General features: G+C 44.9%; 61 protein-coding genes and 1 pseudogene. 6 read left to right on the forward strand and 56 right to left on the reverse strand.

All coding sequences use genetic code 11. The features are described 5' to 3' along the window. The first annotated feature begins 27 nt into the window (after window positions 1-27). Window positions 28-159: a transposase domain-containing protein gene (locus G7Y39_RS13890; protein ID WP_370520362.1), complete on the forward strand. Its 132-nt coding sequence runs from the start codon at window positions 28-30 to the stop codon at window positions 157-159. 156 nt (window positions 160-315) lie between these two features. Here G7Y39_RS13890 and rplQ read toward each other — a convergent pair whose 3' ends face one another. From rplQ to tig, 46 genes and pseudogenes are all read right to left on the reverse strand, one after another. Further along, a complete protein-coding gene (gene rplQ, locus G7Y39_RS07565) occupies window positions 316-801 on the reverse strand; it encodes a 50S ribosomal protein L17 (RefSeq protein ID WP_165156619.1) in 486 nt (161 codons plus the stop codon). 7 nt (window positions 802-808) lie between these two features. After that, window positions 809-1,801: a DNA-directed RNA polymerase subunit alpha gene (locus G7Y39_RS07570; RefSeq protein ID WP_165156621.1), complete on the reverse strand. Its 993-nt coding sequence runs from the start codon at window positions 1,799-1,801 to the stop codon at window positions 809-811. A gap of 12 nt (window positions 1,802-1,813) precedes the next feature. Continuing rightward, window positions 1,814-2,419, reverse strand: a complete 606-nt coding sequence (rpsD, locus tag G7Y39_RS07575) for a 30S ribosomal protein S4 (RefSeq protein WP_165156623.1) — start codon at window positions 2,417-2,419, stop codon at window positions 1,814-1,816. A gap of 122 nt (window positions 2,420-2,541) precedes the next feature. After that, on the reverse strand, window positions 2,542-2,931 hold the full coding sequence (gene rpsK, locus G7Y39_RS07580; RefSeq protein WP_005634781.1) for a 30S ribosomal protein S11: 390 nt from the start codon (window positions 2,929-2,931) through the stop codon (window positions 2,542-2,544). Between the two features lie 11 nt (window positions 2,932-2,942). After that, window positions 2,943-3,323 carry a 30S ribosomal protein S13 gene (gene rpsM, locus G7Y39_RS07585; RefSeq protein WP_165156625.1) on the reverse strand — a complete coding sequence of 127 codons (381 nt, stop codon included), beginning with the start codon at window positions 3,321-3,323 and terminating at the stop codon, window positions 2,943-2,945. A gap of 31 nt (window positions 3,324-3,354) precedes the next feature. Further along, window positions 3,355-3,471: a type B 50S ribosomal protein L36 gene (gene ykgO / locus G7Y39_RS07590; protein ID WP_005645768.1), complete on the reverse strand. Its 117-nt coding sequence runs from the start codon at window positions 3,469-3,471 to the stop codon at window positions 3,355-3,357. A gap of 13 nt (window positions 3,472-3,484) precedes the next feature. After that, a complete protein-coding gene (infA, locus tag G7Y39_RS07595) occupies window positions 3,485-3,703 on the reverse strand; it encodes a translation initiation factor IF-1 (protein ID WP_005854007.1) in 219 nt (72 codons plus the stop codon). A 10-nt stretch (window positions 3,704-3,713) separates the two neighbouring features. Further along, window positions 3,714-4,499 carry a type I methionyl aminopeptidase gene (gene map, locus G7Y39_RS07600; RefSeq protein ID WP_165156627.1) on the reverse strand — a complete coding sequence of 262 codons (786 nt, stop codon included), beginning with the start codon at window positions 4,497-4,499 and terminating at the stop codon, window positions 3,714-3,716. 4 nt (window positions 4,500-4,503) lie between these two features. Then, a complete protein-coding gene (gene secY, locus G7Y39_RS07605; RefSeq protein WP_165156629.1) occupies window positions 4,504-5,844 on the reverse strand; it encodes a preprotein translocase subunit SecY in 1,341 nt (446 codons plus the stop codon). Window positions 5,845-5,847: 3 nt separating this feature from the next. Continuing rightward, window positions 5,848-6,294 (reverse strand): 50S ribosomal protein L15, encoded by a 447-nt coding sequence (gene rplO, locus G7Y39_RS07610; RefSeq protein WP_165156631.1) that lies wholly within the window; start codon window positions 6,292-6,294, stop codon window positions 5,848-5,850. Between the two features lie 29 nt (window positions 6,295-6,323). Continuing rightward, window positions 6,324-6,500: a 50S ribosomal protein L30 gene (gene rpmD, locus G7Y39_RS07615; RefSeq protein WP_165156633.1), complete on the reverse strand. Its 177-nt coding sequence runs from the start codon at window positions 6,498-6,500 to the stop codon at window positions 6,324-6,326. A 17-nt stretch (window positions 6,501-6,517) separates the two neighbouring features. After that, window positions 6,518-7,036, reverse strand: coding sequence for a 30S ribosomal protein S5 (gene rpsE, locus G7Y39_RS07620; RefSeq protein ID WP_165156635.1), 519 nt, complete (start codon window positions 7,034-7,036; stop codon window positions 6,518-6,520). Beyond that, the gene (gene rplR / locus G7Y39_RS07625; RefSeq protein WP_165156637.1) at window positions 7,036-7,380 is read right to left on the reverse strand and encodes a 50S ribosomal protein L18; all 345 of its coding nucleotides are present in this window, start codon (window positions 7,378-7,380) and stop codon (window positions 7,036-7,038) included. Before rplR ends, rpsE begins: the two co-directional genes overlap by 1 nt. A 21-nt stretch (window positions 7,381-7,401) precedes the next feature. Then, entirely contained in the window at window positions 7,402-7,953 is a 552-nt protein-coding gene (rplF, locus tag G7Y39_RS07630; protein ID WP_165156639.1) for a 50S ribosomal protein L6, read from the reverse strand. Between the two features lie 16 nt (window positions 7,954-7,969). Continuing rightward, window positions 7,970-8,365 (reverse strand): 30S ribosomal protein S8, encoded by a 396-nt coding sequence (rpsH, locus tag G7Y39_RS07635; RefSeq protein ID WP_005634758.1) that lies wholly within the window; start codon window positions 8,363-8,365, stop codon window positions 7,970-7,972. Window positions 8,366-8,422: 57 nt separating this feature from the next. Beyond that, window positions 8,423-8,692 carry a 30S ribosomal protein S14 gene (rpsN, locus tag G7Y39_RS07640; protein WP_165156641.1) on the reverse strand — a complete coding sequence of 90 codons (270 nt, stop codon included), beginning with the start codon at window positions 8,690-8,692 and terminating at the stop codon, window positions 8,423-8,425. 2 nt (window positions 8,693-8,694) lie between these two features. After that, complete coding sequence (rplE, locus tag G7Y39_RS07645) at window positions 8,695-9,255, reverse strand: 50S ribosomal protein L5 (protein WP_165156643.1); 561 nt, start codon at window positions 9,253-9,255, stop codon at window positions 8,695-8,697. Next, window positions 9,255-9,575, reverse strand: a complete 321-nt coding sequence (rplX, locus tag G7Y39_RS07650) for a 50S ribosomal protein L24 (protein WP_165156645.1) — start codon at window positions 9,573-9,575, stop codon at window positions 9,255-9,257. Before rplX ends, rplE begins: the two co-directional genes overlap by 1 nt. A 19-nt stretch (window positions 9,576-9,594) precedes the next feature. Further along, the gene (gene rplN / locus G7Y39_RS07655; RefSeq protein WP_005853982.1) at window positions 9,595-9,960 is read right to left on the reverse strand and encodes a 50S ribosomal protein L14; all 366 of its coding nucleotides are present in this window, start codon (window positions 9,958-9,960) and stop codon (window positions 9,595-9,597) included. A gap of 1 nt (window position 9,961) precedes the next feature. Continuing rightward, the gene (gene rpsQ, locus G7Y39_RS07660; protein WP_008773759.1) at window positions 9,962-10,219 is read right to left on the reverse strand and encodes a 30S ribosomal protein S17; all 258 of its coding nucleotides are present in this window, start codon (window positions 10,217-10,219) and stop codon (window positions 9,962-9,964) included. A 9-nt stretch (window positions 10,220-10,228) separates the two neighbouring features. Next, window positions 10,229-10,426 (reverse strand): 50S ribosomal protein L29, encoded by a 198-nt coding sequence (gene rpmC, locus G7Y39_RS07665; RefSeq protein WP_005853979.1) that lies wholly within the window; start codon window positions 10,424-10,426, stop codon window positions 10,229-10,231. Window positions 10,427-10,431: 5 nt separating this feature from the next. Next, window positions 10,432-10,866, reverse strand: a complete 435-nt coding sequence (rplP, locus tag G7Y39_RS07670; RefSeq protein ID WP_005853976.1) for a 50S ribosomal protein L16 — start codon at window positions 10,864-10,866, stop codon at window positions 10,432-10,434. Window positions 10,867-10,886: 20 nt separating this feature from the next. Continuing rightward, the gene (gene rpsC, locus G7Y39_RS07675) at window positions 10,887-11,621 is read right to left on the reverse strand and encodes a 30S ribosomal protein S3 (protein WP_165156647.1); all 735 of its coding nucleotides are present in this window, start codon (window positions 11,619-11,621) and stop codon (window positions 10,887-10,889) included. 7 nt (window positions 11,622-11,628) lie between these two features. Then, entirely contained in the window at window positions 11,629-12,039 is a 411-nt protein-coding gene (gene rplV / locus G7Y39_RS07680; protein ID WP_165156649.1) for a 50S ribosomal protein L22, read from the reverse strand. A gap of 52 nt (window positions 12,040-12,091) precedes the next feature. Beyond that, the gene (rpsS, locus tag G7Y39_RS07685; protein ID WP_005634738.1) at window positions 12,092-12,361 is read right to left on the reverse strand and encodes a 30S ribosomal protein S19; all 270 of its coding nucleotides are present in this window, start codon (window positions 12,359-12,361) and stop codon (window positions 12,092-12,094) included. Between the two features lie 20 nt (window positions 12,362-12,381). Continuing rightward, the gene (gene rplB, locus G7Y39_RS07690) at window positions 12,382-13,206 is read right to left on the reverse strand and encodes a 50S ribosomal protein L2 (RefSeq protein ID WP_165156651.1); all 825 of its coding nucleotides are present in this window, start codon (window positions 13,204-13,206) and stop codon (window positions 12,382-12,384) included. A gap of 8 nt (window positions 13,207-13,214) precedes the next feature. Then, window positions 13,215-13,508 (reverse strand): 50S ribosomal protein L23, encoded by a 294-nt coding sequence (gene rplW, locus G7Y39_RS07695; protein WP_165156653.1) that lies wholly within the window; start codon window positions 13,506-13,508, stop codon window positions 13,215-13,217. A gap of 11 nt (window positions 13,509-13,519) precedes the next feature. Next, a complete protein-coding gene (rplD, locus tag G7Y39_RS07700) occupies window positions 13,520-14,149 on the reverse strand; it encodes a 50S ribosomal protein L4 (protein ID WP_165156655.1) in 630 nt (209 codons plus the stop codon). Then, window positions 14,149-14,766 carry a 50S ribosomal protein L3 gene (rplC, locus tag G7Y39_RS07705; RefSeq protein ID WP_165156657.1) on the reverse strand — a complete coding sequence of 206 codons (618 nt, stop codon included), beginning with the start codon at window positions 14,764-14,766 and terminating at the stop codon, window positions 14,149-14,151. Before rplC ends, rplD begins: the two co-directional genes overlap by 1 nt. 19 nt (window positions 14,767-14,785) lie before the next feature. After that, on the reverse strand, window positions 14,786-15,091 hold the full coding sequence (gene rpsJ / locus G7Y39_RS07710) for a 30S ribosomal protein S10 (protein ID WP_005853961.1): 306 nt from the start codon (window positions 15,089-15,091) through the stop codon (window positions 14,786-14,788). 22 nt (window positions 15,092-15,113) lie between these two features. Then, window positions 15,114-17,240: an elongation factor G gene (gene fusA / locus G7Y39_RS07715; protein ID WP_165156659.1), complete on the reverse strand. Its 2,127-nt coding sequence runs from the start codon at window positions 17,238-17,240 to the stop codon at window positions 15,114-15,116. Between the two features lie 23 nt (window positions 17,241-17,263). Then, on the reverse strand, window positions 17,264-17,740 hold the full coding sequence (rpsG, locus tag G7Y39_RS07720) for a 30S ribosomal protein S7 (protein WP_165156711.1): 477 nt from the start codon (window positions 17,738-17,740) through the stop codon (window positions 17,264-17,266). Between the two features lie 154 nt (window positions 17,741-17,894). Next, entirely contained in the window at window positions 17,895-18,305 is a 411-nt protein-coding gene (rpsL, locus tag G7Y39_RS07725) for a 30S ribosomal protein S12 (RefSeq protein ID WP_005853956.1), read from the reverse strand. Window positions 18,306-18,541: 236 nt separating this feature from the next. Then, window positions 18,542-18,802: a hypothetical protein gene (locus G7Y39_RS07730; RefSeq protein WP_165156661.1), complete on the reverse strand. Its 261-nt coding sequence runs from the start codon at window positions 18,800-18,802 to the stop codon at window positions 18,542-18,544. 191 nt (window positions 18,803-18,993) lie between these two features. Beyond that, window positions 18,994-19,251 carry a transposase gene (locus G7Y39_RS07735; RefSeq protein ID WP_370520364.1) on the reverse strand — a complete coding sequence of 86 codons (258 nt, stop codon included), beginning with the start codon at window positions 19,249-19,251 and terminating at the stop codon, window positions 18,994-18,996. Window positions 19,252-19,322: 71 nt separating this feature from the next. After that, window positions 19,323-21,167 (reverse strand): DNA mismatch repair endonuclease MutL, encoded by a 1,845-nt coding sequence (gene mutL / locus G7Y39_RS07740; protein WP_165156663.1) that lies wholly within the window; start codon window positions 21,165-21,167, stop codon window positions 19,323-19,325. Beyond that, on the reverse strand, window positions 21,167-21,469 hold the full coding sequence (locus G7Y39_RS07745) for a hypothetical protein (RefSeq protein ID WP_165156665.1): 303 nt from the start codon (window positions 21,467-21,469) through the stop codon (window positions 21,167-21,169). The genes mutL and G7Y39_RS07745 overlap by 1 nt, the downstream gene beginning before the upstream one ends. Window positions 21,470-21,498: 29 nt before the next feature. After that, entirely contained in the window at window positions 21,499-23,100 is a 1,602-nt protein-coding gene (locus G7Y39_RS07750; protein ID WP_165156667.1) for an OstA-like protein, read from the reverse strand. Next, window positions 23,097-24,461, reverse strand: coding sequence for a peptidylprolyl isomerase (locus tag G7Y39_RS07755; RefSeq protein ID WP_165156669.1), 1,365 nt, complete (start codon window positions 24,459-24,461; stop codon window positions 23,097-23,099). Before G7Y39_RS07755 ends, G7Y39_RS07750 begins: the two co-directional genes overlap by 4 nt. A gap of 25 nt (window positions 24,462-24,486) precedes the next feature. Continuing rightward, window positions 24,487-25,341, reverse strand: coding sequence for a peptidyl-prolyl cis-trans isomerase (locus G7Y39_RS07760; RefSeq protein WP_165156671.1), 855 nt, complete (start codon window positions 25,339-25,341; stop codon window positions 24,487-24,489). A gap of 14 nt (window positions 25,342-25,355) precedes the next feature. Continuing rightward, entirely contained in the window at window positions 25,356-26,942 is a 1,587-nt protein-coding gene (locus G7Y39_RS07765) for a peptidylprolyl isomerase (protein ID WP_165156673.1), read from the reverse strand. A gap of 108 nt (window positions 26,943-27,050) precedes the next feature. Further along, a pseudogene (locus G7Y39_RS13660) lies at window positions 27,051-27,217 on the reverse strand (IMP dehydrogenase); the annotation flags it as partial. A gap of 127 nt (window positions 27,218-27,344) precedes the next feature. Then, the gene (gene recQ / locus G7Y39_RS07775) at window positions 27,345-29,525 is read right to left on the reverse strand and encodes a DNA helicase RecQ (RefSeq protein ID WP_165156675.1); all 2,181 of its coding nucleotides are present in this window, start codon (window positions 29,523-29,525) and stop codon (window positions 27,345-27,347) included. Between the two features lie 32 nt (window positions 29,526-29,557). After that, window positions 29,558-30,790 carry an ATP-dependent Clp protease ATP-binding subunit ClpX gene (gene clpX / locus G7Y39_RS07780; RefSeq protein ID WP_165156677.1) on the reverse strand — a complete coding sequence of 411 codons (1,233 nt, stop codon included), beginning with the start codon at window positions 30,788-30,790 and terminating at the stop codon, window positions 29,558-29,560. 21 nt (window positions 30,791-30,811) lie between these two features. Beyond that, on the reverse strand, window positions 30,812-31,474 hold the full coding sequence (clpP, locus tag G7Y39_RS07785) for an ATP-dependent Clp endopeptidase proteolytic subunit ClpP (RefSeq protein WP_165156679.1): 663 nt from the start codon (window positions 31,472-31,474) through the stop codon (window positions 30,812-30,814). Between the two features lie 189 nt (window positions 31,475-31,663). Further along, a complete protein-coding gene (gene tig, locus G7Y39_RS07790; RefSeq protein ID WP_165156681.1) occupies window positions 31,664-33,016 on the reverse strand; it encodes a trigger factor in 1,353 nt (450 codons plus the stop codon). Window positions 33,017-33,159: 143 nt separating this feature from the next. Between tig and G7Y39_RS07795 the strand changes: the two genes are divergently transcribed. Further along, window positions 33,160-34,047 (forward strand): CPBP family intramembrane glutamic endopeptidase, encoded by an 888-nt coding sequence (locus G7Y39_RS07795; protein WP_165156683.1) that lies wholly within the window; start codon window positions 33,160-33,162, stop codon window positions 34,045-34,047. On the opposite strand, the gene lptB is transcribed toward G7Y39_RS07795, so the two are convergent. Further along, window positions 34,042-34,794 carry an LPS export ABC transporter ATP-binding protein gene (gene lptB, locus G7Y39_RS07800; protein WP_165156685.1) on the reverse strand — a complete coding sequence of 251 codons (753 nt, stop codon included), beginning with the start codon at window positions 34,792-34,794 and terminating at the stop codon, window positions 34,042-34,044. The genes G7Y39_RS07795 and lptB overlap by 6 nt on opposite strands. A gap of 268 nt (window positions 34,795-35,062) precedes the next feature. On the opposite strand from lptB, the gene G7Y39_RS07805 reads away from it, so the two are divergent. Further along, entirely contained in the window at window positions 35,063-35,809 is a 747-nt protein-coding gene (locus G7Y39_RS07805; RefSeq protein ID WP_008773770.1) for an ABC transporter permease, read from the forward strand. Between the two features lie 2 nt (window positions 35,810-35,811). Beyond that, the gene (locus G7Y39_RS07810; protein WP_165156687.1) at window positions 35,812-36,582 is read left to right on the forward strand and encodes an ABC transporter ATP-binding protein; all 771 of its coding nucleotides are present in this window, start codon (window positions 35,812-35,814) and stop codon (window positions 36,580-36,582) included. Between the two features lie 139 nt (window positions 36,583-36,721). Here the strand turns inward: G7Y39_RS07810 and metK are convergent, their stop codons facing one another. The 9 genes from metK to miaB form a co-directional block, all read right to left on the reverse strand. Then, a complete protein-coding gene (gene metK, locus G7Y39_RS07815; protein WP_165156689.1) occupies window positions 36,722-38,008 on the reverse strand; it encodes a methionine adenosyltransferase in 1,287 nt (428 codons plus the stop codon). A gap of 250 nt (window positions 38,009-38,258) precedes the next feature. Continuing rightward, window positions 38,259-38,453 (reverse strand): hypothetical protein, encoded by a 195-nt coding sequence (locus G7Y39_RS07820; protein WP_165156691.1) that lies wholly within the window; start codon window positions 38,451-38,453, stop codon window positions 38,259-38,261. 30 nt (window positions 38,454-38,483) lie between these two features. Next, window positions 38,484-38,942: a 2-amino-4-hydroxy-6-hydroxymethyldihydropteridine diphosphokinase gene (gene folK / locus G7Y39_RS07825; protein WP_165156693.1), complete on the reverse strand. Its 459-nt coding sequence runs from the start codon at window positions 38,940-38,942 to the stop codon at window positions 38,484-38,486. Between the two features lie 10 nt (window positions 38,943-38,952). Continuing rightward, window positions 38,953-40,002 (reverse strand): tRNA preQ1(34) S-adenosylmethionine ribosyltransferase-isomerase QueA, encoded by a 1,050-nt coding sequence (gene queA, locus G7Y39_RS07830; RefSeq protein ID WP_165156695.1) that lies wholly within the window; start codon window positions 40,000-40,002, stop codon window positions 38,953-38,955. Window positions 40,003-40,014: 12 nt separating this feature from the next. Continuing rightward, window positions 40,015-40,722: a tRNA pseudouridine(55) synthase TruB gene (gene truB, locus G7Y39_RS07835; protein WP_165156697.1), complete on the reverse strand. Its 708-nt coding sequence runs from the start codon at window positions 40,720-40,722 to the stop codon at window positions 40,015-40,017. A gap of 3 nt (window positions 40,723-40,725) precedes the next feature. Beyond that, window positions 40,726-41,526, reverse strand: coding sequence for an undecaprenyl-diphosphate phosphatase (locus tag G7Y39_RS07840; protein WP_165156699.1), 801 nt, complete (start codon window positions 41,524-41,526; stop codon window positions 40,726-40,728). Beyond that, window positions 41,523-41,762, reverse strand: a complete 240-nt coding sequence (locus G7Y39_RS07845; protein ID WP_165156701.1) for a DUF3098 domain-containing protein — start codon at window positions 41,760-41,762, stop codon at window positions 41,523-41,525. The genes G7Y39_RS07840 and G7Y39_RS07845 overlap by 4 nt, the downstream gene beginning before the upstream one ends. Window positions 41,763-41,789: 27 nt before the next feature. Then, window positions 41,790-42,668, reverse strand: coding sequence for an ABC transporter permease (locus tag G7Y39_RS07850; RefSeq protein ID WP_165156703.1), 879 nt, complete (start codon window positions 42,666-42,668; stop codon window positions 41,790-41,792). Window positions 42,669-42,877: 209 nt separating this feature from the next. After that, the gene (miaB, locus tag G7Y39_RS07855) at window positions 42,878-44,251 is read right to left on the reverse strand and encodes a tRNA (N6-isopentenyl adenosine(37)-C2)-methylthiotransferase MiaB (protein WP_165156705.1); all 1,374 of its coding nucleotides are present in this window, start codon (window positions 44,249-44,251) and stop codon (window positions 42,878-42,880) included. Window positions 44,252-44,534: 283 nt separating this feature from the next. Here miaB and G7Y39_RS07860 point away from each other — a divergent pair, with 283 nt between their 5' ends. Together G7Y39_RS07860 and G7Y39_RS07865 are read left to right on the forward strand one after the other, a co-directional pair. Beyond that, complete coding sequence (locus G7Y39_RS07860) at window positions 44,535-44,852, forward strand: hypothetical protein (protein ID WP_165156707.1); 318 nt, start codon at window positions 44,535-44,537, stop codon at window positions 44,850-44,852. Between the two features lie 101 nt (window positions 44,853-44,953). Continuing rightward, the gene (locus G7Y39_RS07865; protein ID WP_165156709.1) at window positions 44,954-46,450 is read left to right on the forward strand and encodes an acetyl-CoA hydrolase/transferase family protein; all 1,497 of its coding nucleotides are present in this window, start codon (window positions 44,954-44,956) and stop codon (window positions 46,448-46,450) included. Window positions 46,451-46,615: the final 165 nt, after the last annotated feature.

Below are 46,615 nucleotides of genomic sequence, written 5' to 3' on the forward strand. Positions count from 1 at the left end.
GAAGACAACGCCATCTTCTATACCTTTATGGTGTCCTGTGAAATCCTTGGCGTAAACCCTTTTCGCTGGCTGAAACACACGCTGGAGAATATAAGGCCGGACATGGAAGAACTTCAACTAACCGGTCTCCTCCCTTGCAACTTCGAAGACAAAATCTAAGCCTGACTTGAACTTAAAAAAACAAGTCGGACGGTTTCGGACGGATACTCTAAAGTGACTGCTTACATACGATACTGACATGCCCGTCATACTACAAAAAAAAAAGCGATCCGTTTCACACGGATCGCTTTTCTTATATGATTGTAAAAAACTTGCTTATTCAGCTGCTTTTTCCTCGCCAGCGACTTCAGCCTCGGGAGCTTCAGCGACCGCCGCTGTTGATTTTTTACGAGAACGTCTGGTTTTAGAAGTTTTCTTGGCGGCTGTATCCTTCAACATGTTTTCGTTGTAGTCTACTAACTCAATAAAGCACATGGCCGCGTTGTCACCTAAACGGTTACCCGTCTTGATGATTCGGGTATAACCACCCGGACGATCACCAATCTTCTGAGCGATTTCCTTGAACAACTCCGTTACCACGAATTTATCTTGCAAATAGCTAAATACCACACGTCTGGAGTGAGTCGTATCCTCCTTAGACTTCGTGATAAGTGGTTCTACATACACACGTAACGCTTTTGCCTTTGCCGTCGTAGTAAAGATTCGCTTATGCTTGATCAAAGAACAAGCCATATTCGAAAGCATCGCATTACGGTGAGTATTCGTACGACCTAAATGATTGAATTTCTTATTATGTCTCATCGTTTACTTACTCTTTATCTAATTTATATTTTGTGATATCCATACCGAATGAAAGGTTCAAGCCCTCAAGCAGTTCATCAAGCTCAGTGAGCGACTTCTTGCCGAAGTTACGGAATTTCAACAAATCATTCTTATTGAACTTAACCAACTCACCCAGTGTCTCAACATCCGCGGCCTTCAAGCAATTCAACGCACGAACGGAAAGATCCATATCAGACAGCTTGCTCTTCAGCAACTGACGCATATGAAGTACTTCCTCATCGAACTCTTCATTGCCTTCAGTATCCGCCGTCTCGATCGCGATCTTTTCATCTGAGAACAACATGAAATGATGTATCAGAATCTTCGCCGCTTCCTTCAACGCTTCCTTCGGATGAATAGAACCATCTGTGGCTATTTCAAGAACCAACTTCTCGTAGTCCGTCTTCTGTTCAACACGGAAGTTCTCGATTGAATACTTCACGTTACGTATCGGAGTGAAGATAGAGTCGATAGCGATCACATGTATATCCGCGTTCGGGTCTCTGTTCTCATCCGCCGGCACATAACCGCGACCTTTATTAATAGTCAATTCAATCTGGAAACTCGCGGTCGGATCCAAGCGGCAAATGACCAAGTCAGGATTCAAGATCTCGAATCCACTCAGCCGCTTACCAATATCACCGGCTCTGAACACTTCCGAACCCGAAACGGTAATACCCACTTTTTCATTCTCGATGTCGTCTACGATATGCTTGAAACGAACTTGCTTCAGATTCAAGATAATGTTTGTCACATCCTCGATAACACCCGGGATCGTACCAAATTCATGGTCAACCCCGTCGATCTTAATGGATGTAATAGCAAAACCTTCAAGTGACGACAGGAGAATACGACGCAAAGCATTACCTATCGTAATACCATAGCCGGGTTCCAACGGACGAAATTCAAACTTTCCGAAGAAATTGTCCGCTTCCAACATCAATACTTTATCGGGTTTTTGAAATGCTAATATCGCCATGGAAATCAATTATTATTTAGAATACAATTCTACGATCAACTGCTCTTTAATGTTTTCAGGGATGTCAGCCCTTTCCGGCAGATGCAGTAATTTCCCGCTCATTAAAGACTGATCCCACTCAATCCAAGGATACTTGCTGTGGTTGAAACCAGACAACGCGTCGGCAACAACCTCCAAGGATTTAGATTTTTCTCTAACACCAACAACCTGACCGGGTTTCACAGAGTAAGAAGGAATGTTTACAACACTACCGTCTACCGTAATGTGACGATGAGAAACCAACTGACGAGCAGCGGCTCTTGTCGGAGCTATACCCAAGCGATAAACCATGTTGTCAAGGCGGCCTTCCAACAATTGGAGAAGAACCTCACCGGTAATACCCTTAGAGCGTGAAGCTTTTTCGAATAAGTTTCTAAACTGCCTCTCCAATACGCCATAAGTGTATTTTACTTTTTGCTTCTCACGAAGCTGAATACCGTATTCAGAAGTTTTTCTCTTTCTGGAGTTACCATGTTGTCCAGGAGGATAGTTTTTCTTTGAAAGAACTTTATCCGCTCCGAATATTGCCTCACCAAACTTGCGGGCAATTCTTGTTCTTGGTCCAGTATATCTTGCCATTTTTTTATTTTTTTAGATGTTCTGTTTGAATCGGGAACCGTGCAGCCGCGATTACAGAGAGGATAAGGTCAATATGCAATCTATTCACTATTCCGGATTCAATGTTTAAGAAACTATAATTATTATACTCTTCTCTTTTTCGGAGGACGACATCCGTTATGAGGAAGCGGAGTAACATCAACGATCTCTGTTACCTCGATACCTGCGCCATGGATCGTTCTGATAGCGGACTCACGACCGTTACCCGGACCCTTAACGAATACTTTCACCTTTCTTAAACCAAGATCATAAGCTACCTTAGCGCAATCCTGCGCCGCCATCTGAGCTGCATAAGGAGTATTCTTCTTAGAGCTTCTGAATCCCATCTTACCAGCGGAAGACCAGCTGATTACCTGCCCTTCGCTATTCGCTAAAGACACAATAATGTTGTTAAAAGAAGAATGAATATGAGCTTGACCGTAAGCGTCAACTTTTACGTTTCTCTTCTTTGCTGCGACTGTTTTCTTTGCCATATTAACTCTTATTATTTAGTAGCTTTTTTCTTATTTGCGACAGTTTTCTTCTTACCCTTACGAGTACGAGCGTTGTTCTTTGTGCTTTGACCCCTCAAAGGCAAACCAAGACGATGACGAACGCCTCTGTAGCAACCAATATCCATCAGACGCTTAATGTTCAACTGAACTTCTGAACGAAGGTCACCTTCAACCTTGTACTCAGCGCCAATGACTTCACGAACTTTCGCGGCTTGATCGTCTGTCCAATCCTTAACCTTGACATCACGATCAACCCCAGCCTTATCTAATACGGATTTTGCAGCGCTACGACCAATACCATAGATATAAGTCAAAGCGATCTCTCCTCTTTTATTTTGTGGCAAGTCTACACCAACTATTCTTATAGCCATATTACTTAGATTATTTCGCAAAAATAATAAATTATCCTTGACGTTGTTTATACTTAGGATTTTTCTTGTTAATTACGTATAAGCGACCCTTCCTTCTTACTATCTTGCACTCGGGTGTACGCTTCTTTAAAGATGCTCTTACTTTCATATCGTGTTTAATTTTATTTGTATCTAAAAGCAATTCTACCTTTCGATAGATCATACGGAGACATTTCCACCCTCACCTTATCCCCCGGAAGAATCTTAATGTAATGCATACGCATCTTTCCCGAGATATGAGCGGTAATTTCATGTCCGTTCTCCAATTCTACTCGAAACATCGCGTTTGACAATGCTTCTACAATTACTCCATCTTTTTCTATCGCTGATTGTTTAGCCATATAAATCCAATTAAATTGCGTTTTCTCCTAGAACTTCCTCTAAAAACTTGAATGAAGATAAGATCAGGGGGCCATCCGGACGTATGGCGATACAATGCTCAAAATGAGCGGAAGGCTTCCTGTCCTTTGTACGAACCGTCCATCCGTCTTTCTCAAACGCGACGTTCTTACTTCCCATGTTGATCATCGGCTCAATGCAGATACACATTCCGCTACGCAATAACGGCCCGCACCCACGTCTGCCATAGTTAGGCACTTCCGGCTCCTCATGCATCTTCCGACCTATACCATGCCCCACCAGCTCTCTTACAACAGAGTAACCCTGAGACTCGCAATAAGTCTGAACCGCATTACTGATATCACCCAAACGGTGACCTTCAACAGCACATTGAATACCTAAATAAAGCGAATCCTTTGTCGCTTTCAACAATTTCTTCACTTCCGGCGCGACCTCACCGACACAGAACGTATAAGCGGAGTCACCGACAAAACCATTCAATATTGTCCCGCAATCCACAGAGACTACGTCTCCTTCTTTCAAGATCATCTTAGAAGAAGGAATACCATGTACCACCTGCTCATTCACGGAGGCACATATTGAATTTGGGAAACCACCATATCCCAAAAAAGCCGGAACAGCGCCATTATCTCTAATGAACTCTTCCGCAATCTTATCAAGTTGAAGTGTGGAGACTCCGGGAACGACATGCTTAGCGATCTCGCCAAGTGTCTTACCCACCAGTTGATTAGCCTCACGCATCAACTCAATCTCTTCATCTGTCTTTAAATAGATCATTCTATTAGTAAGCGGCAACAGAGCCTGTACGACCTTTAATTCTTCCTGACTTCAACAAACCGTCATAATGACGCATTAACAAATGACTTTCGATTTGTTGCAATGTATCCAACACCACACCAACCAAAATCAACAAAGATGTACCACCAAAGAATTGAGAGAACTCCATACTTACACCGGCAATTCTAGCGAAAGCAGGCATAATAGCAACCACCGCAAGGAAAAAAGCACCCGGCAAAGTAATACGGTCCATAATGGTATCCAGATAGTCTTTGGTATTCTTACCCGGCTTTACACCCGGAATAAAACCATTGTTTCTCTTCAAATCATCTGACATCTGAGTCGGATTGATCGTGATAGCCGTATAGAAATACGTAAACAGAATAATCAACACCGCAAACACGAAGTTGTACCAGAATCCCGTATTATCCATGAAAGCAGCCCAAAAACCACTCTGCTCTCCCGTACTAGAGAAACCTACAATTGAGATCGGGATAAACATGATCGCCTGAGCGAAGATGATAGGCATTACGTTAGCAGCGTTAACCTTTAACGGAATGTACTGACGTGCACCACCATATTGCTTATTCCCGATGATTCTTTTCGCATATTGCACGGGCACCTTACGAGTACCTTGTACCAATAAGATCGCACCCGCGATAACAAGCAAAAGGAACAACATCTCAAACAGGAACATAACCAGACCACCGGTTTTCTCACTTGTTCTAGAAATGAACTCTTGGAACAAAGAATGCGGCAGACGGGCTATAATACCCACTAAAATGATAAATGAAATACCATTTCCAACACCTTTATCTGTAATTCTTTCACCTAGCCATAAGATAAACATACTTCCCGCGGCCAAGATGATCGTAGATGAGATCGTGAACCAAATACCACCCGGTAAAGCGGCGCCAGCAGCTTTAAGCTGGACACTCAGATTCACCAAATAAGTGGGGCCTTGGAATAACAAAATCGCTATCGTCAAGTAACGAGTCCACTGATTGATTTTTCTACGGCCACTCTCACCCTCTCTCTGCAACTTTTGAAAAGAAGGAACCGCAATGGCTAACAACTGCATAACAATTGAAGCGGAGATATATGGCATGATTCCCAACGCAAAAATAGATGCGTTAGAAAAGGCTCCACCTGAGAACATATCCAACAGTGCAAGCAATCCGCCTCTTGTCTGCTCCTGTAAAGCGGTCAACGCTTTGGGATCGATACCCGGAAGTACGACATACGTACCAAAACGGTATATAGCCACCAATAAAAGAGTGGTGAGGATCCGATTTCTCAGATCCTCAATCTTCCAGATATTCTTGATTGTTTCAACAGCTCTCATGACTTAGAGTTTAACAACTGTTCCACCTACGGCTTGGATAGCTGCCTCTGCGCTCTTAGAGAAAGCGTGAGCCTCAACCTCTAACTTAGCGGTCAAACTACCGTTACCTAGAATTTTAACCAATTGAGAAGAAGAGACGAAGCCAGCCTTCACTAATTCATCAATACCAATCTTAGTCAATTGCTTAGCCTCAGCCATTTGTTGCAAAGTATCGATATTAATAGCTTTATATTCCACACGGTTAATATTCTTGAAACCGAATTTAGGCAACCGTCTTTGAATAGGCATCTGACCTCCTTCGAAACCTATCTTGTTCTTGTAGCCAGATCTTGATTTGGCTCCTTTATGACCTCTTGTTGAAGTTCCGCCTAATCCTGACCCCGGACCACGTCCGATTCTTTTCCGGGTCTTGGTAGATCCTTCAGCCGGTTTTAAATTTGATAAATCCATATCGTATAATTTATTTTTTCAACCAATTATTACTTTACTACAGAAACCAAATGTTTCACTTTCTCAACCATACCTAAGATCGCCGGATTAGCTTCATGTTCCACAATCTGGTTCATCTTTCTCAGCCCTAGTGCGTCAAGCGTTCTCTTTTGGTCTTTCGGGCATTTAATTCTACTTCTAACTTGCTTTACTTTAATAGTCGCCATAAACTTATCCTCCCTAATTAACCTCTAAATACTTTTTCAACTGTAACACCTCTGTTCTGAGCAACATCGAACGGGCTTCGCAACTCACCCAGCGCAGCAATAGTAGCTTTCACCAAGTTATGGGGATTAGAAGAACCTTTAGATTTTGCCAAAACGTCTGTAATACCCACGCTCTCCAATACGGCACGCATAGCACCACCCGCCTTCACACCGGTACCGTGAGATGCCGGTTTGATCAGCACCTGAGCACCACCAAATTTAGCCAATTGTTCGTGAGGGATCGTACCTTTGTGTACCGGGACCTTGATCAAGTTCTTCTTAGCAGCTTCTACACCTTTAGCGATAGCTGTCGTTACCTCACCGGCTTTACCTAATCCCCAGCCAACGATACCATCCTCGTTTCCTACTACAACGATAGCAGCGAAGCTGAATGTACGTCCACCTTTCGTAACCTTAGTTACACGGTTGATTGCAACCAGTCTGTCCTTCAACTCTAAGTCGTTGGTCGATTTAACTCTATTATTTGCCATCTTCATTAAAATTTAAGGCCGCCGTTACGTGCAGCATCTGCTAATTCTTTAACTCTCCCGTGATACAGGTAACCATTACGGTCGAAAACCACTGCCTGAACACCAGCCTCCTGAGCGTTCTTAGCGATTAACTCACCAACCTTAGCAGCGATCTCCTTTTTGGGAGCCTTAACATCTAATTTCAAAGATGAAGCAGCGGCTAAAGTCTTACCTGTAGTATCATCTATCACCTGTGCGTAGATTTGCTTATTGCTTCTAAACACGGTCAGGCGCGGACGCTCAGCAGTTCCTGAGATTTTGCCGCGTACGCCTGCTTTTATTTTTAATCTTCTTTCTAGCTTCGTTGTCATGATAATTTCAGTTTACGTAGATTACTTACCTGCTGACTTACCAGACTTTCTGCGAATCTCTTCACCCACAAACTTAATACCCTTACCTTTATACGGTTCCGGCATTCTGAATGAACGGATCTTCGCACAAATCTGACCTAATAATTGTTTGTCAGCCGATTCAAGGATAATAAGAGGGTTCTTATTTCTCTCAGACTTCGTCTCAACTTTCACCTCCTTCGGCAACTGCAAATAAATATTGTGAGTATACCCCAAAGAAAGATCCAACAGCTGACCTGTATTTGTCACACGGTAACCGACACCGACAAGTTCCAGCTCTTTTTTGTATCCTTCCGAGCAACCGATCACCATATTGTTGATCAGCGCACGGTACAAACCGTGCAACGCACGATGGTTCTTTTCGTCTGTCGGACGTGTCAGATGGATGATTCCATCTTCAAAAGACACTTTAATATCAGGATTCACAGCCTGAGTCAGCTCGCCTTTGGGACCTTTTACAGTCACTACATTATCCTTAATGGTAATCGTAACACCAGCCGGCACATGAATTGGTAATTTTCCTATTCTTGACATTCTTCTTTCCTCCTAATTAATAAACATAACATAATACCTCGCCACCGATCTTCAGATCGCGGGCCTCTTTGTCAGTCATCACTCCTTTAGAAGTAGAAAGAACAGCAATACCTAAGCCATTCAATACTCTCGGCATTTCTTTGTAACCAGTGTACTTACGCAAACCGGGCGTAGAAACTCTCTCAAGTTTCTTAATCGCATTAACCTTGTTTACCAGGTCATACTTCAAGGCAATCTTGATCGTACCTTGAGGACCATCCTCTACAAACTTAAAATTAAGAATGTAGCCCTTGTCGAAAAGGATCTTAGTGATCTCTTTCTTTAAATTTGACGCCGGCACCTCAACAACTCTGTGCTTCGCTTTGATTGCGTTACGCAATCTTGTCAAATAATCTGCAATAGGATCTGTCATATATAAATGAATTAAATTGATCCGGCCACCCGGACAATATTTAAACTAAAAAAACTCTTACCAGCTTGCTTTTTTTACACCCGGGATTAAACCGCTAGATGCCATTTCACGCAATTGGATACGAGAAATACCGAACTGGCGTACATACCCCTTCGGACGTCCTGTAATCTTGCAGCGGTTGTGCAAACGTACAGGAGAAGCATTTTTAGGTAAAGCCTGCAAAGCCTCATAGTCACCCTCTGCCTTGAGCTGAGCTCTTTTAGCGGCATACTTAGCAACAAGCTTCGCTCTTTTAACCTCACGGGCCTTCATTGATTCCTTAGCCATAACTACTTAGTCTTTTTTCCGTTTTTAAAAGGCAATCCAAATTCTCTCAAAAGAGCATAACCTTCCTCATCTGTTTTCGCAGAAGTCACAAAGGTAATATTCATTCCCAATATTTTGGTAATATTATCGATATTTATTTCAGGGAAAATGATTTGTTCCTGGATACCGAGTGTATAATTGCCCCTTCCGTCTAACTTACTCTCAATTCCCTTGAAGTCACGAATACGAGGAAGGGCGACACGAACAAGTCTCTCTAAGAACTCGTACATCTGCTCACGACGCAATGTCACCATTACACCGATTGGCATCTTCTTACGCAACTTGAAGTTTGAAATATCCTTTTTAGATACGGTAGCGACAGCTTTTTGACCCGTGATCGCAGACAACTCGCTGATAGCGACATCGATAATCTTCTTATCAGCCGTAGCCATACCTAATCCTTGATTAATCACGATTTTCTTCAAAACAGGTACCTGCATCACGGATTTGTAACCAAACTCCTTCGTTAAGGCAGGAACAATTCTGTCTTGGTATTCTTTCTTAAGACTGGCAGTATTGCTCATCACTTAATCTCCTCCCCTGATTTTTTAGAATAACGCACTAAAGCACCCTTCTCATTCAACCTACGGCCGATACGTGTAGCTTTACCAGATTTCGGGTCCACCACGTTCAGGTTAGAAAGATGAATAGGAGCTTCCTTCTTTTCGATTCCTCCTTGAGGATTCTTCGCATTAGGCTTGGTATGCTTGGATACCATATTAATGCCTTCGACAATGGCGCGGTTCTTCTTCACGAGAACTTCCAATACACGCCCTGTCTTACCTTTGTCTTCGCCGGCATTAACAAAAACTATATCGCCTTTTTTGATATGTAATTTACTCATTACTTTAAATATTACGAGATTAAAGCACTTCAGGTGCAAGTGATACAATTTTCATGTTTGTTGCACGAAGCTCTCTGGCAACCGGACCGAAAATACGGCTACCACGGATATCGCCACCGGCATTTAATAACACGCAAGCGTTATCATCGAAACGGATATAAGAACCATCCGGACGGCGGATCTCCTTCTTAGTACGAACGATGATAGCCTTAGAAACAGCACCCTTCTTAACGTCGCTAGCCGGGATTACGCTCTTGATTGCTACCACGATCACATCACCTACAGTGGCATAACGCTTTCTCGTGCCGCCCAAAACACGGATACACAAAGCTTCCTTAGCTCCACTGTTATCTGCTACTACTAGTCTTGATTCTTGTTGTATCATCTTACTTAGCCCTTTCGATTATTTGAACTAATCTCCATCTTTTAGTCTTGCTCAAAGGACGAGTCTCCATAATCTTTACGGTATCGCCAATGTTGCATTCGTTATTTTCGTCGTGAGCATGATATTTCTTCGTCTTGCTAACGAACTTTCCATAAATGGGATGTTTTTCCTTCCATTTAATAGCAACCGTGATGCTCTTATCCATCTTGTTGCTCGTTACCACGCCCGTTCTTTCTTTTCTTAAATTTCTAGTTTCCATCAGGCTCAATTATTTGTTGTTAAGTTCTCTCTGGCGCAATTCTGTTTTCATGCGCGCGATCAATCTGCGTTGCTGTTTAATCTGAGAAGGATTATCCATAGGCGAGATGCTATGGTTAATCTTCTTCTGATCATAGGCCGCAACCTCTGCATCTACTCTCTCTAGCAACTCTTTCGTGCTTAGCTCTCTAATTTCTGCAATCTTCATAACAATTACGCATTTTGATTTTGCATGTCATAATCACGTCTCACAACAAACTTAGTTGTAACCGGAAGTTTTTGTGCGGCAAGGCGCAACGCTTCCTTAGCAATATCAAAGGGAACACCTTCGATCTCAAAAATCAGACGCCCCGGAGTAACAGGCGCAACAAACCCCTCGGGATTACCTTTACCTTTACCCATACGAACCTCTGCGGGCTTCTTCGTGATTGGCTTATCCGGGAAGATACGAACCCAAACCTGACCCTGACGTTGCATATAACGCGTAACGGCGATACGGGCTGCCTCGATCTGACGACCGGTAATCCATTTATTCTCTAATGACTTTATTCCAAAAGAGCCGAAGGCCAGCTGGTTGCCGCGCTGAGCTTCGCCCTTCATGCGACCTTTCTGCTGTCTTCTGAACTTGGTTTTCTTTGGCTGTAACATCTCTACTTAAATTCTAATGTTTAACGATTAGCTCTTTTTCTCTTGAAGTTCTTGTCTCTGTTGCCACCGGCATTGTCGTTTCTACGGCCTGTCTCCTTGGTAGCAGTGAAAGAAGGAGCAAGATCGCGCTTGCCATAAACCTCACCACGGCAGATCCAAACTTTAACACCCAGCAAACCAACTTTTGTCAAGGCCTCGGCCAAGGCATAGTCAATATCTGCTCTAAGAGTGTGCAACGGAGTTCTTCCTTCCTTATACATTTCCGAACGAGCCATTTCAGCACCATTCAAACGGCCAGAGATTTGAATCTTTATACCCTCGGCGCCCATTCTCATGGTAGAAGCAATAGCCATCTTCACCGCACGACGATACGCGATTTTACCTTCAAGCTGACGTGCGATGTTGTTTGCTACGATAACAGCGTCCAATTCAGGTTTCTTCACCTCGAAGATATTGATCTGCACCTCTTTGTCTGTGATCTTCTTCAACTCTTCCTTCAACTTATCAACTTCCTGACCACCTTTGCCGATGATGATACCCGGACGTGACGTACAAACAGTAATCGTGATCAACTTAAGCGTACGTTCAATAACGATACGAGATACACTAGCTTTTGCAAGACGGGCATTCAAATATTTACGAATTTTGCTATCTTCCAGCAAAGTATCCCCGTAATTCTTACCGCCATACCAATTGGAATCCCAACCACGGATAATTCCTAAACGATTACTAATCGGATTAACCTTTTGTCCCATCTACAAATTAATTTTGACTATCGTTTTTACTAAGTGTATCTACAAACAGAGTTACGTGGTTCGAGCGTTTACGAATTCTGTAACCTCTTCCTTGAGGAGCCGGACGCATTCTCTTCAACGTAGTAGCGCAATCAACGCTAATTGAAGACACGCACAACTCTCCTGTTTCTGCTTTACGTTCATTTTTCTGTTCCCAGTTTGCGATTGCTGAACGAAGCAACTTTTCTACTCTTGCTGCAGCTTCCTTATTAGAAAACTTCAAAACACCAAGCGCACGGAATACTTCCATACCGCGAATCATGTCCGCTACCAAACGCATCTTACGAGGAGAGGTAGGCACATTGTTCAACTTCGCGAAATACATGGTCTTTTTGGCTTCTTTTCTTGCTTCAGCTGATATTCTTTTTCTAGCACCCATTTTATTCGATTCTTTTTATTTTCAGATTCCTGAATTCCTGTTACTACCGACATTATTTCTTCTTGTTACCGGCGTGACCGCGGAAAGTACGTGTCGGAGAGAACTCTCCCAACTTGTGACCCACCATATTCTCGGTCACGAAAACAGGAATGAATTTATTTCCATTATGAACTGCAATAGTATGGCCTACGAAATCAGGCGAAATCATTGAAGCTCTTGCCCATGTCTTAACTACGGCTTTTTTTCCTGACTCATTCATAGCCAGAACCTTCTTCTCAAGCTTCACATTAATATACGGGCCTTTTTTTAGCGAACGACTCATAGTTTACTTTATTAATCAGATTATTTCTTTCTTCTTTCAATAATATACTTTGAAGAATGCTTCTTAGGAGCTCTAGTCTTCAAGCCCTTAGCATATAAGCCATTACGGGATCTAGGATGACCTCCGGAAGAACGACCTTCACCACCACCCATCGGGTGATCAACCGGGTTCATAACAACACCACGGTTGTGAGGACGACGGCCTAACCATCTAGAGCGACCGGCCTTACCTGATTTTTCGAGAGCATGGTCTGAGTTTCCAACTGCACCAATTGTAGCCTTACAAGCCGCAAGAATCTTTCTAGTTTCACCAGAAGGCATCTTAATAATCGCATAAGCGCCCTCCTTTGAAGTCAGCTGAGCGAATGCACCCGCAGAACGTACCATTTTGGCACCCTGTCCGGGACGAAGCTCAATGTTGTGAATAATAGTACCAACGGGAATATTTGCCATAGGCAAAGTATTACCTACCTCAGGAGCGACATCGCTACCTGAAACCACTGTCTGGCCGACTTCCAATCCGTTCGGAGCGATGATATAACTCTTTGCTCCGTCCGCATAATACAACAAAGCGATACGAGATGAACGGTTAGGATCATACTCGATAGACTTTACTGTCGCAGGAACGCCATCTTTGTTTCTCTTGAAATCGATAATTCTGTACCTCCGTTTGTGACCGCCACCGATATAACGCATCGTCATCTTTCCAGTGTTGTTACGACCACCTGTTCTCTTCTTACCTACTACAAGAGACTTCTCTGGTGTACTTGCAGTGATTTTATCAAATGCACCAATAACTTTGTGTCTCTGCCCCGGTGTCGTGGGCTTTAATTTACGTATTCCCATTTCTCTTTTTAGATATTACTAAAGAAATCAATTGTTTCCCCTTCTTTCAACGTTACGATCGCTTTCTTGAAAGCCGCCTGCTTGCCGTTGATGATACCAGATTTAGTATAACGGCTTTTGCGTTTTCCGGAGTAGTTGATGGTGTTAACATCAACTACTGTAACACTGTACATATCCTCCACAGCTTTCTTAATCTCCAATTTGTTGGCACCAGGAGAAACGCGAAAACCATAGCGATTCGGAAATTTCTCTGTGATCGCTGTTTGTTTCTCAGTTACTATAGGCTTAATAATAATTCCCATTATTCTACTCCTTATGCTTTAAAATTTTGTTCAACAACAGCGACTGAACGTTCCGTCAGAACCAAATTAACAGCGTTTAACACAACGTATGTATTTAGTTCAGAAGCTGTTATTACACTTGTCTTCTCTAAATTTCGAGCGGACAAATATACTAAATTATCCTTCTCCGGTAAAACCATAAGTAACTTTTTGTCAGCCACTTTCAGGTTTTTAGCAATTGTTATAAATTCTTTAGTCTTAGGAACTTCCATCGTGAAATCCTCTACGACAACAATCGCATTGTTCTTTGCCTTGTAGCTCAATGCTGACTTACGAGCCAAAGATTTTACTTTCTTGTTCAGCTTAAATCCATAATCACGAGGCTTCGGACCGAATACACGGCCACCACCCACCAAAACCGGAGAGTTGATATCACCGCGACGTGCGCCACCTCCACCTTTCTGACGGATCAACTTACGTGTACTGCCAGATACTTCGCTTCTCTCTTTCGACTTATGTGTTCCCTGACGTTGATTTGCCAAATACTGCTTTACGTCCAAGTAAATAGCATGATCATTGGGTTCAATGCCGAAGATCGCATCGTCCAAAGTTACCTTTCTTCCGGTATCTTCACCTTTAATATTAAATACGCTCAGTTCCATTACTTTTCAATTAATAAGATTGAACCTTTTGCTCCTGGAACAGATCCCTTTACCAATAAGAGGTTGTGTTCCGGCATTACCTTGATCACTTGAAGGTTCTGAACGGTTACGCGTTCGTTACCCATCTGGCCACCCATCCGCATACCCTTGAATACTTTCGCAGGGTAAGAACAAGCACCGATAGAACCCGGCTTACGAGCACGGTTATGCTGACCGTGAGTAGTTTGACCCACACCACCAAAACCATGACGTTTTACTACACCTTGAAAACCTTTACCCTTTGAGGTACCAACCACATCGACGAAACCTGCGCCTTCCAAGAAGTCTACAGTGATCACGTCACCCATCTTGTACTCAGTTTCGAAATTCTTGAACTCGGCCAAGTATCTCTTGGGAGTTACACCGGCTTTCTTGAAGTGACCCAACTCAGGCTGTGTGGTGTGTTTCTCTTTCTTGTCCTCGAAACCCAACTGTACAGCTTCATAGCCATCTTTCTCCAAAGTCTTGATCTGCGTAACTACACAAGGACCCACTTCGATAACAGTGCATGGAAGATTTTTTCCCTCGGCACTGAAAACGGATGTCATTCCGATTTTTTTTCCTAATAATCCTGGCATTTCACTAATTGTTAAAAACTTACACCTTAATTTCCACTTCTACACCGCTAGGTAACTCTAGCTTCATCAAAGCGTCAACCGTCTTAGCGGTCGAGCTATAGATATCGATTAATCTCTTGTAAGAAGAGAGTTCGAACTGCTCACGAGACTTCTTATTAACGAAAGTAGAGCGGTTCACTGTAAAGATACGTTTGTGCGTAGGAAGAGGTATAGGACCGCTAACGATAGCACCTGTAGCCTTTACCGTCTTTACGATCTTCTCGGCAGACTTGTCTACCAGAGAATAATCGTAGGACTTCAATTTAATTCTGATCTTTTGGCTCATATTTATTATATGTTTCTAAATATTATTTGATCAAATCAACGCGACCTTGAACCTCTGTCAATACTTGCTTAGCGATAGAAGAGGATACCTGGGCGTAGTGTGAGAACTGCATTGAAGAGGTAGCGCGGCCTGAAGTGATCGTACGCAAAGCGGTCACATAACCGAATGTCTCAGCCAATGGAACCTTAGCCTTCACGATACGAGCTCCCGTACGGCTAGTCTCCATACCCTCAACCTGTCCACGACGCTTGTTCAAGTCACCGATAACATCACCCATGCTCTCTTCCGGAGTAACGACCTCCATCTGCATGATCGGCTCCATCAATACAGGACCTGCCTTAGCGGAAGCGTTCTTGAACGCTTGGATAGCGGCGATCTCGAAAGACAACTGATCGGAATCTACCGGGTGGAAAGAACCATCGATCAAAGTCACTTTCAACTTATCAAGAGGATAACCTGCCAACACACCGTTCTTCATAGCCTTCTCGAAACCTTTCTGCACAGACGGGATGAATTCCTTCGGAACGTTACCACCCTTAACCTCGTCGAAGAATTGCAAAGTACCCTCGAAGCTCTCGTCAGCCGGTTCCATACGAACGATGATATCAGCAAACTTACCACGACCACCCGATTGCTTCTTATAAACCTCACGAAGCTCAACCGGCTGCGTGATAGCCTCCTTGTAAGTAACCTGTGGACGGCCTTGGTTACATTCAACCTTGAACTCACGGCGCAAACGGTCGATGATGATATCCAAGTGAAGCTCACCCATACCGCTAATAACGGTCTGGCCTGTCTCCTCATTTGTCTGTACGCGGAAAGTAGGATCCTCCTCGGCCAACTTAGCCAAGCCCATACCTAGCTTATCCATGTCTTTCTGGGTCTTAGGCTCTACAGCGATACCGATAACCGGTTCCGGGAATTCCATAGACTCCAATGTGATCGGATGATTTTCATCACAAAGCGTATCACCTGTACGGATATCCTTGAAACCGACACCTGCTCCGATATCACCACAACCAATCACCTCCATCGGGTTCTGCTTGTTAGAGTGCATCTGGAACAAACGCGAGATACGCTCCTTCTTCCCGGAACGAGTATTCAATACATAAGAACCGGCGTTGACAGAACCGGCGTATACGCGGAAAAAGCACAAACGGCCTACATACGGGTCGGTAGCGATCTTAAATGCCAACGCAGTCAACGGCTCCTCGAACAGAGGTTTACGAACAACTACTTTATCAGGATCTGAAGGATCCGTACCCTCGATAGCCGGAGTATCTTCAGGAGAAGGCAAAAACGCACAAACCGCATCCAATAGAGTCTGTACACCTTTGTTCTTGAAAGAAGAACCACAAGTCATCGGATTGATCTGCATAGCCAATGTACCCTTGCGGATAGCCGCCATAATCTCCTCTTCTGTGATCGTAGAAGGATCATCGAAGTATTTTTCCATGATAGCGTCATCGCACTCAGCCAAAGCCTCAAGCATCTTGTCGCGCCATTCCTCAGCTTCAGCTTGCAAATCTGCTGGGATCTCCTCAACGCTATACTCGGCACCCATCGTCTCGTCGTGCCAGAAGATAGCCTTCATCTTGATCAAGTCCACAACACCCTTGAAAGTCTCCTCTGCTCCGATAGGGATCTGGATCGGACAGGGATTTGCTCCCAAAACTTCTTTTACCTGACGAATGACCTCATAGTAATTAGCCCCCGAACGATCCATCTTGTTAACATAGCCGATACGAGGTACATTATATTTGTCAGCCTGACGCCATACGGTCTCAGACTGGGGTTCTACACCACCCACAGCACAGAATGTAGCAACAGCACCATCCAATACACGAAGAGAACGCTCAACCTCAACCGTGAAGTCTACGTGTCCCGGAGTATCAATCAAATTGATCTTGTAGCGATTGCCTAAATAGTTCCAGAATGTAGTCGTAGCAGCGGAAGTAATCGTGATACCGCGCTCCTGTTCCTGCTCCATCCAGTCCATTGTGGCAGTACCATCATGAGTCTCACCGATCTTGTGCGTCAAACCTGTATAAAACAAGATGCGTTCAGAAGTTGTTGTCTTACCAGCGTCAATGTGAGCCATGATACCGATGTTCCTCGTGAACATCAATTGCTTGTCGTTGTTTGCCATATTCTTTTTTATTGCCTTAAAAATTAAAATCTGAAGTGAGCGAACGCACGGTTAGCCTCAGCCATACGGTGCATATCCTCTTTTCTTTTGAATGCGCCACCTTGGCTATTGAAAGCATCCACAATCTCTGCGGACAACTTGTCAGCCATAGTCTTACCTCCGCGTTTACGTGCGAAGATAATAAGGTTCTTCATAGAAATTGACTCTTTACGATCCGGGCGGATTTCAGTAGGGACTTGGAAGGTGGCACCACCTACACGGCGCGACTTAACTTCGACTTGAGGAGTAATGTTATCAAGCGCAGCTTTCCAAATTTCGAGAGCGGACTTTTCCTCGTTAGGCAATTTGCCCTTAACGGTTTCCAAAGCGGAATAGAAAATCTCGAAGGCAGTATTTTTCTTGCCATCATACATCAAATGGTTAACGAATCTCGTAACCTTTACATCACCGAAAACAGGATCCGGAAGGATCTGTCTCTTCTTTGGTTTTGCTTTTCTCATTTTGTTTTCAAAAATTTGTTCTTGTCGTTGGTTGCCTTTCATTCGTCTTCAACGGTTCCGCTGAACCATTTACTCAACCTTATAGCCTATCCAAATAACTCAAACCTGTTTTTAATACTTAAATTTAAATCTCAGTTTGAAGGCATGTAATTAATTACTTCTTCTTACCTTTTGCGGCAGCTGCTGCTTGACCCGGTTTCGGACGCTTAGCTCCATACTTGGAACGTCTTTGCGTACGGCCGTTAACACCCGCTGTATCCAACGTACCACGTACGATGTGATAACGCACACCCGGAAGGTCTTTTACACGACCACCACGTACCAATACGATAGAGTGCTCTTGTAAGTTGTGCCCTTCTCCCGGGATGTAGGAGTTAACTTCCTTACCATTTGTCAAACGTACTCTCGCTACTTTACGCATTGCAGAGTTAGGTTTCTTCGGAGTCGTAGTGTAAACACGTACGCAAACGCCACGTCTTTGAGGACAAGCGTCCAACGCAGGTGATTTACCCTTCTCCACCAAAGTTTCCCTTCCTTTTCTAACTAATTGCTGAATTGTAGGCATTTCTTTTTTTTTTAAAACTTTGAATGTTATTATTATTTATCTAATCTTTTTCTATTTTGAGCCGCAAAGCTACACATCATTTTTGGCAATCCAAAAGTTGTGCCTATTTTTTTCGTATACTTCGCACTAAAAACGGTGCAAAGGTACATATTTGTTCTCGGTCGGCAAGGCAGACCCTAGCCGTATTTATTAATATTTAACATTTACTTTAGATGGTGAGTCTGCGACAAAAAAAATTATTGCTTCAACGCTTCAATCAAATCGGTAAAGTCTGTGAAGGTAGAAGTCAATTTACCTGCATCAAGTGGTGGGAATAAACGGATGAAATCACGCACTTTATGATAATTGCGTCCATTATCCTTATAAATTCTCCCCACAAGGTCGCTGGGATTGGAAATGCGGGTCAAATCAGTCCGATTATACGACAGGTTCTTCAAGCCCTCTTTCTTCAAGACATCAGGCTGAGACAAAATCCAAGTTTCTGCTTCTTGAATCATAAAAAATGTATTGGAGGAAACGATATCCGTCACGCGGTTAGGCTTTGTTTCGTATAAAAAGCATCTTAGGTCCATCCCCCAAGTATCTTAGGTGCGTTGGCAAAGTATCTTAGGTGAGTGGCGCAAGTCTCCTAAGATACTTTTTTGCTCAGCCTTCGTCGCATTGGGGCGTGTTGGTAAGCATGACCTTCTCAAAAGATATCCCCCACAACTTTTCTATAGCGTCGAACATCAAAACCGACTACGGAAGACTGCATTATATATTCCTTGATTCTCCCAATGGCCGGGGCAGCAGCTTTTTTTGCCTCATTGATCCAGTTGACCATCGAACCCTGGCTGATTTCAAGACCGAACACCTCTTTGAAGAAGGATGCTATACGGTTATAAGGCAGGAACTGAACCGTTGACAGGTAGGCGACCTTCTTGATAACCGAAATGGTCTCCTCGATTCAATCAATTTACTATGTCCGCTGAACAGTTACCTCTATTTATCTCACCGCCACGTATAGCGACTGTACTTTTATTTGAATCTTTTCTCCAGCTCCTCGTCCGTCAGCATGGAAATGATCGTCTTTCCGTACGGGGTCAAGTTCGAGTCCGGACAAGAGAACAGGGAGGCGATCAGATGATCCATTTCTTCCGGGGATAAGGATTTGCCGAGACGGATAGCGGCAGCTTTCGCTAAAGACAAGGCGATGGCTTCGCAGACATTCTCATGCACCTCGCATCCGGTCTCGATCGCCCGGTCCACAATATCCTTTACCAAGTTTACAGGATCAAGGTTCTCTATACCGGCAGGCAGACCATTGATCGCATAATTATCATTTCCTAGATTACTCAGATCAAAGCCGACGAAGCGTAAATCTTCCAATAAGAAAGGCAGTACAGCCGCCTCGGCAGCGGTAAACTCAACAATCTCCGGGAATAGGACTTGTTGGGAGACACCCTGTTGCTGACGGATATTCGACAGATATTGGTCAAACAAGATACGTACATGTGCACGATGCTGGTCAATAATAGCCAAGCCCGATTTCAAGGAGGTTATAATATATCGCCCTTTATATTGATAACAAGGATTACTTACCTCCGCAAACAGATTCTCCGGATTAGAAGCCTCAGCCGGCAATTCCTCGATCGGGGCATCCTCGAAAGTCTCGGACTCCATTCGGACAGCCACCCGGTCGTTCTCAAACCCTTGATATAATTTAGACCAATCGAATTCCGGTTTCTTATAAGGGGTAGTGTCAAACGGATTATAACTGGAATCCACTTGCACTTTCGGGGCCTTATAAGTACTAGGCTCACTTTTCTTGACCGGGTTGTAAACAGGAATATCGATCGCATCCTCCACGTCGAAATCAATCGTAGGAATAGCGCTCGATTTGGCCAACGCCTCCCGGGTAGCGGCCATCAAGATCTGCCAGATCGGTTGTTCGTTCTCAAACTTAATCTCTGTCTTCGTCGGGTGGATATTGACATCGATCGAAGAGGGATCCAACGTGAAGTAAACAAAATAGTTCGGCATATCTCCAGCGGGGATCAATTGCTCATAAGCCTGCATGATCGCCTTATGGAAATATGGGTGCTTCATATAACGGCCATTCACGAAAAAGAACTGCAATGCCCCTCGCTTCTTCGCCGAGTCCGGACGCCCCACGAAGCCGGAAATAGTCACCATGGGACTTTGGGCATCCAGAGAGAGCAATTTTTGGTTCAGATTCTTACCATATATATTAATGATGCGCTGACGCAAGCCCGAATCAGGCAGATTGAATATCTCTGCATCATTATGATAAAGAGACATACCCACCTGTGGATTCACCAAGGCGATTCGCTCGAACTCATTGATGATATTCCGGAATTCTGTCTCATTCGACTTCAAGAATTTCCGGCGGGCGGGAACATTAAAGAACAGATTCTTTACCGAAAAGACACTTCCTTCGTTACAAGCCTCCGGCTCGATATTCTCCAAACTAGAACCTGCGATGGATAGGCAGGTGCCAAGCTCTGCCCCCCTAGCCCGGGTACGCAACTCGATATGAGCGACAGCGGCAATAGAGGCCAATGCCTCACCCCGGAAACCCATCGTATGCAACGAGAATAAATCCTCGGCTGTAGAGATCTTAGAAGTAGCGTGACGCTCAAAAGCCATGCGGGCATCCGTCTCGGACATACCTTTCCCATCATCGATCACCTGTATCAATGTCTTGCCCGCATCCTTTATGTTCACTTGGATATTGGAAGCGCCAGCGTCCACCGCATTCTCGACCAACTCCTTAACGACAGAGGCCGGACGTTGGATCACCTCTCCCGCCGCAATTTGGTTGGCAATATGGTCTGGAAGTAAATGAATGATATCGCTCATTACCAGAACAAATACCAAAAGAAAGCAGCCAAGACCGCCAAGGCCACCGCCAGTTTCACATTCTTATACCTACGAGCCCGGGAATCCTCGCCTCGTTCCACGCTTTTCTTCAAATGCGAAGTGCCTTCAATGAAAGTTCCCTTGATATGCGGTTTATACTCCTCCAACGGCTCCTCTACACCCATTTCACGTTTGACCTTGCTTATACGTTCTTCCAAGGCTTCCTTATGAGGATCCCAATAAATAGGCTTATGATCAAATTGACGCGGCTTGCGCATGTTATAAAACGAGAAAAGTGCCATAGCTTTACCTATTAATTATGAATACGACGCTAATGTACGAATTTATTGCTTCTCTTCGGAACATCTTGAACTTTTCTTTTCACGACCTGATAAATATCATCCTTGTCTTTAGGACGGATATAATCAAACCAATAAAAGTCTTTCAAGTATTTCTGGTCGGACTTCAGATCGGGAATAGGGGTCATCGTACCCGTTGGAGTCGGCCAGATTTTTAGTTTATCCAACTTATTATCTTTTAGCCAAATCGTAAGGAAACCACTCTTGGTCTCGTTCATGCCGACCATCGAGCCATCCTTTTCCAATGGGAAAAATATAGATTCGGCGTTACCCAACACATCGATCTGATTCACGACCTGCCCCTCGAAATAAGCCTTCAAGTCATTTCCCTTTAATTGGTTGAATGCGGTAGAATCGATTTGCTGTATCGCAAAAGCGAATTGCTTCACGTGGGCAAAATCGATCGAGCTATCATTCATAAATACCAAGATCGTATCCCCATAGATCTGATACTGTTCGTTCCAGACAATAGGGTCTGTATACATGTATAATACAGAGTCTTTCGTATTAAACTGCATCGAGTCGCAAACACCTTGCAAATCCGTCCGATAGAAACGGACGCCGTAATAAGCTTTTACTTCCCGGTAAAGCGAATCCACCGTGATCATCTTCAAGGTATCGCCATGCAGAAACAAGGTATCCCCTTGACTGAACTCCAAGAAACGGGCGCTATCCGTAGCGAAAGCATACTCAGTCTTCTCGCTGTAAAAGCCGTATTGGCCTTCCAGCATGACATGCTGCGCCGTGTCTTGCAGACACATATTACCGAACGCCTCCCCGAAGCCCAGTTCCCGGTTGTAAGCGATAGAATCGCCTGTCAAGATACGGTCGCCGGAAACCACCTGAGAACGATCCAACAGCAAAGAGGTATTATTCACGGTATCATACCAACCTCTGGAGGAATAGATCGTGCCGCTATCCGACACGATAATAGACGGTCCGAGGATCGTGGCGATCTTCGAGCCTGTATTATAATGCAAGGTATCGGAATACAACGTGAATTGCTCATTTTCCAGACGGACACTATCATTGAAGACAGCCAATTTCGTACTAGGCGAATACTGCCCGTAAAAAGAAGAGAGCTGATTCAAAGAGTCGACAATCAAACCTCCGTCGAAATAATATCCGATATCCGGGATTCTCTCATAGTTCAAGCTATCCGTAAACAGGGTAACTTGTCCATTCTCCATGCGGACATTCTCCCGCAAGTAAGCGATCTGGGTATTTCCATCGTAAAACAGGTAATTTCCATACACGAACAAAGTATCCCCCTGTTCCATCCGGACATTACTAAACGCCTCCAAGGAATTGGTCTGCTCGAAGAAATATGCACTATCGCAATACATATACGAACTATCATGGCGAAAACAAACATCACCATTCAATACCTGAGCCTCGGCGTTCCTCTCCTTGTCGAACGAAAGTGTATTCGCATGCTCCAAAAAGACCTTCGTCTTCTTGGGGGCTACACGATCTTTGGCAGCTATCCCCATGCTATCTTGCGTTTGCGCAAATACACCAACCGATAAAACACACGATAAGACCGCTAGAAATAACCTGTTAATTAGTCTCATTCCTTAACCCAACCCGGATATTTGAAATCACAATTTCTCCAACCGTCGCTAATACGCACGTAGGTTGATTTTTGCTTCTTCGTGATCCAGTCGTTCAATAACTCCTCACGTTTCTTTGCCTCCACGATCGCTTTCAAGGCTTGGAAGTCATCGGCCAGATTCGCCTTATGTCCTTCCGTCCGAGCTTTCAGCTTAACAATAGCTACCACCTCTTTCTGCTTATTCGTCAACATGGTAAAAGGCTTGGAGATCTCTCCGACTTTCATGCCATATACCACCTTGCCTATTTCCTGCGGAAGTTCTTGCATCTCGAACTTAGGGGTTCCCATATTGCGACTCTCGTAATCCTGGTTTACCATCAAACCTTTATTATTACGCGTATCCTTGTCGTAAGAGACGAATGTGGCGGCTTCCTCGAACGTGAATTTATTCGTCTGCAAATCATTGTACAATGAATCCAGACGCGTGGTAGCATCCACCAACTCCTTATCGGAGACCTTCGGTTTCAATAAGATATGGCGGCAGTTGATACGGTCTCCGCGTTTCTCGATCAATTGGATGATATGGTAACCATACTCCGTCTGTACGACCTGGGAGACACGTTTCGGGTCTTTCAAGTTAAACGCTACGTTCGCAAACTCCGGCAACAGCTGTGTCTTGCTCATGAAACCTAACTCACCACCTCGAGACGCCGACCCCGGATCTTCCGAGTACAAACGAGCCAACGTAGAGAATTCCATCTTGCCGGAATTGACCTGCTCCGTGAAATCACGCAAGCGAGCCTTGATAGCGTCCGTTTCCTCAAATGGGATCTTCGGTTCCAAGGTAACGATTTGCACCTCTACCGTCGTAGGGATGTTCGGCAAGCTATCCTGAGGCAACTGGTTGAAATATTTACGCACCTCGGAAGGAGTCAGCTTGATCTCACCGATCAATTGATGCTGCATCTGTTGCACGATCTGCTGCTCTCGCACCATCTCCTTACGTTCGTCCTTAATCTGGGAATATTTCTTACCGAAATATTCCTCCAATTTCTCGCGAGACCCGATTTGGTTAACAGCCATGTTCATCCACTGATCCACGTTCTGGATCACTTGGTTTTCGTTCACGGTGATACTGTCGATCTTTGCTTGATTCAGGTATAGTTTCTGTATCGCCATCTGCTCCGGAATCACGCAATACGGGTCACCATCCAAACGGACTCCCTCGTTTTGATTATACAAACGCTGTGTCTCAATATCCGAACGTAAAATAGCGTCATCTCCTACCACCCACACAATTTCATCGATTACATTGTCTTGCGCCATTACAAGGCAAGAACAACAGGCAAGAAAGAATACACTTAAAATCTTTTTCATCATGTCTACCCATTTATAAAATTAGAGATCACGGCTCGGAATGGAATTGCACGTCACCGCTCCGGATCGCATCGTTATATAACTCGTCTTCAAATTTTTTCAAGAATTCCACTTTTCGCTGGTTGACCAGTATTTCCATGACGTGCGGACTGGCATAATCATACGGTTCCACACTGCCGGAAGGCAAATACTCCTTGATATTCAGTAGATAGCAATAGCTACTATCCGCTACTTCAACAAACTTATTCGCCTTCAGAAACGCATTCGGATTCGATACATGGATCGGTATATTATCCATCACCTCATCGAAATCAACCCATTTGTCGTAAAAGTACTCATAAATTGTGGCATTTTGCACACTATACTTCTCAATTTTTTCTAAAGAGCCCACATCTGTGGATTTGTACCACTTTTTTACGTCGGTAAGTCCCGGGGCATCAACTGGGATTTTTAAGAATAACCCCTTGATCAAGCCTTTATCCAAGATGAACTTTTTCTGGTTTTCCTCGTAATAGTTTAACTTATCACTTTCCCGGATATCGGCTTTCAGCTTCTCCTCTACTAATCGTTCCTGATAACGGTAACGAACCAAGGAACGCCTGTATTCCTCTACCAATTTATCGACCTCCTCTTTCTCATCCCCCAAGTTACGCAAAGCCACATCGTACACCAATACATCCTTTATCCATTTCTTGATAAAGTTCTCGGTCAGCAACAGACTATCTGCGTAGGAAATCCCCCGGGGTATTAGCTTATTCACCTCCGAATGACTCAGGGTACGTCCTTTCACGCTAACCAAGACATCCGTAGTATCAGCCGGCTGAGAACCTTTACAGGCACCCAACAACACGACGAACGCCAAGAACATGGAGACTATCCTCATATCTATACTTTGTTTTATTTCTTTAGTTCCTTCAATAATTTCCAGTTTACAGTCACCGGATATTTCTTATTCAAATCCGCAATCCATTTTGCCTCCAATACCTTCTGCTGGGCGGAGGGTTTGCTCCAGATCTCCCGGTTACTGACCTCAAACAAGAGGATCCCATCCCGGTACTCCTGCATCAAATGAGGAATCTCCGGATATTTCGTCTCCAGGTTCTTGCGTTCGGCAGTCGTCACGATATCGCGGATAAACAAATCATAGACCTCTTGCATAAAATCACCCGCATACGTCTTTGTAGAGAACGGGCAGCGTTGGATATAATAAGCGAACTCTGCTTGCGAGAAATCCCTCCCGTCCAAATGCATCAACGCTTTGTTCATATCCTTCGCTTTCTCATAAAACGCCTCGTCCGTGGGAAAACAATCATTACATAAGGCTTGCAACTCCGCATAGGCTTCCGGATAGAAAACGTATCCGTATTCCTTTTTCATGCGGTCGTCGAAAGCTTTATACAACTCAAAGTTACGTTCACCCTGCCCCATACGTCTCGACAAGACTTTTTCCTCTTCCTCAAACGAAGGGCGTCCTTTCTTATCGATCAATTTAATGATATGGTAACCAAAACGGGTTTCCACCACCCCGGATAAATCACCCGGCTTGCTCAACGCAAAAGCGGCTTGCTCAAAAGGCTGGACCATCTCGCCGACCCCAAACCAAGGTAATACTCCCCCCTTCTTAGCGGAAGCCGCATCCCCCGAGTATTCTTTCGCCAACTCAGCGAAATCCGCACCCTCTTGCACTTGCTTATAGATCATCTGCGCTTTTGCCAGAAAAGCTGATGAATCCCGAATAGCGGAATCTTTCGGAAAGGCGATCAAGATATGAGCAACACGTACCCGCCCCGGATTGGGTTTACGGCTATGGACTTTTATCAAATGAAACCCTAATTTCGTGCGAACAGGTTCAGAAACCACGCCAACCGGCAAGGAATAGGCAGCATCCTCAAACACTTTTAGGGATTGCATCGGGAGCAAGCAACGTACATATTCGCAAGCGACATGCTCCTTGTCCTTCTCGGCCAAAGCTTTTCCGACAGTTTCCATATCCTCTCCTTCCTGAAGACGTCTGTATATCTGCATGGCCTCTCGATATACGGCTACCGTATCTTTGGATACCGTCTTCTCCGGCAAGCGGAATAAGATGTGGGTCAACTCTAGCGAGCGATCCCCCCGGTCATATATCGCACGGGCAGCCGCTTTCTCACCCTCCTTATCCGACATATAGCTATCGATCAACTGAGCCCGATATCCATCCAGCTCACTTTTGAACGAAGAAGTCTGGTCGATCCCTAAAGATTCCGCCTCCGCCACTTTTAGCTTAAAATTTTTAAATAGCTCGACATAGTTTTTGACAGATTTCGCATTCGACAAATCCACTTCTCCATTCTTCTCTGCGATAAACATAAATTCAGATAAAGGCACTTGTTTTCCCGCGACCGTCATAACGACCGAATCGGACGCGGTTTGAGCGCTAACCGTCACACAAGCGAATAGCCCTAACGAGATAAGTAACTTTTTCATCAAAAATTCTTTTACCATAGCATGAATATACATTACAAAAATACCACTAATTTAACGGAGAGCTGATAAGAAAAGTATGCTATCTCATTAAATTATTGTTTTTTATAAAACGCAAAACTTGTATTACTATTCACCACGGCTATAATCCGGAGTCTCTCGTATAATCGCCACATCATGCGGATGGCTCTCTTACACACCGGATTAGTGATTCGAGTAAAACGAGCTTTATGCAACTCCTCGATATTACGTGTCCCGCAATAACCCATTCCCGCACGTAAACCACCTACCATCTTTTCACGCAATAAATCGATACAGGAGAAAGTAAAGTTCCTTCCGAATGAAAAATAAATCTCTTTCGGAAGGAACAATAAACTTCTTCAATTTGTTTTTCCTTTGGGGTGGGATTGGGCCACCCTTCCATTAGTTCGCCATTTCAGACAAGAACTTGACACGAACCAAGCGAATCTCCTCTTCTGTATAGTCACCGCCCAATTCCTCGATGGCATCTTCCAGGCCGTCGGTCTCCGAGTCCTTGAAATACTCGTAAATATCCTCGATATGATCCTCATCCATTACATCGTCCAAGAAATAATCGATATTGATACGTGTACCGGAATATACAATCGCCTCGATCTCATCCAAAAGCTCGGTAAACTCAAGGCCGTTAGTCAACGCAATCTCGTCCAACGCCACTTTACGGTCGATCCGCTGAATGATTGAGACCTTCAACTTAGACTTATTAGCGACCGTACGCACGCGTAAATCCTCCGGACGCTCAATCTCGTTCTCCTCTACATGTTTCTTGATCAGCTCAATGAACTCCTTGCCATAACGTTTCGCCTTACCTGCGCCCACTCCCGGAATATTCTGCAACTCGTCCAACGTGATCGGATAAGTAGTAGCCATAGCCTCCAAAGAGGGATCTTGGAAAATCACGAAAGGCGGAACTTCCAACCGCTTGGATAATTTCTTACGCAAATCCTTCATCATGGAATAAAGAACCGGGTCTACCGCACAAGAGGCGCCCCCACGAACCGGCACCTCCTCTTCCTCTTCATCGAATTCATTGTCCTCAGTAATCTTGAACGATACCGGCTGCTTCATGAACCCCCTACCTTTTTCCGTGATTTTCAGCAAACCATAATTTTCGATATCCTTCGCTAAATAGCCGGCGATTAAAGCCTGACGAATAACGGCGTTCCAAGTTTTATCATCCTCATCCCGTCCGGAACCGAAGATATCCAATTCATTGTGCTTGTAATTTTGGATCTCGGAAGTTTCGTTACCTACCAAAATATTTACGATATAATCTGCCTTAAACTTTTCTTTCAATGTACTGATAACCTCCAGTACCGCACTTAACAATTCCTTCGCTTCCACCTGTTTCTTCGGGTTCAAACAATTATCACAATTACCACAATTATCTTCCAGGTACTCCTCACCGAAATAATGCAATAGCACTTTTCTCCGGCAGACGGAAGTTTCGGCATAGGCCGCAGTCTCTAAAAGCAACTGTTTGCCGATTTCCTGTTCGGCCACGGGCTTCCCTTGCATAAATTTCTCCAATTTTTGCAAGTCCTTATAAGCATAGAAAGCGATACATTGGCCTTCTCCACCATCCCGACCGGCACGACCGGTTTCCTGGTAATAACCTTCTAGGCTCTTCGGGATATCGTAATGAATCACATAACGGACATCCGGCTTGTCGATACCCATACCGAAAGCGATCGTAGCCACGATTACATCCGCCTGTTCCATCAGGAAGGCATCCTGATTGGCGGAACGCACTTGCGAATCCATTCCCGCATGGTAAGGCAAGGCCTTTATTCCGTTAGCTTTCAAGATGTCGGCAAATTCCTCCACCCTTTTACGGCTTAGGCAATATACGATACCCGATTTACCCTCGTTGGCTTTAATATACTTAATGATCTCGCGGTCTATATTCGCTCCTTTCGGACGAACCTCATAATACAAATTAGAGCGGTTGAAGGATGATTTAAAGACTGTAGCGTCTATCATACCCAGATTCTTCTGGATATCGTGCTGTACCTTAGGCGTGGCGGTGGCGGTCAGAGCGATTAACGGGCGTTTACCGATCTCATTGATAATCGGTCGGATTCTTCGGTATTCCGGACGGAAATCATGCCCCCATTCCGAGATACAATGCGCCTCGTCCACCGCATAGAAAGAGATCTTTACCTGGCGCAAAAAGTCCATATTCTCTTCCTTGGTCAAGGACTCCGGCGCTACGTACAGCAACTTGGTACGCCCTGATAATATATCCGATTTCACCTGGTCGATAGCCGACTTATTCAAAGAGGAATTGATAAAATGGGCGACCCCATCTTCCTCACTGAAATTCCGCATCGCATCCACCTGATTCTTCATCAATGCGATCAACGGAGATATCACGATCGCGGTTCCTTCCATTAGTATGGATGGTAATTGATAACAAAGGGATTTACCTCCCCCCGTCGGCATTAATACAAAAGTATCCTTCCCGGCCAGCACGTTCTCAATAATAGCCTTCTGGTTCCCTTTAAAGGTACCGAAGCCAAAGTGCCGATTTAGCTCTTCTGTTAAATGATCCTTCTTTGCCATACTTCGTATTATTTATAGTAAACCGCCTACGTTTACGCGACCTGTAAACGGTTCACGTCCGATTTTTCAAATTTCTCTTTCGCATACCCCAACGTTACATGGAGTTCCTTTACTTTTTGAGATGGCATACTGTACATAGCGTCCATCATCACGGCCTCTACGATTGAGCGTAACCCACGGGCACCCAGTTTAAACTCAAGCGCCTTATCCACGATAAACTCATAGACTTCCTCATCGAACGTCAGCTTAATGCCATCCATCTCGAATAATTTGACGTATTGCTTGATAATGGAGTTCTTCGGCTCAGTCAAAATATTGCGAAGCGTATCACGATCCAGCGGATTCAAATACGTGAGGATAGGTAAACGGCCGATAATTTCCGGAATCAAGCCAAACGATTTCAGATCGGTCGGGGTGATGTACTTCAGTAAATTATTCCGGTCTACGGTAGCCGTCTCCAAACTAGCCGAATAACCAACCACACGGGTATTTAAGCGTTGGGCGATCTTCTTCTCGATTCCGTCGAAAGCGCCACCGCAAACAAACAGGATATTCTTCGTATCCACCGCGATCATCTTTTGCTCCGGATGCTTACGTCCCCCTTGAGGAGGCACATTTACGACCGATCCTTCCAAAAGCTTCAGCAAACCTTGCTGTACACCTTCACCACTAACATCCCGTGTGATAGACGGATTATCGCTCTTACGGGCGATCTTATCGATCTCATCAATGAAAACGATACCCCGTTGAGCCGCCTCCACATCGTAATCCGCGGCCTGCAACAATCGGGTCAAGATGCTCTCGATATCCTCGCCCACGTAACCGGCCTCGGTGAGTACCGTAGCGTCCACGATAGCGAACGGGACATGCAATAACTTAGCGATCGTACGGGCTAACAAAGTCTTGCCCGTACCGGTAGCGCCCACCATGATAATATTAGATTTCTCTATCTCCACATCGTCGGCGGTAACCTTTTGAAGTAAACGCTTGTAATGATTGTACACCGATACCGACAGATAACGTTTGGCGTCATCTTGTCCGATCACGTACTGATCCAAGAAGGTCTTGATATCTTCGGGTTTCGGCAGATCTTTCTGCTTCAAGCCAAAAGAGGTTTTCCTACCTCCAGTCTGCTCCTTTACGATCTCGTACGCCTGCCGGGCGCAATCATCGCAAATGCAACCGGAGATCCCATTGATAAGCAAATTAACATCACGGCTACCCCTGCCGCAAAACGTACATGTATCGCCTGTTGTTTTGGCCATAGTTCCTTATTGTTGTTTTTGTTATTTACGTGTTAAAACATCGTCGATCATGCCATACTTTTTCGCTTCCTCCGCAGTCATCCAGAAATCACGGTCTCCATCACGCTCGATCTCCTCATAAGGTCTGCCGGAATGATCCGAGATAATGGTGTACAATTCCCTCTTAACCTTTAAGATCTCGCGAGCTGTAATCTCGATGTCTGAAGCCTGTCCTTGTACGCCACCAAGCGGTTGATGGATCATTACACGGGAATGCTTCAAGCCGAAACGTTTTCCTTTGGTTCCAGCCACCAATAAGACAGATGCCATAGAGGCAGCCATACCCGTACAAATCGTAGACACATCGCTGGAAATAAACTGCATCGTGTCGTAAATGCCGTAGCCCGCGTATACAGAGCCACCCGGCGAGTTGATATAAATAGAGATGTCCTTTCCGGGATCACTGGAATCCAGATACAACAACTGCGCTTGAATCACGTTAGCGGTATAATCATCCACTTGCGTACCCAAGAAAATAATACGATCCATCATCAACCGAGAGAAGACATCCATTTGAGCAACATTCAACTGTCGTTCCTCTATAATTGTCGGGGAGATATAGCTGCTGGAGATGTTCATATAACTATCCAGAGCCGTACCACTCATACCCAAATGCTTTGTAGCATATTTTCTAAAATCTTCCATATATTCTCCTATCTTTTATTTACCGAGAAGACGTAAAAAAGGGATTCCCCTCTGTGACTTAACGGAAAAACAAAGTTATAAATAAATTTCTGAAAGAAACAATTTATTCGCTATCCGCTAAGATATTTTTTAGAGAGTAATCCCTTTTTTGATATAAAACAACCTCTTCAGAGGCCGGTAAAGATCTTTTTATTCAAAAAGTTTGTTGAATTCGTCAGCGGTTACTTCCTTAACATCCAATTCCACTTGCTCTTTCAACCAGGCAGCCAATTTCTCCTCAGCCGCACGGTCGATAATGTTCTGAAGTGTTTGCTTATTTTTCAACATGTCTTTCGCATAGTTGTCAAGTACATCCTCGGGTACAGACAACATACCGTATTGAGCGAACTGAGCCTTAGCCACACGTTTAGCGAAGTTCTCGACATCGGCATCCTCAACCTTCAAGCCGTTCTTCTTAACCAAGCTCTCCCTGATCAACTGATATTTTAAATCCTGAAGGATCTGAGGGAAGTCCTCATCGATCTTCTCTTTCGTGTTCTTCTCGTTAGCGGCAAGCAACCAGCGTTTCAATAAATCGTCAGCGAAATTCAACTCACCCGCTCTCTCGACCAACATATCACGAGTATCCGTCAAGAACTTAAAGTCACTCTGAGGAGCGAACTGCTCAGCCAAAGCTTCCCTGATCTTGTTCTTGAACTCTTCCTCGCTGGTAACCACGTTCTCGCCAAATACTTTGTCAAACAACTCTTGGTTCATCTCAGCGTCTTTATGACGGGTGATCTCCTTGATCTCAAAGCTAAAGTCGCCTGTAGTCTCAGCCACTTTCTCCTTATCGATCTTCAAGAAAGAAGCGATCTCAGCCTCAGCGCCCTCGTAAGCCTTATTCGGGTTGAATATCACTACAGCATTTACTTTAGCACCTATAAATTTAGCTTTTTCTTCCTCATCCTTGATATACATAGGCATCAGGACAGCGTCCTCCACAACGATACCTCCTTCTTTCGGGGTACCGTTCTCAAGCTCGGCAACCGTACCTTTTACCATATCTTTTTCCTCAACCTCGTCTGCATTGTCGTAAGAACCGAAGTTTGAGCGATAAGCGTTTACTTGGTTATTCAGCATTTCCTCATCGATAGCGACTTGATAGAACGGAAGTTTATCGTTTTTGCTCAACTCGATATTGATCTCCGGAGCCAACGCCACGTCAAAACAGAATTCGAAATCCTCCTCCTTATCAAAATCCAACGGCTTTTGCTCGGTCTCGTTAGGCATCGGCTCGCCTAAGATATGCAAATCGTTCTCACGGATATACTTGAACAGATTCTCAGAAACTAATTTGTTTATCTCCTCTACCAGCACGTGCTTTCCGTACATTTTCTTAATCATGCCCATAGGAACCATGCCCCTACGGAAACCCGGCACATTGGCTTTCTGACGAAGGCTACGCAGGCTCTTGTCTACCTGATCAGCATAGTCAGCTTTCACTATTTCTAATTTCACGATGCCACTGACGGCATCATTGTTTTTAAGCGAAACGTTCATTCTGAATGATTTATTTAATTAATAGTCGTATCGAATTTTAGGTCGCAAAATTAGACTTATTCTTTTAATCGTGCAAATTTTGATCTGTTTTTATTCTTTTGTTTATATTTGGCGGCAGTTATTTACCCTTTGAATGAATCACGATGAGAATAAAAGGAATATGTGCTACCCGTCCGGCGATTATCCAACTTCTGATACTCTCGCTATTCTTATTGGCTGGAGCCGTTTTATCGTCTATTATATCCACGGGCTTATTACTCGCGACCCATGGCTTACAGGCTGATATAACCCAAGATGTCAACTTAATGAGGCTCGTTCAGTTCATCTCGGCGATCTGTACCTTTTTGCTACCTGCTATCGCTATGGCTTGGACCTGTAGTGACAATCCCTGCCATTATCTATCGATCAAGAAAATCAAGAACGGCAGGATCTGGATTCTCACCCTAGTTTGTATATTCCTATTTTCTCCGGTTATCAATTTGCTGGGATTGCTTAACAAGCAGATGGAGTTACCCGCGTTTATGGCTCCTATCGAGGAATGGATGCGAATGCAAGAAAGCCTCGCCGAGCGACTGACGACAATCTTGTTATCCGGCGATAGCATTGAGGTGATTCTAGCCAACCTTATCGTTATCGCCTTCACAGCCGGGATAACGGAGGAGTTCCTGTTCAGAGGGGCCTTGCAACGAGTGATCGGGAGATGGATCTCCAACCCTCATACGGTCATATGGGTTGCCGCCATACTGTTTAGCGCCTTCCACTTACAATTTTACGGATTCTTACCCCGGATGATACTCGGAGCCTATTTCGGCTATCTACTCTATTGGAGCAAGAGCATATGGATACCGGTGTTCGCCCACTTTGTCCATAATGCTTTCGCCGTAATCGGGATGTCGGACAGTCGTCTCAAGGATAACGAGTTTATCACAGGCGATATTCCCGCCGAGCATCTTTTGGACTTTTGCCTTATCGCCGCTTTATTTTTCCTGCTGTTCATACAGGCGAACAGGCGATTGAAACAGCTGCTATAAGTCTTTCTTACGCAGCACGAAGTCTTTTCCCAAGTATTTCTCGCGCACGATCTCGTTCTCGGCAAGCTGCTCGGCAGTTCCTTGGAAAAGGACTTTTCCCTCGAACAAAAGATAGGCCCGGTCACAAATACTCAATGTCTCATACACATTGTGGTCGGTAATCAAGATGCCGATATTCTTATGTCTCAAGCGAGCCACGATCGTCTGGATATCTTGCACGGCGATCGGGTCTACACCCGCGAAAGGCTCATCCAACATAATGAACTTCGGATCAATCGCCAGACAGCGGGCGATTTCCGCACGACGACGCTCCCCACCCGAAAGCTGGTCTCCCAAGTTTTTACGAACCTTATTCAAGCCGAACTCAGAAATCAAGCTTTCCAGTTTTTCTTTTTGGTATTCAACGCTACGTCCCGTCATCTCCAAGACCGAGCGGATATTATCATCCACCGTCATTTTCCGGAAGATCGAAGCTTCTTGCGCCAGATAACCAATACCGTTGCGAGCCCGCTTATAGACCGGGAATTTCGTAATCTCCATGTCATTCAAGAAGATCTTACCCTCGTTAGGAGTGACCAGACCTACCGTCATATAAAAGGTAGTCGTCTTGCCCGCTCCGTTCGGACCCAGCAAACCAACGATCTCACCCTGTTTCACGTTAATCGATACATGATTCACGACCGTACGAGTCCTATATTTCTTTACCAAGTCCTCCGTACGGAGCACCATTCGTTGTTCGTCTGACATAAGCTACTTAAAAATTTAACGCGAATGTACGTGATAATCCGCAGATCTACATCACATATATTCGCAAAAAAGCGATAAGAGAATTCTCTGACCTCTCCTAGAAAACGTTTGCTGAACCAACATTGCATGCAAAAACACTTAAGCCGACTGTCTCTTACTCATTCGTGAAATAACAAACAAAACCAATCTTGTTTCTAAGATGTTATATGGTTATAGTGGATTTTACGTTATCTTCGCGAGCTGTAATCAGAAATTTAACACGATAACAATGAATAAGGCGTTACACAGAATGGGTGAGTATACCTTACTGATGATGAAGAGTATAACACTTCCGGATCGGTGGAGTATGTTCTTTAAGCAATTGATCAAAGAGATCTACAAGCTAGGCGTGGATTCTCTTTGGATTGTCATAATCATATCGGTCTTTATCGGTACGGTTATCGCCATCCAGATCTCCCTGAATATCAGTTCCCCCTTGATCCCAAAGTTTACGATCGGCTATACTACCCGCGAGATTATCTTGCTGGAGTTCTCTTCCTCTATCATGGCACTAATCCTAGCGGGCAAGGTAGGCAGTAATATCGCCTCCGAGATCGGGACCATGCGAGTCACCGAGCAGATAGACGCCATGGAAATCATGGGTGTTAATTCCGCAAACTTTCTGATCCTCCCGAAAATGCTCGGTTTGATGATCTTCATCCCGGTATTGGTTATCTTCAGTATGTTCACCGGTATCATGGGCGGTATATTCGCCAGTTACTCAACCAGTACGGGAATGACGCCCTCCTCGTTCGAGTACGGTCTGCAATTCTACTTCAACGAGTTTTACATTTGGTATTCTATTATCAAATCTGTAGTATACGCATTCATCATCTCATCCATCGCCGCCTATTTCGGCTATAATGTAAAGGGAGGCGCTTTAGAGGTAGGTAAGGCGAGCACGAATGCCGTAGTCATGAGCAGCATCATGATTTTGCTCGCCGACGTAATATTAACCCATTTAATGCTTACTTAAAAATGATCGAAGTTAAGAATATAACGAAGTCTTTCGATGGACGTGCCGTCTTGAAAGATATAAGCGCGACGTTCGAGGATGGCAAGACGAATCTGATCATCGGACGAAGCGGTTCGGGTAAAACGGTAATGATCAAGAATATCATCGGGTTAATGAAACCGGACATCGGACAGATCTTATATGACGGCAGAGACTTGATCACGATGAACAAGCATGAGTTAAACATGCTGCGCCGGGAGATGGGTATGTTGTTCCAAGGTTCCGCTTTATTCGACAGCATGACGGTAATGGAAAACGTGATGTTTCCTTTGGATATGTTCTCTAAAGACTCGACAAAAGAGCGCAGGAAACGTGCCGAGTTTTGTTTGGAACGCGTAAACCTGTCCGAGGCCGGGCATCTATATCCTTCCGAGATCAGTGGAGGTATGATGAAACGTGCCGCCATCGCGAGAGCGATCTCCTTGAATCCTAAGTATCTGTTCTGCGATGAGCCAAACTCCGGACTGGACCCCAAGACTTCTCTGTTGATCGATGATTTGATTCACGACATTACGGTGGAGTACAATATGACGACCGTTATCAATACCCACGACATGAACTCCGTGATGAACATTGGTGATAATATCATCTTTATCAAGGAAGGCGTGAAGGAATGGCAAGGAACAAAAGAACAGGTAATCACCTCTAATAACCGGGCGTTGAATGATTTCATCTTCGCCTCAGACCTGTTCCGAAAGGTGAAAGAGGTAGAGATGCAGGAAGAGGAGGGATAAGTTTAAAGATCTTATTTCAGCGAAAAGAATCTCCCAGCTTCAACAAATGTATACTTCAAGTGCCAACGAACATATACCGGATTGGCACTTGAAGCACTGCCGCATGAAATGACGAGCGCTGTTTTACGCCCCATCTATCTTACAGCCCGAACACCTCCTTAATCTTATCTACATAGTCAAGCTTCTCCCAGGTGAATAACTCCACGTCACAAGTAATCGGCTCCTGCGAATAACGGGAAGAGAATGTCTTCGTAACAGTTTGAGGCTCGCGTCCCATATGACCATAAGAGGCGGTCTCGAAATAAATCGGGTTACGCAATTTCAAACGCTCCTCGATCGCTTTCGGGCGCATATCAAAGAGGTCCCAAATCTTAGCGGCGATCTCTCCGTCTGTCATATTCACCTTCGCACGGCCAAAAGTATTCACGAAAATATTCATCGGTTTAGCCACACCGATCGCATAAGAAACCTGTACCAGCATCTCATCCGCCACACCGGCGGCAACCATATTTTTAGCGATATGACGAGCGGCGTAAGCAGCCGAACGGTCCACCTTGGAAGGATCCTTCCCTGAGAAAGCGCCACCGCCGTGAGCGCCTTTGCCACCGTATGTATCTACGATGATCTTACGACCGGTCAGACCGGTATCACCATGAGGGCCGCCGATCACGAACTTACCGGTCGGATTCACATGATAAATGATGCTATCATTAAACAAAGCCTGTACATGAGCCGGATATTGAGCCTTCACACGAGGAATCAATATCTTCTTCACATCAGAGGCGATCCTCTTTTGCATAGCTTCATCCGCTTCCTTCTGCGAAATACCTTTCGGACCGATAAACTCGTCATGCTGCGTAGATACCACAATCGTATCAATGCGCAACGGTTTACCGTTATCCTCATATTCAATCGTAACCTGACTCTTAGCGTCCGGACGCAAATAAGGCATCAAATCCGGTTCTTCCTTACGGATCTTCGCCAATACCCGTAATAAAGTATGAGATAAGTCCAACGCCAAAGGCATGTAATTCTCAGTCTCATGGGTCGCATAACCGAACATCATACCTTGGTCGCCGGCACCCTGCTCATAGGGATCCGCACGCTCCACGCCACGATTGATGTCGCCACTCTGCTCATGGATAGAAGAGAACACACCACATGATTTCGCTTCAAACTGGTACTCGCTTTTCGTGTAACCAATCTTCTCGATCACGCCACGCGCCACTTCCTGCACATCCACATACGCACTTGATTTAACTTCTCCAGCCAAGACAACCTGTCCGGTTGTAACAAGGGTTTCGCACGCGACTTTCGAATTCTTGTCATACGCCAAGAACTCATCCAGCAAAGCATCCGATATTTGATCGGCTACTTTATCGGGGTGCCCTTCAGACACCGATTCGGAGGTGAATAAATAACTCATCGTTTTAAATTGAAAATTGAGAATTGAAAATTGAGAACCAAGGGATAAGCCACAGGTCTCGATTGACAATGCCCGTTAGTTATTAATCTATGACCGAACTGAACATGGAAGGATTCTTCTGCCGGACGGCTATGGAAAAGAATATGTTTTTAGCATTTTTTCCCGTGGTTGCAAGCAATACAAATCTATCCACGTCAATTCACCCGCGAAGATAGCGAATAATTGAGAATTGAAAGCTGAAAATTGAGAATTATTTCTTCCTTTTGGAATTGCGTAAGGCTTTTTTATATTTAAAGCCGGCCTTCCATTTCGCGGAATCAGACCCGTGTGTCCCTCTCAAAAAATCAGAGAACTTAATTTTCTTTCCATTCGGATCTACCGCCTCGCTTTTCGCTTTCTTAAAAACGATCCCTTGCGTCATCGCTTTATTAATTTCCTCATTCATAACTCAAATCTCGTAGTTCATAATTAAAACTTATAATTCGGATAAAAGTTCACGCATCGTCTTACCTAACACGGGATGTTTGACGGACGGAGCGACTTCTGCCAACGGTTCCATAACGAACAACCGCTTGTGCATCAGCGGATGCGGCAGTGTCAGCCTCTCCGTATGTATGACTTGCTCATCCACCATCAACAGATCGATATCGATGATACGGTCCTGATACGCGCCGTCACTTTTCTCGATACGTCCCATCTCGATCTCGATCAAACGGGTAGCATCTAATAAATCCATCGAGGAAAGTTCCGTCGTCATAACGATCACAGCGTTCAAGAAAGTGTTGTCCGATTCAAACCCCCAAGGCTCCGTCTCATACACATCAGAAAGGGCGAGAACATCTCCCACCCTTTCAGCCAACAGCGCCGCCGCTGTCACCAAATTCCCTCGTTTATTACCTACGTTCGTACCCAATCCAAGGTAAGCTGTCGCCATAGAAACCGGATTAAAGGATTAGCATAGCGTCACCGTAAGCGCCAAAACGATATTTCTCCTTCAAAGCGACATCGTAAGCGTCCATGATCAACTCATAACCACCGAAAGAAGCGGTCATCATCAATAAAGTAGACAACGGCATGTGGAAATTTGTCACCATGCTGGTAGCTACGCTGAATTCGTATGGAGGGAAGATAAACTTATTCGTCCAGCCCTCGAACTCTTTCAAATGACCATCCGTACTTACGGCCGTCTCGATCGCACGCATCACGGAAGTTCCGACCGCGCAAACCTTGTGCCCCTCATCCTTCCCCTTGTTCACGATATCCACCACATCGGCATTTACGACCATTTGCTCAGAATCCATCTTATGTTTCGTCAAATCCTCCACGTCGATCTCACGGAAATTACCTAAGCCCGAATGCAAAGTCAAGAAAGCGAACAGGCAATCCTTGATCTCCAACCGTTTCATCAACTCACGACTAAAATGCAATCCCGCGGCAGGGGCTACAACCGCACCTTCTTCCGCGGCGAAAATATTCTGGTAACGATCCTCGTCTTCCGGTTCCACCTCACGTTCGATATACTTAGGCAGCGGAGTCTCCCCCAAGGCATACAAGGCCTTCTTAAACTCGTCGTGGCTCCCGTCATACAAGAAACGGAGCGTACGACCCCGCGAAGTCGTATTATCGATTACCTCTGCGACCATGGAATCATCCTCGCCAAAGTATAACTTATTACCGATACGGATCTTACGAGCCGGATCCACCAACACATCCCACAAACGTAAGTCCTCGTTCAGCTCGCGCAACAAGAACACCTCGATACGCGCCCCTGTTTTCTCCTTGTTGCCGTACAAGCGAGCGGGGAAAACTTTCGTGTTATTGAAGATAAACACGTCACCTTTTCCATAATAGTCTAGAATATCCTTGAACTCGCGGTGCTCGATCTCACCCGTATCCCGATGAACGACCATCAACCTCGACTCATCTCTGTTCTTCGCCGGATGTAAAGCGATTAATTCCGACGGCAAGTTAAATTTGAATTTCGAAAGCTTCATAATGCACTCTATTTATTTTTCTTCCTCTACTTTTACCACATTCTTCTCTAAGAAATCGTCGATCTCCTCCGGAGGCATACACATATCCAAGGTTACCTCTCCGACGCGAGTCCGTTCCAAACCAATCAAATGAGCGCCGGAATCCAAGGCCTTCCCAATATCCCGAGCCAACGCGCGAATATAGGTACCTTTGCTACATACCACCCGTATCTTTATAACAGGCAAGTCGCACTCCAGCAACTCCAGTTCGTCTATAACCAACGTCTTGGATTTTAGCTCAACTTCCTCTCCTTTCCGGGCTAGCTCATAAGCACGCTTACCTTCCACCTTACAAGCGGAGAACACCGGGGGAATCTGTTGGATCGTACCCACGAATGTCTTTAAAACCTCCTCCACGAACTCACGGGTTATATGTTCCGTCGGATACACAGCGTCTATCTCTTTCTCCAAGTCGAAAGATGGAGTAGTCTCTCCCAACTTCAACGTAGCGACATACTCCTTCGTCTGATGTTGAAACTCATCGATCCGCTTCGTAGCCCTTCCGGTACAAACGATCATCACACCTGTAGCCAAGGGATCCAGAGTTCCCGCATGTCCAACTTTAATCTTCTTTACCTTCAGTTTCCGGCTTAGCTTATAGCGAAATTTATTGACTAAGTCAAATGAAGTCCACGTTAGCGGTTTATTAAAATATACAATCTCTCCAGCTATAAAATCCATCCTTTATTTCAGTAACGTACAAGCGATTGTCGCCAATCCCGCGATCGCGCAATAGATGGCGAAATAAATCAGTTTGCCCTTTTTCACGATGTTGATCATCCATTTACAAGCCACACAACCGGATACGAAAGCGGCCACGAAACCTATCGCCAATGATAATGCGGGAATGTCTCCGGCCACATCTTCCCCTTTCACCATCTTCATTACGTCCAGCAACGCCTCTCCTAAGATCGGGGGAATTACCATCAGGAAAGAGAACTGGGCCAGTTTCGCCTTATTATTTCCCAATAACAAACCGGTAGCGATCGTTGATCCGGAACGTGACAAGCCCGGCATCACGGCGCAAGCCTGAGCCAGACCGATGATAAAAGCATCTTTCATCGAGATCGACTCTTTCTGGCGCGGTTTGGCATAATACGAAAATGCCAGCAAAGCCGCCGTCAATAGCAGCATGCAACCAACGATCAATAAACCCGATCCAAAGACTTGTTCGACCGTATCTTTAAAGAATACCCCAACGATCCCGATCGGAATCATGGAGATCAAGATATTGATCACATACTTCGCCTCCGCGTTCATCTGAAATTTAAACAAACCGCGGAATATCCAATCGGTTTCCTTCCACAAAACCACCAACGTACTGAATACGGTCGCCACATGCACGACGATCGTAAACGCAAGATTTTCCTCTCCCTCTACACCAAACAAAGCTGAGCCGATCGCTAAATGACCGCTACTGCTCACTGGCAGATATTCGGTCAACCCCTGTACGATACCCAGTATCAAGGCCTCTACCCCACTCATTCTGTTATTCCTTTATCTTTGCTATTCTTCAAGATTCCAAAAATCATCATCACGAAACCGATAACCGTAACCACCGGAGCCACCACGATACGGCGTGCGCTGAATATATCCGGATCGAACGTGTTATCCCCAGAACCTCCACCACTCATCAATACGAAACCCAGCACGATACAGGCAACTGCAACGGCGATCAGTATAAAATTCTCCTTTCCGAAAGCAAAATCTCTTTTAGCCATCTTTCTCAACTCTTTATTATTCGTACATTAAATATAATACAACTTGTCGCCCTCCATCCGCAAATATTTATTCACGGCAAGAATGGTCGCGATCACGGACAAGACAATACCTAAAGCAAACACTGCCACATAGACCAATAGTAACGCTTGCATATCCAATAGCTGGATAAAACCTTTCAATTCATTTTGCAAATAATATAACGCCCCGGTTAGCATCCATATTGCCAATACAGAGGCGAAAATGCCACTTACTATGTTATATTTCACAAAAGGCCTACGTATAAAGCCGGAGGTAGCTCCCACCAGCTTCATCGTATGAATCAAGAATCGTTTGGAATAAATCAACAGGCGAATCGTATTACTGACCAACACGAACGAGATGATCATCAGTACCGCCGCCAAGGTAAGCAGGATCAAGCTCAGCCGATTCATATTATTATGGACCATCTCCATCATATCCTTTCGGTAAAGCAGCTCCGAGACCGACGTATAGTTCCTGATCTTCTTCTCTATCACCTGGAGGCTATCGGGATTGGCGTACTCCGAACGCAGTTTCACCTCGATCGAGGCCTGTAAAGGGTTAAAGCCTAAGAAGGTTTCCGGGTTCTCGCCCAGTTCCTCCTCCAACTCTTTCGCGGCTTGCTCTTTCGATATATACTCGGTTGATTTTATAAAAGGGAGAGCGTCCAAGCTCTTCTGCATTTTCTTTATCTCAGTCTCTTTTTGATTATCTTTCAGCACGATGGAGAAAGACAGGTTCTCTTTCACATAAACGGAGAGTTTATTCCCCAACATCCCTATCAATAGAATGAGTCCTAGCAAGAATAGTACCAAGGAGATACTAATAACAGACGTAAGCCGGGAGTTAAAGAAAGAAACAGAACTAACTTTTTTATTTTCAGCCATCAGACTCTACTTATTAACGTTAAATAAATTAAGGAGATGCGTACAGAGAACACACCTCCCAATTTTCTTGCAAAAGAACGAATAAAATAAGTAAGCCAAAAGGGTTTTAGAATATTTAACCTCTACATCAGCCTACCGCGAGATTGGCGCATGCGAGACGAATGTCGCCAATCTCGCTCGAAATGGAACGTATTGGCGTTCTCTTTCTCTTATTCCTCCACAGGCTCCCCGAACAGGGTAGCCGAGGAAGCCTTATGAATCTTGACTTTTATGAATTGGCCTACGTGATAGTTCTTCTTGTCAAAGATAACCACCTTGTTTTGGCTGGTTCGTCCGAACAACTGCTCACGGGAACGTTTGGAGAATCCTTCGATCAGGACCTCGAAAGTCTTGCCTATATCCCGCACGTTACTTTCCTCGGACAACCTGTTTTGCAAATCGATCATACCTTGCAAACGGCGTACCTTCTCTTCTTCCGGCACATTATCCGCCAAATGGCTGGCGGCGTATGTACCCGGACGTTCAGAATACTTAAACAAGAAAGCGCTATCATATCCCACTTCACGCATCAAGGATAAAGTCTCTTGATAATCCTCCTCGGTCTCGGAATGGAAACCACAGAATAAATCGGTCGAGATCGCGCAATCCGGTATGATCCGACGGATCGCCGCTATACGGTCCAGATACCATTCACGGGTATATTTACGATTCATGACCTTCAAGACGCGGCTGCTGCCGGATTGGGCGGGCAGATGGATAAACTTACAGATATTGTCGTTCGCGGCAATCACACGTAAGGTATCATCGCTCATGTCCTTCGGATGAGAGGTCGTAAAACGAATCCGCATATCGGGAACCTCTTTCGCCACACGATCCAACAAGATCGGGAAGGTTAGGGTCTCTCCTTCCTTCTCGAAAGAATAGGAGTTTACATTTTGTCCCAACAACGTAACTTCCTTAAAGCCTTTCTCTCGCATATCCCGTATCTCATTCAAGATACTCTCGGTATCCCGGCTACGCTCGCGTCCTCTTGTATAAGGTACGATACAATAGGTACAGAAATTGTTACAACCGCGCATAATAGACACGAAACCGGAGATATGTACGCCCGGCAGCTTCAAAGGGATAACATCCTTATAAGTCTCTTGGGTAGAAAGCTCCACGTTGATCGCTTTCTCTCCGCGCTCTACCGCTCCCACCAAGTTCGGCAAGTCCAGATAAGAATCCGGTCCTACCACCAAGTCGGCATGATGCACATGGATCAGGTCTTCCTTCACCCGCTCGGCCATACATCCCAATACGCCGATAATTAATGACCTCTTTTTCCGTTTTAAAGACTGGAAATACTGTAGCCGCCCATAGATTTTCTGTTCGGCGTTGTCGCGGACGGAGCAAGTATTCACGAAGACGGCATCCGCCTCCTCGATATTCTCCGTCATGCTATAGCCGTCCATCTTCATGATGGAAGCTACGACTTCGCTGTCCGCCACATTCATCTGACAGCCGTAGGTCTCGATAAACAACTTACGTTCATTACTTTGGGTGGCGGATTTTAAGTCCGCGCCGTTTCCTTGATTTACCATACTTATGTGTTAATAGAATTTAAATAAGTAAGATGCTTAAAAATAATCGCGCAAATGCTTGCACAGTTCAAATTCCTCCGTTACATTTGCACTTGAAAAACGTAAATTTTTTCATAGTTAAGGTTTTGGTTAAATCGAGTAAGGGTGGCTGTGAAGTTACCCTTATTCACTTTTATACCCATCTGTATTCACTTTTATACCTATCTGATGTTTTATGGATTCTCCCTTTTTCACTTCTCAATTATTCTTCTTACATTTGGAGGTGCAAAAATAATCAAAGTTTATGGATAACGTAGGAGATTGGTTATATATTGTTTTCCTGATTATCGCCGCCGTCAGTGGCTTATTCGGCTCGAAGGACAAAAAGAAGAAGAGTCGCCCCGATGTATTGAGGCAACCCGAGAGGGAGATTGTACCTAATGACCAGCCAACTGAAGAAAAGGGCTTCCGGGATATCCCGGATTCCACCGTGCCCCAACCCTCTGTAAAGATGAGTGCCATTAAGGAAGAACCGGGGCTTATGCCGGAAGATACCTTCAGAGACATCGAGGAATTGAAGAAAGCGATCATTTGCGCGGAGATTCTAAACCGGAAGTATTAATTTACGCCACACTTATATTCGATTCAGCGTAATTTTATGTAAGTTTGCGCCCGAAATATTGAACAGTAAGTATTTACCTAAAAACATAAAAACTAATTATCATGGCATTAAAATTCATTACAGCTGAAGAAGCCGCGTCGTATGTACATCACGACGATCATGTAGGTTTCAGTGGTTTTACACCCGCAGGATGCCCGAAAGTCGTTCCCGGAGCCATTGCCCGGAAGGCTGCGGAAGAACACGCTAAAGGTAACCCTTTCCAAATCGGTATGTTTACCGGCGCTTCTACCGGTGATAAGCTAGACGGAGAGTTGGCTCGCGCCAACGCCATTAAATTCCGCACCCCGTACCAATCTAACAAAGACTTACGTGCCGCGCTAAACGCTCATCAGGCACACTATTTCGATTTGCACCTGTCTGAATTGGCACAAAGCTTGCGTTACGGATTCTTGGGTAAGATCGATGTAGCGATCGTAGAGGCTGCCGATGTTACCGAGGATGGTGAGATCGTTCCGACTTCGGGTGTCGGTATCCTTCCTACTATCTGCCGTATGGCAGACCGCATCATCGTTGAGTTGAACTGCCGTCACCCGAAAGAAATCCGCGGTATGCACGATATCTATGAGCCGGCCGATCCTCCTTTACGCCGTGAGATCCCTATCTACACGCCTTCCGACAGAATCGGCAGCGATTGTGTAAAAGTGGATCCGGCCAAGATCGTGGGTGTGGTACGGACCGATGAGCCGAATGAGGGCGGAAAATTCTCTCCGCTGGATGATGTTACGATGGCGATCGGCAAAAACGTCGCGGACTTCTTGGTTAGCGAGATCAAGGCCGGCCGTCTTCCGAAAGAATTCGTTCCATTGCAGAGTGGTGTAGGCAACGTGGCTAACGCGGTCTTGGGCTGCATGGGAGCGAATGAGTCTATCCCCGCGTTCAACGTATATACCGAGGTTATTCAAGACGCGGTCATCGAGTTGATGAAACAGGGCCGTGTCAAGTTCGCCAGCGGTTGCTCTTTGTCCGTAAGCAACGAGGTAATCCGCGAGATCTACGCGAATCTTGATTTCTTCAAGGATAAGATTTTACTTCGTCCGCAGGAGATCTCCAACAATCCGGAGGTTGCCCGCCGTTTGGGCTTAATCGCTATCAATACGGCTTTGGAGGCCGACATCTTTGGTAATATCAACTCTACGCACGTATCCGGTACTCGTATGATGAATGGCATCGGAGGCTCCGGCGACTTTACCCGTTCGGCCATGCTCTCGATCTTCACGACTCCGTCTACAGCGAAGGAGGGTAAGATCAGCGCGTTCGTACCGATGGTATCTCACTTGGATCATAGCGAGCACTCCGTGAAGATCATTATCACGGAATATGGTGTAGCGGACCTACGCGGCAAATCTCCGATCCAACGCGCTCGTTGCATCATCGACAATTGCGTTCATCCGGATTACAAACCGTTATTGGAAGAGTACCTCGCTATGGGCATCAAGGGGCATACGCCTCAAAACCTGAAATGCTGTTTCGCTTTCCATGAGGAACTAGCGGCCAGCGGCGATATGCACAACGTGGATTGGAGCAAGTATACTAAGTAACACAGGCATTAGCTACACATACGAGAGAATGCGGGTTAGATGATCTCTAAGCCCGCATTTTTCATACCCTGCGGATTTACGTTTAGAAACATTAAGGGAAACGCGGTACATAAGATACGCGTTTCCCTTATTTCTTTCCCGCCCTCCTTCCTCACGGAGGTAACG

This window comes from Parabacteroides sp. ZJ-118 (assembly GCF_011038785.1).
Classification (GTDB): Bacteria; Bacteroidota; Bacteroidia; order Bacteroidales; family Tannerellaceae; genus Parabacteroides.

What these genes read in the sequence shown, in the direction of transcription:
- G7Y39_RS13890 (WP_370520362.1), top strand. Translation starts at nt 28, where the DNA reads ATGGTGTCCTGTGAAATCCTTGGCGTAAACCCTTTTCGCTGGCTGAAA.
- rplQ (WP_165156619.1), bottom strand. Translation starts at nt 801, where the DNA reads ATGAGACATAATAAGAAATTCAATCATTTAGGTCGTACGAATACTCAC.
- G7Y39_RS07570 (WP_165156621.1), bottom strand. Translation starts at nt 1,801, where the DNA reads ATGGCGATATTAGCATTTCAAAAACCCGATAAAGTATTGATGTTGGAA.
- rpsD (WP_165156623.1), bottom strand. Translation starts at nt 2,419, where the DNA reads ATGGCAAGATATACTGGACCAAGAACAAGAATTGCCCGCAAGTTTGGT.
- rpsK (WP_005634781.1), bottom strand. Translation starts at nt 2,931, where the DNA reads ATGGCAAAGAAAACAGTCGCAGCAAAGAAGAGAAACGTAAAAGTTGAC.
- rpsM (WP_165156625.1), bottom strand. Translation starts at nt 3,323, where the DNA reads ATGGCTATAAGAATAGTTGGTGTAGACTTGCCACAAAATAAAAGAGGA.
- ykgO (WP_005645768.1), bottom strand. Translation starts at nt 3,471, where the DNA reads ATGAAAGTAAGAGCATCTTTAAAGAAGCGTACACCCGAGTGCAAGATA.
- infA (WP_005854007.1), bottom strand. Translation starts at nt 3,703, where the DNA reads ATGGCTAAACAATCAGCGATAGAAAAAGATGGAGTAATTGTAGAAGCA.
- map (WP_165156627.1), bottom strand. Translation starts at nt 4,499, where the DNA reads ATGATCTATTTAAAGACAGATGAAGAGATTGAGTTGATGCGTGAGGCT.
- secY (WP_165156629.1), bottom strand. Translation starts at nt 5,844, where the DNA reads ATGAGAGCTGTTGAAACAATCAAGAATATCTGGAAGATTGAGGATCTG.
- rplO (WP_165156631.1), bottom strand. Translation starts at nt 6,294, where the DNA reads ATGGATTTATCAAATTTAAAACCGGCTGAAGGATCTACCAAGACCCGG.
- rpmD (WP_165156633.1), bottom strand. Translation starts at nt 6,500, where the DNA reads ATGGCGACTATTAAAGTAAAGCAAGTTAGAAGTAGAATTAAATGCCCG.
- rpsE (WP_165156635.1), bottom strand. Translation starts at nt 7,036, where the DNA reads ATGAAGATGGCAAATAATAGAGTTAAATCGACCAACGACTTAGAGTTG.
- rplR (WP_165156637.1), bottom strand. Translation starts at nt 7,380, where the DNA reads ATGACAACGAAGCTAGAAAGAAGATTAAAAATAAAAGCAGGCGTACGC.
- rplF (WP_165156639.1), bottom strand. Translation starts at nt 7,953, where the DNA reads ATGTCAAGAATAGGAAAATTACCAATTCATGTGCCGGCTGGTGTTACG.
- rpsH (WP_005634758.1), bottom strand. Translation starts at nt 8,365, where the DNA reads ATGACAGATCCTATTGCAGATTATTTGACAAGATTGCGTAACGCAATC.
- rpsN (WP_165156641.1), bottom strand. Translation starts at nt 8,692, where the DNA reads ATGGCTAAGGAATCAATGAAGGCCCGTGAGGTTAAAAGAGCGAAGCTT.
- rplE (WP_165156643.1), bottom strand. Translation starts at nt 9,255, where the DNA reads ATGAGCAATACTGCCAGTCTTAAGAAAGAATACCAAGACAGAATTGTT.
- rplX (WP_165156645.1), bottom strand. Translation starts at nt 9,575, where the DNA reads ATGAGTAAATTACATATCAAAAAAGGCGATATAGTTTTTGTTAATGCC.
- rplN (WP_005853982.1), bottom strand. Translation starts at nt 9,960, where the DNA reads ATGATACAACAAGAATCAAGACTAGTAGTAGCAGATAACAGTGGAGCT.
- rpsQ (WP_008773759.1), bottom strand. Translation starts at nt 10,219, where the DNA reads ATGGAAACTAGAAATTTAAGAAAAGAAAGAACGGGCGTGGTAACGAGC.
- rpmC (WP_005853979.1), bottom strand. Translation starts at nt 10,426, where the DNA reads ATGAAGATTGCAGAAATTAGAGAGCTAAGCACGAAAGAGTTGCTAGAG.
- rplP (WP_005853976.1), bottom strand. Translation starts at nt 10,866, where the DNA reads ATGTTACAGCCAAAGAAAACCAAGTTCAGAAGACAGCAGAAAGGTCGC.
- rpsC (WP_165156647.1), bottom strand. Translation starts at nt 11,621, where the DNA reads ATGGGACAAAAGGTTAATCCGATTAGTAATCGTTTAGGAATTATCCGT.
- rplV (WP_165156649.1), bottom strand. Translation starts at nt 12,039, where the DNA reads ATGGGTGCTAGAAAAAGAATATCAGCTGAAGCAAGAAAAGAAGCCAAA.
- rpsS (WP_005634738.1), bottom strand. Translation starts at nt 12,361, where the DNA reads ATGAGTCGTTCGCTAAAAAAAGGCCCGTATATTAATGTGAAGCTTGAG.
- rplB (WP_165156651.1), bottom strand. Translation starts at nt 13,206, where the DNA reads ATGGGAATACGTAAATTAAAGCCCACGACACCGGGGCAGAGACACAAA.
- rplW (WP_165156653.1), bottom strand. Translation starts at nt 13,508, where the DNA reads ATGGGAATTATTATTAAGCCTATAGTAACTGAGAAACAAACAGCGATC.
- rplD (WP_165156655.1), bottom strand. Translation starts at nt 14,149, where the DNA reads ATGGAACTGAGCGTATTTAATATTAAAGGTGAAGATACCGGAAGAAAG.
- rplC (WP_165156657.1), bottom strand. Translation starts at nt 14,766, where the DNA reads ATGCCAGGATTATTAGGAAAAAAAATCGGAATGACATCCGTTTTCAGT.
- rpsJ (WP_005853961.1), bottom strand. Translation starts at nt 15,091, where the DNA reads ATGAGCCAAAAGATCAGAATTAAATTGAAGTCCTACGATTATTCTCTG.
- fusA (WP_165156659.1), bottom strand. Translation starts at nt 17,240, where the DNA reads ATGGCAAACAACGACAAGCAATTGATGTTCACGAGGAACATCGGTATC.
- rpsG (WP_165156711.1), bottom strand. Translation starts at nt 17,740, where the DNA reads ATGAGAAAAGCAAAACCAAAGAAGAGACAGATCCTTCCGGATCCTGTT.
- rpsL (WP_005853956.1), bottom strand. Translation starts at nt 18,305, where the DNA reads ATGCCTACAATTCAGCAATTAGTTAGAAAAGGAAGGGAAACTTTGGTG.
- G7Y39_RS07730 (WP_165156661.1), bottom strand. Translation starts at nt 18,802, where the DNA reads ATGATTCAAGAAGCAGAAACTTGGATTTTGTCTCAGCCTGATGTCTTG.
- mutL (WP_165156663.1), bottom strand. Translation starts at nt 21,167, where the DNA reads ATGAGCGATATCATTCATTTACTTCCAGACCATATTGCCAACCAAATT.
- G7Y39_RS07745 (WP_165156665.1), bottom strand. Translation starts at nt 21,469, where the DNA reads ATGGCACTTTTCTCGTTTTATAACATGCGCAAGCCGCGTCAATTTGAT.
- G7Y39_RS07750 (WP_165156667.1), bottom strand. Translation starts at nt 23,100, where the DNA reads ATGAGACTAATTAACAGGTTATTTCTAGCGGTCTTATCGTGTGTTTTA.
- G7Y39_RS07755 (WP_165156669.1), bottom strand. Translation starts at nt 24,461, where the DNA reads ATGATGAAAAAGATTTTAAGTGTATTCTTTCTTGCCTGTTGTTCTTGC.
- G7Y39_RS07760 (WP_165156671.1), bottom strand. Translation starts at nt 25,341, where the DNA reads ATGAGGATAGTCTCCATGTTCTTGGCGTTCGTCGTGTTGTTGGGTGCC.
- G7Y39_RS07765 (WP_165156673.1), bottom strand. Translation starts at nt 26,942, where the DNA reads ATGGTAAAAGAATTTTTGATGAAAAAGTTACTTATCTCGTTAGGGCTA.
- recQ (WP_165156675.1), bottom strand. Translation starts at nt 29,525, where the DNA reads ATGGCAAAGAAGGATCATTTAACAGAAGAGCTAAATCGGCACTTTGGC.
- clpX (WP_165156677.1), bottom strand. Translation starts at nt 30,790, where the DNA reads ATGGCCAAAACAACAGGCGATACATGTACGTTTTGCGGCAGGGGTAGC.
- clpP (WP_165156679.1), bottom strand. Translation starts at nt 31,474, where the DNA reads ATGGAAGATTTTAGAAAATATGCTACAAAGCATTTGGGTATGAGTGGT.
- tig (WP_165156681.1), bottom strand. Translation starts at nt 33,016, where the DNA reads ATGAACGTTTCGCTTAAAAACAATGATGCCGTCAGTGGCATCGTGAAA.
- G7Y39_RS07795 (WP_165156683.1), top strand. Translation starts at nt 33,160, where the DNA reads ATGAGAATAAAAGGAATATGTGCTACCCGTCCGGCGATTATCCAACTT.
- lptB (WP_165156685.1), bottom strand. Translation starts at nt 34,794, where the DNA reads ATGTCAGACGAACAACGAATGGTGCTCCGTACGGAGGACTTGGTAAAG.
- G7Y39_RS07805 (WP_008773770.1), top strand. Translation starts at nt 35,063, where the DNA reads ATGAATAAGGCGTTACACAGAATGGGTGAGTATACCTTACTGATGATG.
- G7Y39_RS07810 (WP_165156687.1), top strand. Translation starts at nt 35,812, where the DNA reads ATGATCGAAGTTAAGAATATAACGAAGTCTTTCGATGGACGTGCCGTC.
- metK (WP_165156689.1), bottom strand. Translation starts at nt 38,008, where the DNA reads ATGAGTTATTTATTCACCTCCGAATCGGTGTCTGAAGGGCACCCCGAT.
- G7Y39_RS07820 (WP_165156691.1), bottom strand. Translation starts at nt 38,453, where the DNA reads ATGAATGAGGAAATTAATAAAGCGATGACGCAAGGGATCGTTTTTAAG.
- folK (WP_165156693.1), bottom strand. Translation starts at nt 38,942, where the DNA reads ATGGCGACAGCTTACCTTGGATTGGGTACGAACGTAGGTAATAAACGA.
- queA (WP_165156695.1), bottom strand. Translation starts at nt 40,002, where the DNA reads ATGAAGCTTTCGAAATTCAAATTTAACTTGCCGTCGGAATTAATCGCT.
- truB (WP_165156697.1), bottom strand. Translation starts at nt 40,722, where the DNA reads ATGGATTTTATAGCTGGAGAGATTGTATATTTTAATAAACCGCTAACG.
- G7Y39_RS07840 (WP_165156699.1), bottom strand. Translation starts at nt 41,526, where the DNA reads ATGAGTGGGGTAGAGGCCTTGATACTGGGTATCGTACAGGGGTTGACC.
- G7Y39_RS07845 (WP_165156701.1), bottom strand. Translation starts at nt 41,762, where the DNA reads ATGGCTAAAAGAGATTTTGCTTTCGGAAAGGAGAATTTTATACTGATC.
- G7Y39_RS07850 (WP_165156703.1), bottom strand. Translation starts at nt 42,668, where the DNA reads ATGGCTGAAAATAAAAAAGTTAGTTCTGTTTCTTTCTTTAACTCCCGG.
- miaB (WP_165156705.1), bottom strand. Translation starts at nt 44,251, where the DNA reads ATGGTAAATCAAGGAAACGGCGCGGACTTAAAATCCGCCACCCAAAGT.
- G7Y39_RS07860 (WP_165156707.1), top strand. Translation starts at nt 44,535, where the DNA reads ATGGATAACGTAGGAGATTGGTTATATATTGTTTTCCTGATTATCGCC.
- G7Y39_RS07865 (WP_165156709.1), top strand. Translation starts at nt 44,954, where the DNA reads ATGGCATTAAAATTCATTACAGCTGAAGAAGCCGCGTCGTATGTACAT.